The sequence below is a fragment of the Coxiella endosymbiont of Ornithodoros amblus genome (assembly GCF_019425495.1).
Taxonomy (GTDB): domain Bacteria; phylum Pseudomonadota; class Gammaproteobacteria; order Coxiellales; family Coxiellaceae; genus Coxiella.
The window spans coordinates 1-47,019 of sequence record NZ_VFIV01000003.1 but is presented as its reverse complement, the minus strand read 5'-3'; the positions used below and the strand labels follow the sequence as shown (position 1 = coordinate 47,019).

Here is a 47,019-nt window from a genome sequence, read left to right as displayed (position 1 = left end):
TAACCCACTGATGTCTTTCATCAAGAACCCCTTATCCTTCAATAACATCAGGAATTCTACTGAATACTCAGCAGCTTTTCTGACCATTTCATCAACTTAACTGCTTTTGTTATGTATAGAGTGCTATGATTTATAATGATTGATAAAAACTCAAAAAGTCCGAGATAATGTATCTTTAGATTAGTTTCAGCCACGGCATCACATAAGAGACAGTGTGATGACGACTTACAATAAAAACCTATTTTTTGGGATTTTGTTATTAGTAAGTCATTAGGTAAACTTAAAAAATGAAATTCATTTTTTAAAGAGTATTTGCTACCCTTTTTTCTTTATTATTTTTGGCATTATTTTACTAAAGATAAATTACAGTACGGCTGACGATAGCACGATTTCTTTATTTCCATTAGATAATTACGATTAAATGCTTTCTTCCTGGATACAACCCGACGACCCTAATTACGATAAACTTTTAATTACCCAAGCAGTCCAAGAAAAATACTTGCAATTGTTTTATGACCATTATTTTATGGCTTTTTCTCCGTGGAACGAGGATTATATCAAGAAAATTTTACACCAATCACCGCCCGATGATCTAAAATCGATTGAAGAAAATATTATTCCCTCTTTTTCCAACAAGGATAAACCAGCAGAAAAAATTAACTATGGTGAAAATTTCAGGCCATATTCTTCCAGGTGGATCAAAGCACTTTCCGCTAATATCGATCCTGAACGATTAGATCAATTGGCGTATCAATCTAGTAACTGCGGGATTGCGGTGACTAATTTAAATGCCCACGTGCTTCCTATTACCGACGTGGCTTTTTACGATTACCACCTTTCCGGTCAAGGTTACCCTTTTGATAATTTAAAAATGTCAGTACTATGGGCAGGCACGCCCGTTTATATTCTTTGTAAAACATAGGATCGCGTTTGATCGTTTGTGGTCACACCACACTATATTGCTTGGGTCAAAAGAAATGGAATTGCGCATGTGGATGAAGCTTTTGTCAGCACATGGACGACAGCCGCTAAAAAACAGTTGGCTGCCATTATTCATATGAAAACTAATATTATCGATGATCAAGACCAATTTCGGTTTTTAGCTTATGTAGGCTCCGTATTTCCAGCTACTCAGGCAGAAAAAAATTAAAATAATGATTCCAGTCCCCGCTTTGAATGGTTCTGCCGCTATAGATTTTTCCACCGTTTCCACAGCCAATGCTGTTCTTATGCCATTTGAACCTACACCCCATCATATAGCCACGGTCATTACGACCTTAATCGGTCGTCCTTATAGATGGGGTGGCATGTATTTTTATAATGACTGCTCCGCCGAATTAAAAAGTTTATTTACGCCGTTCGGCGTTTGGTTACCCAGACATTCTTCAGCTCAAGTGTATGCAGGAAAAATGGTGGATATGTCCAAGGCTAATGAAGAGCAAAGGCTAGCTTATTTAATAGAAAAAAGGCTCATCAACTAATCACTCTTGTTTATATTTGTAGGACATATTGCCCTATTTATCGGTAATTATCCGAATCTCAATGCCTCCTACCATACAACGATGGCCATGACTTATCAAAATCTTTTGGGGTTTGAGCCCGAATCCGCCCACGCGACGCGCTGTTGTTGGTGAAGCGGTTTTCTTTCCTATCCTGCTCCAATACCAAGAAGATCCTTCTTTAATTTCACTCGCCAACAGAAAATATTTTCAAATTTCTTATTTGGATGAATTACCCAATTATCTTTTTAAATTAAATACCATTAATTTAAAAGCTTTGATGGCGCTCACTCCTTAAAGTGCAAGCCGCTGTACTTTCAGTTTTAACCATCACTTAATCCGCTGAATGTATCCACTATGACAGCCGAGGGAATGGTCATGATTATCATCGATATATGATTAACCCGCTATCTAAACTGAATTATGTTCTAGATCTGTTAAGCCGATGTTCTACCCAAGGAGAACTAAAAATACCAAGAAGCTCGAGTGACGATAGTAATTATAGTTTAATAAAACCGACACAGAAAACTCTTCTAAAGAAGACATTGAAGAGTTAACAATCCAGCTTTACCATACCTTAGATGAAGACGACCTTCCCAGATTTCAAACAACCTACGAGACAATCGATAAAACTGGATTATCAATTGCCGATTTTTTAATTAAAAATGCGGTTAAAACTGGAACCTCTGAAGATCTCCGCTCTTACCTAATTACTACGAATAACACTGGAAAGTTACGAATACATAGTCGAATTATCCACAAATAACGGCTAACAACTTTCATTTTCTGGCGATACTGAAGATGGAAGAAATTTAATCGATATATTAATCTAAGAGAAGGAATATAAGGAACTTAATTTTCAGAATTTTTTACAGTTGGGCTGTAATTATGAATAATAGTTCTTTTGATTTATTAAAAATTATCTTTCAATCGGATGTGAGCCTTTAGAAAGAACATCTTCAAAACTTATTAACGTTAAGCCCCTGGTCGTTCATACATAATAATACATAATATATAAATTTCTTATCGGGACGAGCCAATGGAGAAGAGGCATTTTATGATCACTGGAAGATTCGTAAGGCTACAAAGTTTATACAGAAATTCATCTAGCCCCGATTGGAATCCCAATGCCTTACGTTTACATCAAATAAACTATACACTCTCGCTTATTTTCAATAACCAAAGGTAGGCCCCGTTGCCTTCTGCTGCAGACATTTTTAATCGCTTGCAACAAGGTTATATTATTTATTCCAGGACGAGCGTGCGAAACTGCTGCTAAACGACCGCGAGTCCATAAATCTAGAACGAGCTATGAAAAAATATTTAATTAAAATGCCTTACGACGAGGAAGATCTATATTAGCCATATGCATAGGTTCATGGCTTTTATGGGAAACACTTGGAGTGAATTTAAAAGCAATGAACATAATTACTGCGGTGGAGCGCTCCACAATTGCCAAGAGGTTCTTATGATCATGTTACTCATAATAAACTCATTCACAAATATCACTATTGAAAGAGCATCGTTGCTTCAAAAAGTGATGTTTGGCAAAATGAACACTGCTCCTCGACGCATTCCTGTAAATAGCGTTCATTAGTTGGCAGCCGATGACGACTCCGCTTGGGCTACCACCTTTTAAGGATCAGCGCACAACGTGCGCAATGATACATCGCCCCAAAGCGTTCAGCATGATCGTTTAATGGAGCCAGAAGAAAAAAGAAAAAGCATAAAAGCATTTGAGTCAATACCCGGTGCCCCACCCAGTAAAATGTCCTTCATGCCTAAGAAGAAAAAAGCACCTTCAAAAAAAACGGCACCTTTTTTCAATTTATCGTCGCGAAAAAAGTCGCAGCAAGCTAAGAAATAAGTTGATGAAATCCAAATACAACATTAAAGCACCATTGATAGCCGCTTTTAATTGTTTGCCTTCAACCCAGCCACCCGATTGCAGGTAAGAAAGCTTAATGCGTTGGGTGTCATAAGCGGTTAAGCCTGAGAAAACCAATACACCAATGGCCGAGATAGTGAGCTGCATGGTATTGGAACGTAACCCGGGGATGAAAAAAGCAAGGAGCATCACCCCAATCATTCCAAATAGACCCATGATGCAAAACGTTCCAATGGGCCCCAAATCACGCTTCGTTACATAGCTAAAGACGCTCAGCCCCAAGAAAGCAAGGCTGGTGATGGCCAGCGCATCCAAGACGCTTTGTTTCGTATAAGCATATAAAACAACACTTAGGGTGACTCCTGTCAATACCGTATAAAGCACGTAAATCAACGCTGCTGATGTAGCCGTTAACCGCTGATTTAACCACGTGAGTCCAATAACCGCCGCAAATTGCGCGATAATTAAGCCGAAAAAGAGCCCTGGCGTGTGAACGATTTTATTAAAAAGATAGCTATGAGAAAAAATATAATACCCTGTGCCTGCTGAAAGCGCTAAACCAAGGACCATCCATAAGTACACCTTGCTCATGAAATGAGTAACTGTAAGGCTGTGAGCGCCGGATCGTCTCGGCTGATAGGCATTTAATAAATTAGACATATAAACCCCCACCTTGAATGGTTGTAGGGTCATTATATAGAAGTTTCTGCTTGTCTGCAATTTCTAGCCTTTTAACTTTTTTTCTAGCGTTAATGAGGTAGGGACTAGATCTTTGGTGATTACCATCGGTAGCCATATAGAGCGAAGTGGAATACAGATTACCGATTTTTGTCCAAAAAACCAGGTGCGATTTAGCCCGTTAAGATTGAATTAATTTTTGGATATTAAAGTAACCTTTTAATATCAATTTCCTAAAGATGAATACAAATGAAAAAACAAAAGAAAATGGTAAATGGCTCGCGGATCCACCTGAAGTGTTCGCAGAATTGATCCTTTTATAGTTAACGCCTACTGAACTTTCTCGTATGGGCTACGTCAATCGTATTTCAAGCTTCTAACTACTGCATTTCTTTCTGATGGTCACTATATGGAAGGAGATTCACACAAGCTGTTCTTTAATTTCTTTCAAAAAATGAAGAGAAGAGAACGACATTTTGTAAAGTAAAAGCAGTGATTAAATGAGGAGTGTCTCTGTTAGCAATAGGATGTCTATTAAATTTTTACACCCCATCGCAAAGACGAAGATGATGCAGCTTAATCGCCTTTAGTAGCGGGCATTTATTTTTAATGCCGGATTACTTCGCGATTTCCATTCTTAATAAAACAGGATTGAAATTGGTTAAAAACACTTACGTTATCTCAACGGAGAGTCTTGCAGAACCTCAAACCGACCCAAGGACTCAATGGAAGCCCAACAAACATTAACTCAATTCGGTTAAAATAGTCAAGAATTTAGAGGCGCTTTCCGATCGCATTATCGGCTCCCCAAAAACAGAAACATCCGAATTATTTTAGTGGAATTATCACTATTGAAAGTTCTTATCGGCAGTGTTGCTAGTGCAGCACAATCGAAAAACTCGCTAGCAAGCGGCCTAGGTCTGTCGGGAGCAACTTTAAGTAGTATCAGCCTTTATTTATCCAGCATTTGAATCTCTTCATTTCTCTCTTCTGGCTGCTGTTGTTCCTTGGACCCTGTTAGACACAACCCCGTTGTTTTAACCGACTCCAATTTATTTTCTAACAAAAAATCGTAGAGCCGATGAAGAAGCTTATTTGCTTGAAGAAGGCTTAAGCGATAACAGCCTGTAGTTGGGCTGAGCTTTCGAAGCCCAACAGTATAGAAAATAGAGAGGTCAGGTACGGACTTAGCTCTTCTCCTTCATTGGTGATAACAAGCACTAAATCCGTACCTGACCCCATTTTGATCTATTCTGATTAAAAGCTAAATCTGCGGGCTTCTTTCTCGTTCTGTGAAAAAACATTCTCCACACTCCGTAAAATTTCCTTATCAGGCCCTCATTAAAATTACGAATGACAAGTTTATCTTTCGTGTACAGTTATGAATGGAGTTTGACGAAGCATACCACCTGAATCCCCCTTTCGGGTTTTCTCCTCTGCCCTCAAGGGGAAAAGGTTATAGCGTCTATTATTTAAAAGCGTGATTTTTTTCCCGTAAGTCATCGTCTTCGCTTTTGACTTCCGAAGACTTCACGCCAGCATACACTATATCGAATACTTTATTTACAACAATAACCACATTTTAAAAGAACAGCCACGGCAATAAATGATTGATTGGGCAGCCCTGCTTGAAATTTAAATTCTCCTTTACTCTCATCATAAAATTATTCGACTCACCACTAACTCTCGTTTTTTCACTGCCAGTATTATGGTGTAAAAAAGAACGTAACGTAAATATTCGCTACATTAAGACACGATTATAAAATGAAAGTTAAGGTACAGACCCTACCATTACCCACAAGTCACAGCGATTTTCATTTTAAACTTCGTGATTCGCACAGAAGTCCAGGCGCGCTTTTATCGCGCTGCACACGTAGTGCGCTGGGTCCCCGTCTGCGTGGGGACAACGAGGGAGGTGGGTGATGGGTTTAAGTTTTTAGTTTTTACCAATTGTGGATAATGATAAGATCAGTACCTGACCACTTTCATTAAAAATCGCTGTTAAAAACGGAGTTTCTGATTGAAAATAACTTTATCATCAAAATAAATTTGGTTGTCGGCACTCACTAAATCTAAATGAATGCTGTTGTCTTTCTTTCCGCCTAAACCAAAGTGTAATCCCACGTGGCGCTCTTCAAAAACACCCGTTTTTCCTTTCAATGTTGACAAATCTTCGTTAGTACCGATACCAATTTCTTCAATTTTTCGATAAGTTTTTGCATTCTGAAATAATATTCTAAATCCTTCAACGGCTCTGAATCTGCAGTTTTGCAACCCACGATCATACCTCTTTCAATCTCAAAGGTTATGGATTCATGGATAAACCGATATTTTTCGTGAAATAGAATAGGACTTAACAACAAACCGGTAAAAACAAAGATCCCATTTATATCCTCAATGTGAGGACAATTTCGCTCGGCACGCCTTCTCGATAATTTGATGCCATCTAAATTAGTCCATAGACCACGCGTGGTCAAATCAATCGTAACACGACTGCCCAATTCGCTCTGCACTCGCATGACGCGTGATTGATCGGATTTTTCAATAAAATATTGATGAAGCGATTGTATTCTTTTCGGAGAGATATGAAAAAAATTGTCCAAATAGTCCGCAATATAGACTCAAAAAATATTTTTGAGGATATAATCGGTCGTTTTATCCAAGAATAGTCGAACACGTTCCGTATACCTCTAAAAACTTTATTCACTGTGTAATTTGTCATACAGTCGATTTCGATTGCTCAGCGCGCATTGCTAGGCTATCTTCTCCACGGAAAAGTTAGTGTATTCGCTTTTTTCGAAATCTCCTGTATCTGCTTGTTGACTTTAATGTGCTTGTAAAAAGCATCCAGGTTTTTAATCTGAGTGCTATTCGCTTGATTTTGTTGATGTACCGTTATCGCAATCCTCCTTATTTTTAGCCTCTCAGGCTAACTATAGCACAGCGTAAGGAGCTCTGTTGTGCTAATCAATCATCACCGCATCTATCGCTTATCCATTACGTTAGTGCTAACACTATATGATTAATCGGCGGTTAACCGCTCATTTTCCTTTTGTTCCTTTTGGTCTCTCGACGATTCAATTTGACTGAGAGTTTTTTTAAAAATTCAATGAACTGTCTCCGGTTGCCTATCTCATACTGGTTGTTGGAAAAATGTCGTTGCTGGTATCACAAATTGAAGAGGGGAGGGTGGATGTAGAATACGAGTTGAGTACGTTCAAACTCTTCTAATGACATCCCCCGCGCAGTATTTTGCTCGAAAGGTCGTTCCACTTGCTCGAGTGCCGAGGTGTCGGTTGAAAATGCCTGACGAAGAGTCAAATAGATGGAATAAATCCTAGAAATTTCTTTGACTGGTCGTTGGAAATCCCAAGTTTTTTCAGTAATTATTCCCAAAATGATATCTGTGATAGATTGCCTCCCACAAAAGTTTGATAAACATTATTCAACATAGCTATTTCAATAGTTAACCGCCGAATAATCTGCTTGCATTGAAAACGATCGATAAAATCACAAGCCAAAAAAACCTAATAATTGGAGTACCATTATTTTTTTCAACTAAAAATAAATAAGTGATTCCCAATATAGCAATAGGCATAAATGCTGTTATCAACCCCACTAATGAGCTAGGGAAGCTAGGGACATGATTACATCCTGAAAACAAAAACACATAAAACAATGCTGAGCTTATGCCAACAATAAATAGCAATATATATTGCTCAGGGGTAAACTGCATCAGAAAGCTCTGATGTCGGAGAAATAGAAATAAAAAAGGTGGGAATATTGATCTCGTTCATTAACGCAGATACTAGAAATACAGGTAATTTATTAGGGCGAAGTTTAGAAAGAATATAATAAGTGGCCTCGGGGAATGAGTGAAGCTAATATATATCGCCATAAATTTGATATCTACTTCCGAACTGAAAACTCTGAAATTTAATAATTATCAAAACAAATCACAGTAAATCCAACGCACAGAAGTGTAGAAATGGTAACTCTTTCTTTCAGAAAGATAATAAAAAAATCACTACAATCGCAGGTAGAGTACTAGTGATAATTCCAGAAGCGTTGACATTGGTATATTTTAATCCAAGTAGAAGTAAAATATTAAAAAACGCACCGGCAAAAAGTGCTTGAAAAATAATAAACCCAAAATCGAGATGCGTTAATTGCTTTAATGGACGAAACTTTTAATTACTCACCACCAAATGGACAAGTAGCAAAAATGTCGATCCTATCGTAAAAAGCATGGCCAAAATGATAACAGCCAGGATCGTTTGCAAAAGTGATTTACACCCCACAATGCCAACGCCAACTAAACTATTAACTGAGAAAGCAATAAAAGCGACGATCCTTACCAACTTTTTACTAAATTCCATTTGATTTTCTAAGGATCTAAATTTCTAAGGAAGCGCACGCTCTTAATATTAATTATACTCATATTTCTTTGGAATGGACCTTTGATTTAAAAAGCTGGCGATAGGAATCGAACCTACGACCGGCTGATTACAAATCAGCTGCTCTACCCACTGAGCTACGCCAGCAGCGTATGGCTACTTGCTAGACATTACTGAGTTGCTTATGATCACGTAACAGCGTAGCTGGGTCAAGTCGTAAAATTGCAAAAAGGCATTTGAGGGTGAATGCCACCGTTTAAATACCTGCACCCATGGATATGAAGTAAATAAATACCTACAATCAAGTAGACAATGGCTGCTATGATGAGGTGGGCGGAGCGTTTAAGCCACCATTTTAAAATGAATTTTGTGGCGTCAATAATGAAACGCCGAACAATACCTGTAATTTTAAGATAATTGTAATCACTACTCACCAATCGGCTATCCACAAGTTATGACTCACCACTAAAAAAATACCGATAATGAGAGTGATAATTGCGTTTAATAATAAAACTCTCCGCTGAATAGCAAAATCCTTTAGTTATCGAACCTGCCATTTATAGCGGATGACTTAAATAAGGTGATGATCACAAAGTAGAGACCGATTACCTGAGCCAGAAAAACTGAAATTTCCATTGTCCCTCTCCTTGGTTCTGGATTCTTTTAATTAGAGCCCATGATAGACTTTGCTTCTTATCTAGTCCATGCCTTGGTGAATAAAACGAATGGCGTGATCCAAGCGTTTAAGAGTAGAATCCCGACCGATTAAATACAAGGTTGCATCGATGGGGGGCGAGACCGTATTGCCTGTCAACGCGACTCGAATCGGCTGGGCCAATTGTCCCAACTTCAACTGATGCGTCTGTGCGGTTTCCACGAGCACTTCATGGATAGCTTCTTTTTTCCAGCTTGGCAAGCTGGCAAGCCGATCGTGAACTTGCTGTAAGGGTTCTACAATCACTGGGAGCAAATACTTACAAGCCGCTTTTTCATCATAACTCGTGATATCTTGATAAAAATAAAGGCTCCGCTGCGTCATTTCCTGGAGTGTTTTAGTGCGTTCAGCCTGCAAAGCGATGACTTGTTCAAGCGAAGGGCCATTGCGCAAGTCCACTCCAGCCTTTTCCAACCGGGTGGCAAATGCCTCGGCGATTATGCTCGGACTTACTGTTTTCAAATAATGCTGATTCAGCCACAGCAGTTTTTCAGGGTTAAATGCAGCTGGGGATCGGCTAACAGCGCTGATATCAAAAAGTTGAACCATTTCCTCACGCGAAAATATTTCTTGATCACCATGCGCCCAGCCCAATCGAATTAAATAATTAATCAAGGCTTCAGGGAGATAACCTTCATCACGATATTGCAAAACACTGGCGGCGCCGTAGCGCTTTGACAAGCGTTTACCGTCAGGGCCTAAAATCATGGGAACATGACCATAGTGCGGCAACTCTGCACCTAATGCGCGTAAGATATTAATCTGACGCGGCGTATTGTTAATATGGTCATCGCCCCGAATAACATGAGTAATTTTCATGTCCCAATCGTCAACAACCACCGTTAAATTATAGGTTGGCCCACCATCGCTACGGGCGATAATTAAATCATCCAACGCACGGTTATCGATAGAAATTGTTCCGCGGATCAGATCATCAAAAACCACCGCACCTTCTACTGGATTGCGAAAACGAATCACAAAAGGCTCATTCGACTGTCGGGGTGCTTTATCGCGACAAAAACCGTCGTAGCGGGGGGGTTTTTTATGTTTCAATTGCGTATTACGCAACTCAGTCAAGCGTTCTTTAGAGCAATAACAACGATAAGCACTTTTTCTCTTGAGCAACTGATCGATCACCTCCCGATAACGATCCATCCGCTGAGACTGATAATAAGGACTTTCATTCCAGTCAATTTGTAGCCAGCGTAAGCCTTCTAAAATAGCGTCAACCGACGCTTGAGTCGAACGCGCCAGATCGGTATCTTCAATCCGCAAAATAAACGCCCCATTATTCTGCCTAGCAAATAACCAGCTAAACAAGGCGGTACGAAGGCCGCCGATGTGAAGATAACCGGTCGGACTGGGGGCAAAACGAGTGCGTATGTGTTTCATTGGCGATAGCATACCGGAACTCTTAAGCAGAAAACAGCGGTCCCCTGCTCAACTAACGCGCCATTTCACCGAAATGGTGCGTTAGAAAGTCATTCGCATTTAAAAACTTAAATATCCTATGATTTATTAAGGATGCCTTCCTCTCTTGTGACATTTTCGAACAGGGGACAACAATCCGAAACTTTTTAATATTATCTTTAAAAATCCCCTCATCTTTATACCTCACTGATAGCTAAATTTATAACTAACAAGATATCACTTTAAGCTTAAAGCAATGCCAATCTCGAGCCTCCAATCTCTCCCAAAATATGCTACTATTACCTGGAAATTGAGAATAGGAGCTGAGGACGGGGTGAACAGCAAAATCAACAAAGAACTGCTTGATGCCGTTATCGGCAATCACTTTCATACGGTAAAACGGCTGTTAGAGAATGGCGCCGATCCCAATTATTTCGAGGATGAAGCCCAAATCCGGCCGTTGCATTTCGCTGCACTTTATAATTCCCCCGATGTTGTTCCGTTGCTAATCATGACAGGGGCTGATCTGAATGCCACAACGGAGTACGATGACACACCCTTGATGATTGCGAAACGTCATGAACACCAAGAGGTCCTTCAAGCGTTGCAACGATTTTGCGGCGTGAAAGTCAATCACGAAACCCAGCAATAATGCGTAGCCAGGTTTGTATGAAGCGAAGCGAAATACGGGAATTCGTTCATATCATTACCCCATAAATCACAGCCGTTTCAATTTTAGATTTCGCCATGCTGCGTGAGGCGTGGATGACGGAATTTAAGGGAATAGTCCCTTGTAAGGGGGATGAGAGCTTTTTGAAAAGGGATGGCGGCCTTAAGGTTTTATCATTTGTAGGTAATGATGTGAGTTCGTCCTAACCCCTAATCCACCCAAAGCGTTAATCGCCCTTCCTCACTGGCGCCAGGAGGCAAAAATCGTGCGGCGAAGACGCTATTCATGGCATTGGGAAACGCTATCCAAGATTCCACGCAGATGAATGCCTTATCCCGCATCATATAAAGCTGAACATAAGAAAAATCCGGATTGTCCACAACACTCGGCTGCCAGGTGAATAGCATCACCCTCAGGGTAATGCGCTGTTATTTCTTTATTTTCATCTACCGTCGTCAGTTGTTCATTGATCCTTAGATCAGCAATAGAAATAGGCAACAGAAAAAGCGCTGTTCCACTTCTTTTCCGGGCTCTCATCAGCGGTTGGGTCAAAAATAAGAATGAACACCCACGTAATAAGGCATGGGCCGATCACCTAAATTGCAGTGCACCTGCTTGGCAAGTCAACTTACCCGTCGTTATCCGATAAAGCAACTTCACTTCAAAAGAAAAAGGATAACATTCGCGCGTGCGTTGATCATCGCGTAACACGAGCGTCACAAAATCCACGCCTTCATCTCCCACCTCCCCAAGCTTCATACCAAATAAAACCTTGTATTTTCAATTTATAAATTTTACCATCATATAAATAAGCCCCGTAGCTTCCCTGCCGTGAAAGCCGTGCACAAAACAGATAATCGAGGATGCTGCTCCTCCGAACGTTAGTACAAAAGTGGCTTGTGTAAAGCCATCATCCGAAATGATAGCGACTGTTTCCCGCTTTTTAAATAAGCGCATGACGAGCCATTTAAATTTTTCGCAAGTAAACCTTTTGAATCGAGTGGTCAGCTGCCTTTCCCAAAATTAATTGAGCTCGATTTTTATAGGGCAAAATATTCTCAATTAAATTAACTTTATTAATTTCATCCCATACTTGTTTCGCAAATGTGGCAACCTCGGTTTCAGACATTTGTCTCAAATAATGGAAATAGGAATGCGGGTCTTTAAACGTGGTACGCCAAAAACTTAAAACGCGGTCGATATACCATCTTTGGATCACTTGCGCTTGCGCGTCAACGAATAACGAAAAATCAAAAAAATCGGAAACAAACACCTCGAATTGCTGAACTGTTTTTTTAACACTGATTTGCAAAATATTCAGTCCTTCTAAGATTACAATATCCGGTTGATCAACAATTTCGTATTGACCACGAACAATATCGTAATAATGATGAGAATAAACCGGGATGCGTACATTGCGCTGTCCCGATTTAATAGCATTGAGCACACGCAACAAACTGGGCATATCGTAGCTTTCAGGAAACCCTTTACGTTTCATAAGCCCTCGTTTCTCAAGCTTCGCATTGGAATATAAAAATCCATCCGTCGTGATCACTTCCACATTGGGATGATCGGACCAGCGGGACAATAATGCCTTCAACACCCGTGAGGTTGTGCTTTTCCCCACGGCTACACTGCCAGCAATGCCTATAATGTAAGGCACCTTGGGTTCTGGTTTTCCCAAAAATTGATATGTCGCTTGATGTAAAGCTTGTCTGGCCGTTACATAAAAACTCAAAAGCCGGGATAACGGCAAATAAATTTCGGTGACCTCTTTAAGCGAAACGATTTCAATCTGACCCTGGAGTTTATCAAGGTCGGACTCCGTGAGCGTCAGTGGCGTGTCTTTACGAAAATTACCCCATTCCTGCCGATTAAATTTCAGATAAGATGTTATTTCGTTTAATTCAGGTTTGACAGTCATAAGGCTCTATTATTCTTGCCTCTACTTTTAGGGTCAATGAAGAACCGGGCCCGTATGCAGCGAAGCTAAATACGGGTCTTGAGAAAGAAAGAACAATCTTTGGTACCCCTAGCAAGGGGCTGGCGGTATAATTCAGTAGATGAAGGAATATCTTTGTACCATTTCTATTTTATTCTGTTGTTTTTTTTCAGGCCTTGCCTGGACGCAACAGTTGTCTGCCGCCACCAATACGCTTGAAGTACAAATTGCTGGTTTGGCCCCCAGACCTTTAAAAAATTCCTTCAAACGACTTTTCAAAAAGCATGAAACTATTAAGCACGACTTTTTCCCCGCCACCATTAGAAAATTCTATGAAGAAATTCCAAAAGAGATTGAAGAAGCCATAAAACCGTATGGTTATTTTAAACCTCATATTCACGATTATATTCGCCACCCTTATCCTCATTTTTGGTTTGGCCATTTTACCGTGAATCCTGGGCCACGTATGCAGTTTACGCAGGTTAAATTGCAAATCAGTGGTCCTGGCGCTTACGACCAGGCTTTTCTGCACCTTTACGAAAACTTCCCTGTAAAAGCGGGTGATTTTTTTGATTCAGAAAAATATGAATTCGCTAAAAATGATTTATTTAATGTCGCCGCAGGACGCGGCTTTTTTAAAGCCCGAATGATAAGAAACCAAATTCTTGTTGATTTAAAAAATTATCGCTCCACCGTCATTATTGTTTTTGATACGGGTCCCCGCTTCTTTTTTGGCACGACCGATTTCTCAGCCACATCCTTCCATAAAAGTTTTCTCCATCGTTTTTTACAATATCGAAAAGGACATTACTTCAGTCAAGATAAAGTGGGACGTACATGGGAAAGGCTCGCTAACAGCGATTATTTTTCGACGGTCGTAGTAACACCGGAACTGCAAAAGGCCCAAGCTTTATACGTTCCTATTAAAATCCATTTAGACATGCAGCCAAAAAAGCAATACAATTTTGGATTGGGGTTTGGAACGGACACAGGCCCGCGCGCTTTAGTTAGTACTAATTTTCGTTGGATTAATCCCTACGGCTATCGTTTTAACACTTATTTACGTGCCTCACCCTCTAACAGCGCGCTGGTCGCGAATTATATTATTCCGGGGAATAATCCTGCAACCGATCTATACACATTTTCCGCAGGCTTTTTAGATCAAGATCAAGATACGGGAAAAGGCCATAGTGGTCGACTCAGCGTGAGCTATCAAACCAATGTGGGAAATTGGGAACAGATTATTTCACTAACGGCACTAAGAGAACATTATAATTTGCGCGATTTATCGAGGACGAACGCCGGGGTGTTGTATCCTTCAATTTCGTGGGAGCACCGGAACGCTGACAACACGCTAAACCCCTCCCGAGGTCATAGTATAGTTGTCACCATTAGCGGCGCGAGTGAAAGTGTTCTTTCAAAAACCAGTTTTCTTCAAACACGTTTAGATACGCGGTTTTTGTTTACTGCGTGGGAGCGAACTCGCTTTATCATTCGAGTATCTGGGGGCTATACTGCCATTAAAAATATCCTTAATTTACCTTTATCCCTGCAATTTTTTGCCGGCGGTGCTCGAAGCATACGTGGTTTTAGCTTCAATTCCATTGGACCCGGGTGCAGCCTTTTCGTCGGAAGTTTTGAAATACAGGAAAAAATTGTAAGAAATATTTATCTCGCTGGTTTCATTGATATCGGAAATGTGAGTGAGCGACTCTTTAATGAAAAATTAAAAGTTGGTATCGGTCCTGGAATTGTTTTGTTAACGCCGGTTGGGATGTTTGAACTAACCATTACCAATGCCATTAGCGAACCTAAAAAGCCGTGGGTTATTCAATTTTCGATGGAGTCAGTTTTATGATTAAGTGGGTCACTGGAATACTGATTTCACTCGCCATTCTCGTTGGTTTTTTGACAATTTCAATGATGACGCCCGTGGGATTAAACATCGGTTTGCGAATTGCAAAAAAAGCTGTTCCTGGCGAACTTAATTATTCCAGCGCTTCCGGAATTCCCACAGGCCCTATCGCGATTTCTAATTTTAGCTATCGCCACAGGGGATTGGAAATTACTGTGGCTAAATTACAAGTGAAGTGGCAGCTTTTTTATTTATTAAGAGGTGTTCTGCACATTACCCAATTGCATGCCGACAATATAAAAATCCTGCTTCCTCTTCGCATCGAAGAAACGAAATCCTGTCTTCCCTTTGATATTAGTATGCATCGAGGTCTTTTAAAAAATTTAAGTATCAAATACCCACTCTACTATCCTGTTCATTTTAAAACTATTTTACTGAATCAGATTGAATTTAATTATGTGTTAAATGGCGATATTCAGGCGCAAATTACCCAGCCTTATCCGTTAAATATCTATTTACACTCAAAAGGCACGCACAATAATTATCAGCTTTCCCTACAAGCAAAAAGTAAAGATATCAATTGGCGGATGACAGGAAAAGGAACCCGTCAATGGATTGAATTACAAACGCATGAAGCCCACACACTTAATGGCCATCTTAATGCTTTTGTTAAAGTGTATTTTTATCCTATTTTTAAGTGGGATATTAATCTGGATATGGTTGATTTAAACTTGCGAAAATTTAATCGCAATTGGCCACAACAATTGACAATTCAACTCAAAACCAAAGGCAAACATAAAACAAACGAATCACCTGATTTTACATTAACCGGCATGCTACAAACAAAAAAGGCCTATATGCATATTGCGGGTGAACATTTCCAACAATGGAACTTAGCATGGATTATTAATGTGGCTGATTTTTCGAGTCTCCTCGCTACGGCAAAAGGAAGTCTACAAAGTCACGGCACTATTTCAGGTCATACGCAATTTTCTATTATTAATGGTGAAGCAACGGGGCACAACATTATATTCCCCGCTTACCGAATTAGTGCACTTGAAGGGCATTGGAATATTGATACTAGCTCTAATCAATCTTTCACAATTACAATTAATGCTCAGCACGTTCATACGCCTCTTCATCGATTATCCGCGTTAAAAATTGACGCCAGTGGTCAGCCACATGCTCATCATATAAAAGCCAATATATTTATTGATAATGCTGAAGTGGGTAGAACCACAGTTAATTTATTATTAGACGGCAATTTACAAAATAAAGTTTGGCGGAGTGTATTTAGCCATTTTACTATCCAATCACAAAAATTTGGCAAGTGGGATATCGATCGTTCTTCAATGCTCATCATTACCGCCGATCACGCCACTATTTCAGCGTTTTGCTTGTACTCGGGACCGAATCATTTATGTTTACAAGGGCGCTGGAACAGGATTCCTTTGTCTACCGTTAATGGCACTTTGACTGTTAATTCCAATGACGCAGCCATCGTTAAATTATTCTTGCCGGATACCATTCAACTGCATGGGTGGTTAGTCGCCAATTTAGCTATTAGCGGCAGAATCGAACGCCCCTCAGTCAATGGCACATTACAATTAGAAGAGGGCAGCATCGATTTTCCACAGCTTCAAGTTTCCATTACTCAGGTTCACGGTTCCATAGATTCAATAGGTTCCACCATAAATTACCGGATGAAAGGTTATTCCCAAAATCAGCCGATCCAAATCACGGGTCAAACTCGATTAGACACGCCGAGACGCTCCACCACTCTCACCGTGCATGGCGAAAATCTTTTAATTGTAAATACGCATGAATACATTATTTACGGATCCGGGGAATTAAAAATCGACATTATGGATCGTAATATTGATATTATGGGAACTCTCACCATCCCTCGCGCCATCCTCAAACCAACTACCTTTAGCAAGGTTGCTGCGTTAACGGGAGATGTTGTTTTTATCGGTACTGATGAAAAACAAACACCATGGCAAACCAATATTAATATTAAAATCATTTTCTTGGGCGACCAAATTCTATTGGATTCTCTCGGCGCAAAGGGTCGGTTAGCCGGTGAGCTCACTTTATTAAAACTGCCCAACCAGGTCATGATAGCTAATGGCCGGATCACCATTATCGATGGGACTTTCACGACTCATGGACGGACCATGGATATTGCCCCCCATTCAGCGGTAACGTTTATTCAAAGCCCTATTACTAACCCTATGTTGAGCGTTCGCGCCACCCGGACAATTAAAACGTCAGCAATTGTTCATCAACTTGGCGGTCCTACGATTATGGTAGGTCTCGATGTGGAAGGTACTCTTCACCATCCCGAAGTAACGTTATATTCTTCTGATCCAAACCTTACTCAAGCCGACATTTTATCTTTTTTAATTTTTGGCCATTCCGCAGCGGTTGATACGTTAAATATTAGCGGTGGGAAAACCTCAGCGGGCGGTGTGGTCGATCAGATTTCCCAAGGCTTAGGATTAACTGAACTTGGCATTGAACCTCAAACGACTATCGCTGCATTGGGCGGCCCTACTCAAAGCGCTTTTGTTGTCGGGCGCTATCTTTCCCCACGAATTTATATCCGCTACAGCCGGGGAATTACTACCTCCATCAATGGCATCCAAATCCGTTATTTAATTAGCGAAAATTGGGCTATTCAAACCGAAGTTAGCTCCCTTGGTAGCGGCGTAGACGTTTTGTATTCCATTGAAAGGAATTAATTTGGATTAGAAGATTTGTATGGCGGTTCTTTTTAAAGCGCGCCATCAAAATCCTGTAATGCCTTAGTATCAAAATCACAAAGGCCTCCCGTGCCCGACTGAAGGTCACGAAGTCCTATTTGAGGCGCTAGGAGCGCAATGCTAGAAAACAAGAAAGCGCCTGGTTCCTGTAAGAACAGTTAAAAATTTTAATTTTTTCATAGAATTACCTATTTTTAGGTGATAGAGAAACATCCGAATTGTCCAACTAATAATTAGTTTGTCGCGATGAGCAATTACTTGTCAGTTATATGGTTACCCTGCGAGGAGAAGGTTTTTGGGACGGATTTTCCTTTAAATCCCAGCGTATCCACGCTAAAATCAAGTCGGTCCCGTAGCCAGCGTAAAATCAACAAGGCGGGAAAACCAGCAAAAAAAGTGGTTAAATAAAAAGGAGTCCACCCCATATGATTGACGAGATAAGCAGCTACGGGGCCAATCACCACGCGACTTACGGCCATCAATGCCGATAAAATTGCGTATTGCGTCGCAGAGTATTCCTGCTTACAAAGCGCTATTAAAAAGGCAACAAAAGCTGCTGTTGATAAGCCTCCGCAAAAATAATCGGAAAAAATCGACGCTATCATGACAGGAAAATTTTTCCCTACCAACGCTAACACCATGAAAAAAAGGTTAGTCACGGTTTGTAAAAACCCAAAAACCATTAGCGATCGATACAGCCCTAACCGTGGCATAAAAAATCCGCCGGCAAATCCGCCTAATAACGAAGCGATTACGCTGACTAATTTATAACTATAACCCAATTCTAAAAGCGTAAAACCAACGCCGCGCATTAAAAAAGTTGTGTTTAAGGATAAAGTAAGTGCGTCACCAAATTTATAAATTAAAACCAGCAGCAAAATCATAACGATATGTTTACAGGTCAATAATTCCCGAAAAGGCGCCACAACAGCGTGCAACGTTAATGGGGGATAAACCGATTTTTCAGGATTAGGTGCGGTCAAAGTTGGAATAATTTGGATCAGCATTAATAAAGCCATTGTTAAGTAAGTGGCCCGCCAACCATAATCTGCCGCCAAAATTAACGATAATCCGCCCCCCACTAACATCGCCACTCGACCGCCGACTGTCGTCACCGCCACCCCAAAGCCACGTTCTTTTTGGCGCAAAACATCTACTCGATAGCCATCGATAACGACATCCTGCGAAGCGGAAATAAACGCCACCACGGCAGACAACCAAAATAATTCCCACGGATGATGCGCCGGGTTCATAAAAGCCATAATAGCCAGAGCTCCGGCAAGACTGATTTGCGTTAACAAAATCCAACTTCGTCGCCGCCCCAATCCTAGCGGCGCATACCGATCCATAAAAGGCGCCCACACAAATTTAAGCAAATAAGCGTACTGTAAAAGACTCAAGCTCCCAATCACTATAAGGTTAACGCCCGCCGCGGTGTACCACGCTTGTAAAGTTCCTGTTAGCAACACAAGCGGCAACGTGGAAGAAAAACTGAGGAACAGCACCGTAATGACACGACGATTGAACAAAAGGCGCCCAGAAGATTCCTGGTTCTCGTGGTTCATTAGGTGTTGATATAGAATTTGACCAGATCTGTCAAGAGATACCCGTTAATTTTGCTGTGGGGATCAGGGTTCTAAATACCAGTTTTTTACACGTGCCTTTTTCTCAGCACTTGGACTTCGACTTGGTAAAAATGTTAAGATAGCTATAATTTACCCTTCACTTCCTAGGTTTAAATTCATATGATTAGCGTTTTTGACTTATTCTCCATCGGGATCGGTCCTTCCAGTTCACACACGGTCGGCCCCATGCGGGCAGCGAATGAATTTGTTCGGGGATTAGTGGATCGGATATCAGATATCGACCGATTGACGATTACTTTGTATGGTTCATTGGCTTTTACCGGAAAAGGACATGGAACGGATAAGGCGGTTGTTATAGGGTTAATAGGGGAAAGTCCCGAAACGGTTAATCCGGACTCCATTGAGGATCGGATCAGGAACGTTGAGACTGGAGGTCAAGTCGCTTTATTAAATCAATACCCCCTTAATTTTTCCCTTGCGGATGACATTATTTTTAATTATCAGGAAACTTTTGATTTCCATTCCAATGCCGTAGAATTCAGAGCTTATAGTAAAAATGCCGCCCTTATCCAAAAATCTCTTTATTTTTCCGTTGGTGGCGGTTTTATCGTTAATGATGAACGGCGAAATAAATTAGTAAAAACCAAAGATGATGCTCCCTATCCATTTAATTCCGCCGCAGAACTGATGGCGCATTGCCAACATCAATCGCTTTCCATTGCAGCAGTTATACTAGCGAATGAAAAAACGAGCTGCGATGAAAAAACCATTTTCAAGAGATTAATGCATATTGCAACAGTGATGGAAAATTGTATAAACAAAGGTTGTCAAGCGGACGGTTTCCTCGCAGGGCCGCTCAATGTGCGCCGTCGCGCCCCCTCACTGTACCGAAAATTACTCGCCATTGGCCCACCGGACGCCAAGCATCCACAAACAATGAATTGGTTGAACGTGTATGCAATGGCTGTTAATGAAGAAAATGCGGCCGGTGCTCGTGTTGTGACTGCGCCAACTAACGGAGCCGCTGGCATTATTCCAGCCGTTTTGAATTATTATAAATATTTTTGTAAAGACGCGAGCGAAAAAGGCATCACGGACTTTTTATTAACGGCCGGTGCTATTGGCATACTCTACAAAAAAAGTGCCTCTATTTCTGGAGCGGAAATGGGATGCCAAGGCGAAGTGGGCGTAGCTTGTTCTATGGCCGCCGCCGGTTTAGCAGCTGCTTTAGGCGGAACTATTTTTCAAGTGGAGAATGCAGCAGAAATAGGAATGGAGCATAATTTAGGACTCACCTGCGATCCTGTTGCAGGGCTTGTGCAAATTCCTTGCATCGAACGCAATGCGATGGGTTCGGTAAAAGCTGTTAATGCAGCGCGTTTGGCGCTGGCTGAGGATGGAGAGCATAAAATTTCATTAGATATGGTAATCAACACCATGCGTGAAATCGGCCATAATATGAGTACTATTTATAAAGAAACCTCGAAAGGCGGTTTGGCCGTGGCAGTGAATATCACGGAATGTTAGGGTCTAGACACTAAAAAATCTTCACTCTGGCGGTGGCTCCCGCGCACTAGTTTAAATTTTTCATTTTCTGAACCTAAATCTAAATTATAAATGGAGCGTATTTTTTGTCGCCATCAAGACTTAGTGGAATAATCATGCGTAGGAGCCCAGTCTGACATAGATAATAGATAGCCTCTAATTTTTCCGTCTAAAATTTTTACAAAATCTGTTTATCTAAATATCACACTGGCTAAAAGTTAGACTTCGCTTTCCTACAGATAAAGAATTATTATGGCTTGATTGTTGTTCTATTCAGTTTAAACCGGAGCGAATTATTCCCTAAAAATGATTTTTAGGTGATAGAGTGAGTCACAAAATAACCAAGGCCTATGCTCTAAAATTCACCGAATTTCATTATTTGAAGGTCTCTCTAATGAGGAATTCGCGCCTTTTTTAAATAAAGGGAATACTAGTTACGTTGATAAAAACGATTTCATCATTTGTGAAAAACAAAAACCTAAAACGATTTACTTTTTTTTGAAGGGGAAACTCGCTGTCATAAGACAATTATCCAAGGAAAAACATGAACATTAAATCACTACACTTAAAGCAGGGAATACCATAGGTGAAATGAGTCCATTGGATAAGCAACCTCGTTCAGAATCGATACAAGCCCTGAACGATACAAGCGTATTCGTCCTTGCTATGGATGATTTTAACTCTCTTATCAAGTCTAAACCAGATTTGTATAAAAAAATAACAAGGAATAATTCTTAGTTTACCTATTTTAGTTCTAATACCGTTTATAAAATTAGTTTTACTTTATTGTGAAGGAAAGATATCAAACCCGATCTTTTTTTCGGTCTGGAATTTGACAGCGACTCAGTTGGAATTATGGTTCTAATTATTGTAACTTACATTATCTTCAGCTTTTTACAAAAAATTATGACTAAAGCGGTATTACAAACTTGTTTACAGCGTTTTTTTAGGAAAATAAAGTATTATTTTCTCTATTATAATGAGTAATCTAATTTATCCAAGCACTCACGTTATGGTATCAGCGATATTCGTCGCCTTGGTTTTTCTGCTTAGCTTATTTTTTAGATGGCTCTATGCACGTCATCAAACCTTGGTCGGCGTTTGCACCACACACAGTTATACAAATTTTTTCTTTTTATTTCGTTCGGTTTTGGAATGTTTTTTAAACAGCCTGTATATGAACACCAGAATTAAAATAATTAAACGTGAGAATACTATTCAGGATCAGAAATTTTTTAACAAATATAAGTCCAGTTTTTTCTATAACTTTTACCAAAAGGAAGAAAGTATTTTGTAAAAAGCATCAAAACTAAAATTTTCTTATTAAAATCTGACGACCATATCATTTCTTGTACATTGAATGAAGCGGAGTATCATCTTAGACCCCTATACAAAATCTTATATTTAGGTAGACATTCAAAATATAACCAATTTTATATTTAACAAAGATAAATTGAAAAGCAAAGTGGCACTATCCATGCTTTTATCTGTTTACAAATAAAAGATAAATTGATAAGTTGCACGCCTGTTGGTAAAGCTTCCCTGGATTCTCATAGGTCGAATATTAAAATTTATGACCTTGTATATCTACACCTCCAGAAAATTAGTCTGCTACGTCATAGAGAGGGTTTAACTCCACTTCAATTTTTGAGAATAGCTCTGCTTCTTCATTTATTTCATCAATTCTTATACAAAATTCCACTATTCGTATTTTTGCACTAGAGATTATAACCAGGAAACCTTAAAAATACTCTTAAACTAAAGAAAAAACCCCTGTCACTTTTTATAGCAACAGGGGGTTTTTAATATAAAACCTGGCGGTGACCTACTTTCGCATGGGAAACCCACACTATCATCGGCGCTAAGCGTTTTCACTTCTGAGTTCGGAATGGAATCAGGTGGGGCCCGCTCGCCATGGCCGCCAGGAAACTAGTGAAAATTAGTAAAGACAATAGAAACCACTTAGGGTTACATAGTCAAGCCGCACGATTAATTAGTACAGGTTAGCTTCACTCATTACTGAGCTTCCACACCCTGCCTATCAACGTTGTCGTCTTCAACGAATCTTTAGGGACCTTAAAGGTCCGGGAGATCTTATCTTGAGGGGGGCTTCCCGCTTAGATGCTTTCAGCGGTTATCCCGTCCGTACTTAGCTACCCGGCAATGCCACTGGCGTGACAACCGGAACACCAGAGGTACGTCCACTCCGGTCCTCTCGTACTAGGAGCAGCTCCTCTCAAATCTCCAACGCCCACGGCAGATAGGGACCGAACTGTCTCACGACGTTCTAAACCCAGCTCACGTACCACTTTAAATGGCGAACAGCCATACCCTTGGGACCGGCTACAGCCCCAGGATGTGATGAGCCGACATCGCATAATAATTCCATACTTTCGTATAGCGCAGACTATATCTTCATCCTGTCATTAACCTTAGACTCTTCTGAGTCATAGTCTAATTAAGACAAACAGGAGTCGGCGTATTACCATTCGAATAAATGCGCGAATAGTCTCCCCTTTCGGGTCAGTCGTTACAGGGTCATAACGCTAATTTATATCGAAAGCGCAGAAAAACATGTTCTTCGAGAAGCTGAACCATACGAGGAACACTTTTCGCGCTAATATAAAGACGATATATTCTTTGTCGCAATTTAGACTGCTTTTAATTCCAAATTGCTCACTTAATTTTTCACTCAATGTCTGCTGTTCAGATTTACTGAACTGCTGAGTATTTAAATAAAGTGTATTTCTACTTCATGAGGTATCGTCCATAAACCACACTACTAATATCATTGGATTTAAAAATTAAATCAGATGGTATTCTATTTTTGTAAAACCATTCATAATAGTTTGTAAAAACAGGAAGACTTCAGTGTGGTAAATCGATACGCAACTTGCCTACCAGTGCCTTGTCTGGTTTTTGGTGGAGTTAAGAGATACGACTGAAAATTTTTATATTTCCAATTACGCAAATCTTACTTTGATAGGAATGATTTACTTCAAGCCTTGAATCTTGTTTGAAGCGTGGCATCACCTATCTAGCAAGCTTCCCACCAAAACGGCATGTTGTCTAGACGCTAGACTTCCCACGGTGTTGCCGGGTAATTAATTGAGATATGAGACCATAGCAATTTATTACTGACGGGTTCACCGTTATAAGCCGAATTTTTGGTACAGAATTACTTCTGTAGCACCCCGATGTAAATTAAGGTGCCAAACACCACCGTCGATATGAACTCTTGGGTGGTATCAGCCTGTTATCCCCGGAGTACCTTTTATCCGTTGAGCGATGGCCCTTCCATAAAGGACCACCGGATCACTAAGACCTACTTTCGTACCTGCTCGACTTGTCAGTCTCGCAGTCAAGCACCCTTATGCCTTTGCACACAATGCACGATTTCCGACCGTGCTGAGAGTACCTTTGTACTCCTCCGTTACTCTTTTGGAGGAGACCGCCCCAGTCAAACTACCCACCATACACTGTTCCCGACCCGGATTACAGGACAGGGTTAGAACCTCAAACACGCCAGGGTGGTATTTCAAGATTGGCTCCACTGGAGCTAGCGCTCCAGCTTCAAAGCCTCCCACCTATCCTACACAGGCATATTCAACGTTCAGTATAAAGCTGTAGTAAAGGTTCACGGGGTCTATCCGTCTAGCCGCGGGTACGCTGCATCTTCACAGCGATTTCAATTTCACTGAGTCTTGGGTGGAGACAGTGTGGCTATCGTTACGCCATTCGTGCAGGTCGGAACTTACCCGACAAGGAATTTCGCTTATAATCTTAAGTTTAATCATAATAATTAAACCAAAAGCAAGTTAGGTGAAACTTACCTTTCCTGCATGTCGCCATGCAGATGGGACTCTATCTTCATCCGAAATTTATCAGATGTCTGGCGTATTAGTCTCTGAGGATTCTAATCAAAAAAATTAGTCTTTCCTGCTGATTGTCCGCACCTCACAAATTTTCACTTTCAGTAAATTAACATTTACCGATGAGTACCGGAGGATACACCGGATTTTCCAGCATATAGCCAAATTTTACTAAGGCAACGAGTCACGAAACCTTAGGACCGTTCTAATGTTATATTAATCACAAAGCTATGGCTATGATTAATAGGCTCCTTTTAATCTAAATTTTATTGAAGCCCTCTATATCGCTATAGAGATCGGACTATATCATCACACATGCATTAGACTTTTTGCATTTGTGCTCGGCGTGTAGTCTCTGAGGATTTTCTTAGTTTGGGATTAATGAAAGTATTTTTTCGTCCGAATATTTTCTTTTTCTACCATCATTTATTTCATTACGTATTTCAAGAATTTTCTCAATTCCCAATTACGAAACACCATCATTTCGCTACCGCATAGTCCCGCAGTTTAAATGTCTTTTCAATAAAAGACAAAATTACTTATCTCGTTGTGAAATATTAAAACACAACCAAACTTTCCACAGGATTTTATAATCATTGCATCTTCAAAAGGAAATATTAAAACTTCCTTCCCCATCAGCAAAGCTAGCAAAATAATGACCTATTTTAGGAGGAATTTTCTTTACATCAAGTTTCATGGGTATTCTCTACCCGTCCACCTGATGATACTCCAAAAATTACTAAGAATCTTTCCTGCTGATTGTCCGCACCTCGCAGATTTTTACTACCTCAATTTTAGTTGAGATGAGTACTGGAGGATACTCGGAGTTTCCAGCATATAGCCAAGTTTATTTACGTAACTACAACGGTTAATTTATAGTTACGGCCGCCGTTCACCGGGGCTTCGATCAAGAGCTTCGCCCAACGGCTAACCCCATTACTTAACCTTCCGGCACCGGGCAGGCGTCACACCCTATACGTCCTCTTACGAGTTTGCAGAGTGCTGTGTTTTTAGTAAACAGTCGCAGCCACCTGGTATCTGCAACCCTTTTCAGGTCCAGTCGCAAGGACCTTCACTTACCAAGGGCGCACCTTCTCCCGAAGTTACGGTGCCATTTTGCCTAGTTCCTTCACCCAAGTTCTCTCAAACGCCTTGGTATTCTCTACCCGTCCACCTGTGTCGGTTTATAGTACGGTTTTACAATCCCTGAAGCTTAGGGACTTTTCCTGGAAGCATGGCATCAATCACTTTGCACGAACAAGTTCGTACTTCGTCATCATGCCTCGGAATTGAGTTCCCGGATTTGCCAAACAACTCTTCCTACACACTTAAACCACCACAACCATCGGGTGGCTGACCTAGCCTTCTCCGTCCTCCCATCGCAGCATTGTAAAGTACGGGAATATTAACCCGTTTCCCATCGACTACGCATTTCTGCCTCGTCTTAGGGGCCGACTCACCCTGCGCCGATTAACGTTGCGCAGGAAACCTTAGACTTTCGGCGTATGGGTTTTTCACCCACATTATCGTTACTTATGTCAGCATTCGCACTTCTGATACCTCCAGCAAACCTCTCGATTCACCTTCACAGGCTTACAGAACGCTCCTCTACCCATCAGAAGACAGAGGACAGAAGACTGAGGACAGAAAGATGAAAATGAACTCCAACTTTTGTGTAATTCTTATTAACATGTTCCCAATATCTTGATAACCATTACGAAGGTTCATCCAATTTTGTTCTGTTTAGATACCCTAAATCAAAATCTCAACCAGACTCGATTTCATCGATTGAACCCATTGCAATTAAAATAAATCGCTTAAATTCAGCTTTGAGACAACTTGTTTTCCAAATCATTCTCCGATATTTGCGCAAATCGATTTGCTATTTGCTTGCTCGACGAATTTGATCCGCTAACCCATATTCGTCTTCTTTAGGCATATTTAAACTTAATCTATGAATTTTCAAAGAGAAGTTATACGCTTTCTGAAAAACTACTAAGTCTTCAAAGCTAGCTATTTCTTTCTCACGTTTCTGTCCCCTGTCATCTGTTTTCTGTCTTCTGATGTCGCAGCTTCGGTACACAATTTGAGCCCCGTTAAATCTTCCGCGCAGGATGACTCGACCAGTGAGCTATTACGCTTTCTTTAAAGGATGGCTGCTTCTAAGCCAACCTCCTGGCTGTCTGAGCCTTCCCACATCGTTTTCCACTTAACTGTGATTTTGGGACCTTAGCTGGCGATCTGGGCTGTTTCCCTTTCCACCACGGACCTTATCACCCGCAGTGTGTCTCCCGTGCTAAAACTTCTTGGTATTCGGAGTTTGCCTCAGTTTGGTAGGCCGGGATGGCCCCCTAGCTGAAACAGTGCTCTACCCCCAAGAGTCATACACGAGACGCTACCTAAATAGCTTTCGAGGAGAACCAGCTATCTCCGAGCTTGATTAGCCTTTCACTCCTATCTACAGCTCATCCCCTAATTTTTCAACATTAGTGGGTTCGGGCCTCCAGTCAGTGTTACCTGACTTTCACCCTGGCCATAGATAGATCGCTCGGTTTCGGGTCTACTCGTTGCAACTAAACGCCCATTTCGGACTCGGTTTCCCTGCGCCTCCCCTAGATGGTTAAGCTCGCTACAACAAGTAAGTCGCTGACCCATTATACAAAAGGTACGCAGTCACACTTCCAAAGAAATGCTCCTACTGCTTGTACGCATACGGTTTCAGGTTCTATTTCACTCCCCTCGTCGGGGTTCTTTTCACCTTTCCCTCACGGTACTGGTTCGCTATCGGTCAGTAAGGAGTATTTAGCCTTGGAGGATGGTCCCCCCATGTTCAGTCAAGATTCCACGTGTCCCGACCTACTCTCATCGTTACCCACATTATTTACTCTTTCGCGTACGGGACTATCACCCGCTATGGCTGAACTTTCCAGAACATTCTGCTAGAACAAATAATGATTTAGCAACTGGGCTGTTCCGCTTTCGCTCGCCGCTACTGACGGAATCTCGATTGATTTCTTTTCCTCTGGGTACTTAGATGTTTCAGTTCCCCAGGTTCGCTTCGTACACCTATGGATTCAGTGCACGATAACCCCGAAAGGTTGGGTTTCCCCATTCGGAAATCTCCGGATCATTGCTTGTTTGCCAGCTCCCCGAAGCTTATCGCAGGCTACTACGTCCTTCGTCGCCTCTTACTGCCAAGGCATCCACCATATGCGCTTATTCACTTGACCATGCAACCCTAAGTGATTCCAGGGTTACCATGTCAATAACGACATAGAATACCTAAATGGCGCCTTTACTTTTCACCAAATTGTTAAAGAGCAGCGTGCAAGTTTCACGCATCAGCAAACCTGTGTTAATTCCTTGCCACAAGTTTCTTGATGCCAGAAATATAAGTTTTGGAAGCGGTTAATCTTAAAGTTTGGTGGAGCCAGGCGGAGTCGAACCGCCGACCCTCTGCTTGCAAGGCAGATGCTCTCCCAACTGAGCTATGGCCCCCTAACAGAGGACAAAAGATAGAGGACAGATTGATTATTAAGTGGTGGGTCTGGGAAGATTTGAACTTCCGGCCTCACCCTTATCAGGAGTGCGCTCTAACCAACTGAGCTACAGACCCCTTTTAACCGTGATTCTGTCCTCTGTCTTCTAGCGTTGAAAGCAGTTTGGGTGGATACCGGTACAAGTTTGAATCACTAAAAGTAAGGAGGTGATCCAGCCGCAGGTTCCCCTACGGCTACCTTGTTACGACTTCACCCCAGTCATGACTCATACCGTGGTGAGCGGCCTCCCAAAGGTTAGCCTACCCGCTTCTGGTACAATTCACTCCCATGGTGTGACGGGCGGTGTGTACAAGGCCCGAGAACGTATTCACCGCGACATGCTGATTCGCGATTACTAGCGATTCCAACTTCATGGAGTCGAGTTGCAGACTCCAATCCGGACTACGAGCAGTTTTCTGGGATTAGCTCCACCTCGCGGCTTGGCAACCCTTTGTACTGCCCATTGTAGCACGTGTGTAGCCCTACCCGTAAGGGCCATGATGACTTGACATCATCCCCACCTTCCTCCGGTTTATCGCCGGCAGTCTCCTTAGAGTTCCCGACATGACTCGCTGGCAACTAAGGACGAGGGTTGCGCTCGTTACGGGACTTAACCCAACATCTCACGACACGAGCTGACGACAGCCATGCAGCACCTGTCACTCGGTTCCCGAAGGCACCAAATCATCTCTGACAAGTTCCGAGGATGTCAAGGGTAGGTAAGGTTTTTCGCGTTGCATCGAATTAAACCACATGCTCCACCGCTTGTGCGGGCCCCCGTCAATTTCTTTGAGTTTTAACCTTGCGGCCGTACTCCCCAGGCGGAGAACTTAACGCGTTAGCTTCGCTACTAAGAAGTAAACTTCCCAACAGCTAGTTCTCATCGTTGACGGCGTGGACTACCAGGGTCTCTAATCCTGTTTGCTCCCCACGCTTTCGCGCCTCAGTGTCAGTATTGGTCCAGGAAGTCGCCTTCGCCACTGGTGTTCTTTCCAATATCTACGCATTTCACCGCTACACTGGAAATTCCACTTCCCTCTACCATACTCAAGATACCCAGTATCGGGTGCAATTCCTAGGTTAAGCCCGGGGCTTTCACATCCGACTTAAATATCCACCTACGCGCGCTTTACGCCCAGTGATTCCGATTAACGCTTGCACTCTCTGTATTACCGCGGCTGCTGGCACAGAGTTAGCCAGTGCTTCTTCTGTGGGTAACGTCAACGCCCAAGGATATTACCCTTGAGAATTTCTTCCCCACCGAAAGTGCTTTACAACCCGAAGGCCTTCTTCACACACGCGGCATTGCTGGATCAGGGTTTCCCCCATTGTCCAATATTCCCCACTGCTGCCTCCCGTAGGAGTCTGGGCCGTGTCTCAGTCCCAGTGTGGCTGGCCATCCTCTCAGACCAGCTACGGATCGTCGCCTTGGTAAGCCATTACCCCACCAACAAGCTAATCCGACGTAGGCTCATCTTATAGCGCGAGGTCCGAAGATCCCCCACTTTCAGAAGATAGAAGGCATCTGTCTTCTGCCATGCGGTATTAGCCCGAGTTTCCTCAGGTTATCCCCCACTACAAGGTAGATTCCTACGCATTACTCACCCGTCCGCCACTCGCCGCCAGGGAGCAAGCTCCCAACGCTGCCGTTCGACTTGCATGTGTTAAGCATGCCGCTAGCGTTCAATCTGAGCCAGAATCAAACTCTTCAATTAAATATCAGATTTTATACCCTTAACAAAAAGGGTATAAAAAAGGCTCGACACAAAACACTGCAGTTAGCAGGCTGTGTGTCGTAAATCTTGGTGATTCAACGACTTGCACAGTACCCACACAAACTGCTTCCGTTTGCTGCTAAATTTTTAAAGAGCAATTCCACATTTCCATTATGAAATGGATAACCATTCTACGCGTCCCGCAAGCAATGTCAACAATTATCGCGTGCTTTCCCTTAACCCCAGTGGGGAGCAAGAACTCTATAGCTGGGCTTGGAATAATATCCTAGTGTACGTTGGATAACAATAGCTTCCTTGAAAAACAGTTCTCAAATTCAACTATAGCATACTACACATATTTTTAATATAAAAATCAATAAATTAAAATTTTTTGATCAGATATTTCTTACATTACAAATAGGCGATCGCCAGCAGATTAGTTTGGCCAAATAATACTTAGATAATTGCCTAATGGCTTTACAGGTTCGATGACGGAGGCAAAGGGATGTAAGTATAAATCAAAAAAATGGGTCCGCTTTTCATGAGCTTGGTATTGATGACAACATACCTTTTAGCGATGACTCCTCATGCAACCTTATGGAAGAATTCTACCACAACTCAATGGACCGCTAGCCACTGAAAGCGCCTTCTAATGAATTTAACCGTCCGGGCAGGGCAGGTTCGGGTTGTGTTAAATTACCTTCACTTTCGCAAACCGCCGCTTTCCCACTTGAAAAAGATGGCTTTCACCTCGAGGGATAGCTAATTTAACATCTTCAACACGTTCACCATCAATACGCACAGCTCCCTGTGCAATCATTCGTAATCCCTCCGAAGTGTTGTTCACTAATCCGGCGCGTTGCAAAATGTAGCCTATCTTTAAATTAGTATTTTCAGCCGTTAATTCAATTTCATCAAGATCAGTCGGTAATTCATGACGTTTAAACCGGTCAACAAAATGTTGATGCGCTTTTTTTGCGGCTTCTTTACTGTGAAAGCGCGTCACTAATTCCTCGGCTAATAGGATTTTTATATCACGCGGATTTCTTCCTTCCAACACTTCTTCGCGCCATCGGTTAATTTCTCGCATCGGTCGAAAACTTAATAATTCATAATAACGCCACATCAATTCATCCGATATTGACATCACTTTTCCATACATTTCCTCGGGTGGTTCGGTGATACCGATATAATTATTTAATGATTTCGACATTTTTTGAATCCCATCTAGCCCTTCCAATAAAGGAACGGTTAATACGCATTGCGGTCTTTGGCCAAAGTGTTTTTGCAATTCACGCCCGACTAATAAATTAAATTTTTGATCCGTGCCGCCTAACTCAACATCCGCCCGCAAAGCCACCGAATCGTAGCCTTGTAATAAGGGATACAAAAATTCATGAATAGCAATCGGTTGCTTCGACAGGTAACGTTTATTAAAATCATCGCGTTCCAACATGCGCGCCACCGTATAAGTTGCAGCTAATCGCACTAAATCATCGGCTTTTAATTTATTTATCCAGGTAGAATTAGAGGTAACTTGCGTTTTATCAGGATTTAAAATCCGAAAGACTTGCGTTTCGTAAGTTTTGATATTCTCCATCACAACCTCACGCGTGAGCGGTTGGCGCGTGATATTTTTTCCTGTCGGGTCACCGATCATCGCAGTGAAATCGCCGATTAAAAAAATCACCTCGTGCTCCAAAGTTTGAAATTGACGCAATTTATTCAGTACCACTGTATGGCCAAAATGAATATCGGGAGCGGTGGGGTCAAACCCCAATTTAATTCGAAGTGGCTTTTCTTCCGCTAATCGGGAAATCAATTCATCCTCATGAACAATTTCAACAGCCCCTCGTTTAATTTCTTCGAAAGCTTTCTGTGACGAAATCATTAAATTAAATTCCTAGTCATAATTTGGAGTATTTTATTCCGTGCTTTTATGTTACGTGGTATGATTCAGAATTGGAACTGCAACTTCTGGTAAACCAAAGGGAACCTCATGAAAGCTTGGAAATCAAAAATCGTAATTTTTACTGTCATTCCGCTACTTTTCATCACCATCGCCGGTTTACTTTACGCTTATGCCTCCCCGAAAACGAAACAACTAACGCTCAATGAACCTCACTCAATAACTATTGCAAAAAATATAAACAACTCTAATTCGGATTGGAAAAAAATAATTATTAAAAAGGGGTATACTTTAGCGGCTATTTTTAATTGTCTAAAGATTAACCAAAAAGATTTAGTTCAACTAGCTAAACAATGTAAATTGTTGGCTACTCTTCATCCTAATCAAACGCTCTATTTTCAAATCAAACCGCCCCACCAATTGGTTGCACTCAAATATCCCCTCTCATCCACCAACACCTTGAGCATTAAACACGAGAACAATCGCTTCATCAGCCAAATAGACCAAAAATCAATTAGCACCGCACTAGGTTACAAATCCGTAACCATACATCATTCTCTAAATCAAGATGCCAAAAAAGCCGGTCTGACCTATCGAATGCAAAAAGAACTTCAATCGATTTTCGGAGGGCAAATTAATTTTTCACGTGATATTCACTGCAGTGATCGTTTTGAATTTTTGTATCAAGTTGAATACGCCAACGGGAAAAAGTATCGCGATGGCGATATCATTGCCGCAGAATTCCGCCATCGTGGTAAAACCTATCCAGCTGTTCGCTACACTTATCCGATTGCACATACGGCTTATTACACGCCGGACGGTCGTGGAATTGAAGCACGCTTCTTACATGCACCATTACATTACACTCGCATCAGCAGTCGTTTTACCTATCATCGTTTAGACCCTATCTTACATAAAATACGCCCTCACTTGGGGGTCGATTTTGCGGCACGTTTCGGAGCGCCAGTCAAGTCCATCGGCGAAGGGCATGTCGCTTTTATTGGACGAGATGGCGGCTATGGAAGGACCGTTAAAATTAGTTATGGACATGATTATTTGGCGCTGTATGGGCATCTATCACGTTTTGCGAAAATTAAACGCTGCCAGTGGGTGCATAAAGGGCAAATCATCGGATACGTGGGTGAATCCGGCTGGGCAACCGGTCCTCACCTTCATTTTGGATTTTTCATCGATGGTAAAGCCAAAGATTGGTTAGCTATAAAACTGCCTACCGACCAATCCATTCCGCGCGATTATAAAAACCGTTTTCACAAAGAAGTTAGACAGTTGTTAGCTCAATTGCATCTCCATCAATACAATAAATTAGCGGCGAATAACATGAAAATGAAACATCCGAGTTAACCGGGTGCCAAAAGAACGGTATATCGGCCTTATTTCCGGCACGAGCATAGATGCGCTTGATACCGCTCTCGTTCAATTCGATCCATTGAAAATCATTGCAACGCATGGGGAACCTATCCCGACGGAATTAAAAAACCTTGTTGCTTTATCCACTGGCACCGATAATTCCATTCTCAGCATGGGAGAAACCGACGTTGCCTTGGGACGACTTTTTGGAAAAGCTGTCTTAAAGCTGTTAAAAAAGCGAAGGTCTCCTCAGATTCCATTCAGGCCATTGCCCAGTCACGGGCAGACAATTCGACACATGCCCAAAGGGAAACATCATTTTACTCTCCAAATCGGCGACCCTAACACCATTTCTGCCCTCACTGGCATTACGATAGTAGCCGATTTTCGACGTCGCGATACGGCTTTAAGTGGGCAAGGAGCGCCGTTAACGCCTTCTTTTCATGAATTTCTTTTACACGATCAAAGCGAAAACCGGTTGATTTTGAATATTGGCGGTATTGCCAATCTCACCTTTACTTCCACGCGACCCTGGAAAATCTACCATTAGTTTTGACACGGGGCCAGGAAACACTTTGTTGGACGCCTGGTGCTTAATGAATTTAAATAAAGATTACGATGATTAATGGCAGTGGGCTGCGAATGGACGTGTGCAAGAAAAATTAGTAGTGCAATTGTTAGCAGACCCTTATTTTCAAACCCCGCCACAAAAACACCGGTCGCGAATATTTTAACCTTAATTGGCTTAAAAAAAATTTGAATGGCGAAAAATTCGACCCCGTCGATATTCAAGCAACGCTCGTTGAATTAACGGCAAGAAGCGTTGCCAATAACTGTCGAAATTTTTCTATGGATTCGGGAAGTCTGTGGTTATGCGGCAGTGGAGAACGCAATCATCATTTGGTTAATCGTTTAAAAGTATTATGCAAACCACTGCGGTTAGCACGACAAAAGAAATCGGTGTTCATCCCGATTGGCTTGAAGCCGTTTGTTTCGCTTGGCTCGCTAAACAAACCTTAGAAAAAAACCCGGCAATTTACCCCGCGTCACCGGCGCTAAAAAATCCGCTATTATTTTAGGTGCGATTTATTGGGGTGAAAATTTAATTATTAAAATTTAGAGTCTGTTTACAATCCGCTCCATCCGTTACAATAGCATTATCATCACGCTCGACCGCATTACAAAATTCTACCGCTCGGTCAAATTTCCCACTGTTGATTCGGTTTCCTTTGAAGCCAAAGATGCTGAAACCCTTATTTTTCTTGGTTCTTTAGGAAATTCTAAGACCACTCTCATGAAAATGATCAATCGACTTATCGAACCACCTCGGGAACAATTAAAATTGAAGGAAAAGATGTTAGGGAATATAACCTGAGCGAACTGCGTCGCTCCATCAGCTATGTGTTTCAGAAAATCGAATTATTCACTCATATAACAATTGGAAAAAATGTGACTATCTTGTTAAAACTGCTGCATTATACGAAAGCTAAGTGCATCCAACGTGCTGCCGAATTGCTCGAAATGGTGCATTTAGATCCTCAAAAATTTGCACAGCGTTATTCCGATGAACTCTCGGGCGGCCAACAACAGTCTGTCGGTGTGGCTCGCGCTTTGGCAATCGCATTTATTACTGGATTTTCGAATAAAGAAGGTTCATCTTTAGCTTTGCACGTTTCCGGACGATCGGTTGAGCCGAATGGTGAATAAGCAGTCATAATAATATTATTTTTTCAATAAAAATTTAATAGCTCATTTTTCGCTAAAAAAGATGACTTTCGACCTGATTAACTGTAGTTTTAAATGATGCTTACTTAATTCTTCGATTCGGCTAATCGAAAAGTTAGAAACACCAATGGACTTTGTTAATCCTTGCCCGACTAAATTTTCCATACTTTTCCAAGTAGAAGTAATAGGCAATTTGCCTAATGGAATAAAAGCATCTCCATTTTCAGGGATTTTATAACCCACCGAATATTTTTACGTCACCAGCCAACGTTATTAAATACAAATCTAAATAATCCAGTTGTAAATCGTTTAACGTTTTTTTACAAGCGGATTCTACATCTTCAGACGCGTTGTCGCTATTCCACAATTCTTCGCGCACCACATCACCTACCTTGATTACATCCTTTAACGCGTTACCGATGGCTGACTCACTAAAATAGATGGGGGCACAGTCGATAATAGTTGATAAGGTATCATTGTACCAAGCTTATTCAGTCGCTTCAAAAGCACTAATAATGTTTTCATCCAAGAGTTTTAATTCTGGCATAAAATCCAAGCCTACCGGGTATTTTAGCCGTTGGGCTTCGCAAGCTCAGCCCAATCTGCAGGCTGAAATCTGATGATTTTAAAAAAATCCATCAAAGTTCCAGGCTTTGACGGGTTTTCAGATTCACTTTTAACGGCTTTAAATGATGGTTCACCATTTCTCCGAGGCGAACATAACCGCTTGCATCAAAAGCAGGATGTCTACTCATTCAAACGGATTCTCTTCTATATCTATGATATTGAGTCGAGATCCTCAAAAAAAGTTTTTTTCTTTATCCATTTTTGATTGTTTAACCCTTAAATGACAATTTAAATTTTTAAAGCTGGACTTTGATGCGCACTTTTTACATCCACATCAAACAACTCATCTTGACTGGCGCTTTCGAATGCCGGCGCGCAGACTCGAACTGCGGACCTACTGATTACGAATCAGTTGCTCTACCACCTGAGCTACACCGGCCGGTGTGATGCTTATCATCACGTAAGCGGAGCAGGAGGTCAAGTTGGCGGATACCGCAATCATCAAAACCCTGTATTGCAACTTTATTCTCCTTCGCCTAATTAAAGATATCTCGTTTTTGGGGAAGTTATTATGCAGAGAAATCGAACGGCGGGATTCACATTAATGGAATTACTAATCGTGATTGCTATCATTGGTATTTTGATTATAATCGCGATTTCTTCTTATCATACCTACACTCGGCGGGCTCGTTTTTTAAAGAAGTCGTCCAGGCCACGACGCCTTACAAACTAGCGGTCGAAGAGTATTACCAAATGACAAACGACCTTTCAGAATGCTCAGCGGGCGATAATGGCGTTCCTCCTGCTACACCATCGGGGAGTGGAACAGGATTGGTCGATGCCATCGAAATTCAAAATGGTGTAATCACAATCACACCTCAAATAAAATATGGGATTGAAGCGAAAGACAATTACATCTTAACACCGACCCCTGAACGCGAAGAGTTGACTTTGGTCTCCAGCGGCGGAGACGTGGCAGCTGGTTATGTAAACTAAGTCAAGGGCCTCGCTCATCTTTTATTGCAGACAAATGCGTTAACTAACAGCCAAATTGCCAGTGCTATTGAATAGGTGGCGGAGGCACAATCACCGTTTCTGTACTATTTAGTTACCCAAAAAAATAGCATCCTCAGAAAAAAATAGCAGAAGTCTACGCAACTTACCTTGCTTTAGAAGCAATTAACTTAGAGATTCAACAATTGAACCCATCACTTTTTCATGAAATACCACGGAAATATTTAATGCACTATGCTTTCATTCCCCCCCCCTGCAGTAAAATCACCTAAACTAGCTATTAGCGATCCACTATATTTTCGCTTAATCGAATAACTCCAATTTCAGACTAATAAACAATACAAAATTTTTTTTCTCCCTATAAATCATTCGCTGCGTTAATAAATAATTTCGCGAGTCATCAAATTTACGAGACAGCTTCACGAGGCGAATCTTCAGATTGTTGAGTTGGTAAATCAAGTGCTCACGAACGCCATCTATCAAGAATCGTCAGATATTCACTTTGAACCGATGCAACAACATTGCCGAATGAATGAGTATCGATTGTGTTCTACATACTACTCCCTTACTGAATACACAATCATCGGCAATGAGCAGCCGGTTAAAAGTACTAGCTGCATTGGATATTTCTGAAAAGCGCTTTCCGCAGGATGGGTGCTTTCATTTTATAACATTTACCAATCTTAAACGTGACTGCCGACTTAGTAGCTGTCCGACTTTATTCGGGGAAAAATCTTCATCCGTTTACTGAACCCAGTTCATCATTTATTAAAATTTGAAGAGTTGGATTTATAAGAAAAACCGAAGCAACTCATCATGAAAAAATCAAAAACCCCAAGATTTGATTCTTGTCACAGGACCCACAGAGTGGAAAAACGGTTTCATTTTATGCCGCGCTTAATCAGCTTAACTCAACTCAAGAAAATATCTCTACCGTAGAAGATCCCATTGAAATACAATACTTAATTTCGCCGCTATATTACTCGCTTTTTTACGACAAGATCCCGATGTTATCATCGGTGGGCGCAATTCGCGACTTTGAAACTGCTTCCGTTTCTGTTCACGCTGCACATACAGGTCATTTAGTCTTATCGATCTTACATACTAATAGCGTCGTCAAATGCATTACACGATTAATCGATATGGGAATCGAGCCGTTCAACCTTAAGTGTTAAAGCTCGTTCTTTCTCAGCGACTGCTTAGACAGCTTTGCGTTCATTGCCAAGCAATGAAGATTTCTTACCCCTTTTATTAAACAGATACCAGTGGCGTATGAGAATCTATGAAATTCTGCCTATTACTCCTTCCATTATCGAACTTATTTTACAAAAACGATCGGCGCAAGAAACTAATTCCTACGCCAACAAGAGGGTATGCAAACTTTGTGGCAGGCAGCTTTGAATAAAAAAATCGGGTATTACAAACCTCAACGAAATTTACCGGGTGATTCAATCTGAAAATAACTATGCTTAAATACTAGAAAAATAGGGTAAGATCAAAAAATATTTTGGACCTTTTTTGTCAACTAAATTTATTGATAAATTCTGAACCCCCGCTCGCTCAAGCACATGCTTTATTGCCGGGAGGATTTCATTCAGGCCAACTGCGCCAGTTAATCTTAACCATTTGGAGAAAAATTAAAAACGATCTAAGCCTTTCTAAGACATTAAAAATTTACCTCTTCTATTTCCATACTATTCACCGGGAAATAATTCATGCCGGTGAGAAAAGTGGGAATCTTGGCGAATTATTAAAATTATCAATTCATTATGAAGAAGGTTTTTTATTTTTAAGAAGAAAATTTAAAAATTAATCCGCTATCTCTTAACCGTTCTTTTAATTGTCATAGGTATTACCATTGTTTTATTGGAGTTCGTCATCCTGTAATTGAAAAATACTTTTTCTGAATTTGATTCGCAACTGCCATGCTTCACTCAAGTGATCATCAATCTCGTCCACAGCGTGCGCGTTTATGGACTACTTATTTTTTTTTAGCTTTTTCCTTTTTCTATTTGTTTTTATGTATTCAAAAAACATTCAGATTATAAAGTGTTAATCACCTCTAATCCATAACCACGCTTTAAGACAGCCATGGACAAACTGACTTGTTTGATTAGCAAAGGCGTCTCCTTTAGCAGCATCATTGAACGCTACTGCTTTTTCCCACCAGGCAATCCAGCTTATTCACATCGATGAAAATTCCGGAACATCCAATGAAATGTTGAATAAAGTGGCCGCTATTTATCAGGAAGAAATAGATGAGCGTTACGATCGCTCAGCGAGTGCCTGGAACTAGCTATCATGATAGTATTAGCATTATTAATCGGCGGACTAATTGTCGCTATGTATTTATTCGTATTGCGAATTGGCTCCGCTCTTCTTTAGGAGCAACTTTCAAGCGAAAAACAGAAATGCAGATTATTTCTTTTTTATAATTTCATTTTTATATAGCGATCCTTGCAATCGCCGTCATCGGATTGATCGTTTGCAGTTTTCTTAACGTACTCATCGTCTGCCATCCTACCTTGCTCGCCGCGCGTTGGCGCCGAGAACGTCAGGAATACCTTAATTTACCTGTCGAACCCAAACAAAAATTTAATTTAGCAACCCCGTGCTTCCAATGCCCCGATCCAAAAAAATTCTAAAAATTCTCTATAACCTGCTGTTAATAAACTACTTAACCTTGCGCGGTCGCTGCGCTTATTGTCATGAAAAAATGTCGCCGCTTTATCTTATACTTGAATTACTCTGCGCCATTTTATCGGTGGCTATTGTGACTCATTATCAGATAAGCTCAAAGGCTGGCTGAATTACTACTTACCTAAGTGTATTAATTGCTGTAGCGGGCTGGATCAGCTTTTTTATAGAGTCCGGTTCTAATACACAAATTAATTTCTTATTTATAAAGGAGGTGCCATGTTACGGATTGGATTAACTGGTGGTATTGGAAGCGGGAAAAGCACCGTTGCCAGCTACTTTGCAGAATTAGGCGCTCCTGTCATCGACGCTGATCAAATCGTTCATGAAATAACAAAACCTGATCAGGAGGCATTTAAACAAATTGTCAATTATTTTGGAAATGTAGTACTTACTAAGGGAAAATTTTTAAATCGCACTAAATTACGAGAACTGATTTTTGAAAATCCTAACGATCGACAATGGCTTGAGCATTTATTACACCCGATTATCATTGAGAAAATGAAAATCCAACTTAAAAAAATAAAAGTGCCTTATTGTATTTTAGCGATCCCTTTACTTGCCGAGGCGTCGCAGTCGGTCGATTTTATTGATCGAATCTTGGTAGTGGATGCGCCAAAAACGCTGCAAATACAACGTACAAAATCGCGCGATCAACTTTCTGATCAACAAATTCAACTTATCCTAAAATCACAGAACCGACGAGAAAAACGGCTCGCTATCGCCGATGACGTCATTGTTAATGATCAGACGATCCCTGTCTTGCACAAAGCAGTTTTTCAGCTACACTGTAAGTATTTGCAAATCGCACAAACACAAACCACACCATAAGGCTAGCAATGAACACTTTACGAGTCTTACACGCAAAATCCGAACTTGGAAGAACAACGGCGTATCCTAAGAAATACGCCACTCATTTATTATTGCCTATCCCAAAGGCGCTAAATCGAAAAACGTTTAACGTTAGCGATCCACTGCCTTTTTATAGTTATGACCTATGGAATGCTTATGAACTGTCTTGGTTAAATGAAAAAGGGAAACCTTTTGCCGCCAACAGCGGTGAATTTATAATTCCTACCACTTCATCCCATTTAATTGAATCTAAATCATTTAAACTGTATTTGAATTCGTTTAACAACGAACGTTTTACCGACGCAGAGCCGCCGTTTGGGAAACCGTGAAACGCAATCTTAGCAAACGCGTCAACGAATCTGTCACGGTTAATTTCATCTTGCACGAAACCGAGATACCAGCGACCTATTCCTCAAAGGAAAGCCTTCTGGACGACTTAGATATAACCATTGACGCTTATACCCCCGATCCAAACTTACTATCGACCGCCCAAGAAATAATTGCCGAAACTCTCTATTCCCATCTCCTTAAATCCAATTGCCCGGTTACGGGACAGCCCGACTGGGGCAGTATCGAGATTCATTATGCAGGACCTAAAATCGATCATGCCCGACTTCTAAAGTACATTATTTCCTATTGCAATCATGAAGAATTCCACGAAACTTGTATAGAGCGTTTTTTATGGATATCCTGCGACAATGTCGCCCACGAGAACTAACCCCGTTCAAGCACGCTACACCCGACGGGGGGCGGGCTCGATATTAACCCTTATCGCCCCACAAAGCCCACCTTTTCCGTTCAAAATCACCGTTCATTTCGTCAAGACACGATAACCACAAAAAATGTGTTATGATGAAAACACCAAGGGCTTTATTAAGTAGGCCAGCAATGGTCGCAACAACGATTACTTACGAACAACCGCTTAATGAACCGATGCGAATCTGTCTTCGGCTGGAACATCTTTTTCGTCAGCTTCATGAGCATATAAGCGAACCCGCCCTGGCCGCAAGTCATCTAGCCATGCTGGCTTTACTCAAAGCATTAAACGTGATCGACCGACCCGATTTAAAAACAAAATTAACACAAACTCTGACTCAACAAATAATCAACGCTTTTACAATTAAAAACACTCACCAGAGGCGGATAATCATAAATTACAAGGCTTGTTAGACACATTAGATCGTTACATTGCTCACTTACATCATACAACGCGCAAAATCGGTGAGCCTCTCCGTGAAAATGCTTCTTTAACTCAAATTCGTTCTCATCTATACAATCCCGCCGCGGCCCCTGCAATTTCACCACACCTGCTTATGCGCTATGTCTACAACAACCCAGCGGGAATCGCATCAACGATTTGCAAAATCGGGCCAAAGAATTTGAACCACTAAATTAATATTATCGTGAGCGCCATTTTACAAATAATTCGCGAAAGCATCTCGCCAAAAAATATAGTCGCTTGTCAAGAATTTTATCAACAAATGTTAAATACCACTTCGCCTTGCCAATTAATTCAATTAACTTTACCTGTTGAAAAAATATTTATCCGGAAATTTGTGCTGGCAAGCACCGTCTTGTTATTCGCTTTCTACCGCTGAATGTCAACAATAAAAATATGAAGGAAATTGCCCAAGAAATTTCTTTCAAATTAAACTGCTGTCGAATTTAAAAATTGAAATAATATAAAATTTTTAATCGTATTTTCCCTGTATTCCTCTTCGCTAGCATACGGGCTATTTATTGTTAAACGGGGTATAAAGTCCATCATTCCCGCGCAATCAGGGATGACAACTCATAAAGTGAAATTGCTGTGGCTTGTGGATAATGATATCATGTTGTTAGGTAGCTGATGATGCTTTGGTTCGCTTCGAGGAAAGGCAACTCGGATATATTTTCAATCGGCATCCAGTGAATACGTTGTCCTTCTAATCCTCGTGCTTCACCTTCAAATTTAATTACCCGCCACGCTTCTAAAGCAACCTCATAATCGTCACAACAATGCTGAACTTTCATAATCGCTTCGGCCGCCATCACCGTCAAATCCACTTCCTCTTTTAATTCACGACACAGCGCCTGATAACTATTTTCAAAAACTTCTATTTTTCCGCCTGGAAATTCCCATAAATTTCCCTGGATTGCTTGCTTTTGACGCAACGAAACCAAAACTTCATTTTGAGGATTGATGACAATGCCGACAGCGACAGAAACTAGCTTAATTTTCCGTGACATTGCTTGTATTTCTTTCCACTGTCACAGGGGCAAGATTCGTTACGACCTACTTTGGGTTGAGAGCGCACAAAAGGTTGGGTTGCTTCTTCTTTTTCCGGTTGTAGTGCGATCATTTTTCCATGATGGTATTGTAGATCCGGCACAGACTGTTGGTATAAACGCTGTTGTTCTGCGACCTGCTCTTCGGTTGCGATTTCTAATTTCGACAAAGTCGCCGCTAATTCGTATTTAATCTGCCTAAGCATTTGCGTCAATAAGTCAAAAGACTCGCGTTTATATTCTTGTGCAGGACTTTTTTGAGCATAACCACGTAAATGAATGCCTTGACGCAAATGATCCATCGCCGCTAAATGCTCTTTCCAATGATGATCTAACAATTGCAGCATCAGCATCTTTTCTACTTCACGCATGGCCTTGAGATCGGTTTTTACTTCCTTTGCTTTATAAGCTTTAGTAATTTCATCAATAATACGTTGATAAAGCGTTTCTTCGTGAAGCGTTTCATCCTTTTCAAGCCATTGCGAAATCGGCAAAGCCAAACCAAAATCCTCACGAATTTGCTTTTCTAGCCCGGGTATATCCCATTCTTCCTCTAGGCTCTGTGGCAGCACAAACGAACTAATCATTTCGCTTACCGCTTCTTCACGAATAGCTTCAATCGTCTCAGAAATATCATCCATCTGAAGTAACTGGAAACGTTGTTGATAAATCACTTTACGCTGATCGTTGGCAACGTCATCATATTCCAACAACTGCTTACGAATGTCACAATTCATTCCTTCGACACGACATTGAGCCTTTTCAATCGAACGAGTAATCCATGGATGTTCAATCACATTGTCTTCTTTCACACCGAGGCGACGCATCATATTAGACATCCGTTCCGCCGCAAAAATACGCAATAAATTATCTTCCATAGAGAGATAAAATTGCGAGGAACCGGGATCTCCCTGCCGACCGGATCGACCACGAAGCTGATTATCGATACGCCGCGACTCATGACGTTCCGTCCCCAGCACATGCAAACCACCGGCTGTAATCACCGCATCGTGACGCTTCTGCCAATCGGCTTTTCGTTTTTGAATTTCTTCTTCCGTCGGGTTATCTAATTCACTTACTTCTGCTTCCAAATTACCACCCAAAACAATATCAGTTCCTCGACCCGCCATATTCGTGGCGATAGTCACTGCACCAGGACGCCCCGCTTCAGCAATAATTTTCGCTTCGCGTTCGTGATTTTTTGCATTGAGAATTTCATGTTTAATATTCGCTTTTTTCAAAAAACAGGCGACTAATTCTGATGCTTCAATCGATGCCGTGCCAATCAACAGGGGCTGACCTTTCTCATGACGTTTCTTGACTTCATTAACAATCGCATCGAATTTTGCATCCGCCGTTAAGTAAACTTGATCGGGTTCATCGCAGCGAATCATGGGCCTATTCGTGGGGATGACAACCACTTCCAGTCCGTAAATCTTTTGCAACTCGAAGGCTTCGGTATCCGCGGTGGCAGTCATACCGGATAATTTTTCATAAAGGCGAAAATAGTTTTGAAACGTAATAGTAGCCAATGTCTGATTTTCTAATTGAATAGTTGCAGCTTCTTTTGCCTCTACGGCTTGATGCAAACCATCCGACCAACGGCGTCCCGGCATCAAACGGCCCGTATGTTCATCTACAATAACGACTTCATTATTTTTTACAATGTAATGAACGTCTCGATAAAAAAGCGTGTGCGCGCGTAAAGCAGCATAAACATAGTGCATCAACGATATATTAGAGACATCGTATAAACTTTCTCCGGCCTGCATAAGCCCTTGCTTTATCATTAACGCTTCGATCGTACGATGCCCTTGTTCAGTCAAATAAACCTGCCGATTTTTTTCATCCAGCGTATAATCCCCTCGATTTTCAGGGGGAACTTCCTCTTCTTTTTGCCCCTCTTGCATTTTTTGCAATTTTAATTGAGGGATGAATTTATTTATCTCTACATAAAGATCCGATGATTCTTCCACTTGTCCTGAAATAATTAAGGGCGTTCTAGCTTCATCAATTAAAATTGAATCCACTTCGTCAATGATCGCGTAATGCAATGGCCGCTGCACGCGTTGATCCAAATCAAAAACCATGTTATCGCGTAAATAATCGAAACCGAATTCGTTATTGGTGCCGTAAGTGATATCAGCCGCGTAAGCCACTTGTTTCTCAACTGGCTCCATTCCAGGCACGTTAACGCCCACCTTCAAGCCGAGGAATTCATAAATAGGCTTCATCCATTCAGCATCACGCTTAGCTAAATAATCATTTACCGTAACGATGTGAACGCCCTTGCCCATCAATGCGTTCAAATAAGCTGGCATCGTAGCCCCTAAGGTTTTACCTTCACCAGTACGCATTTCAGCAATTTTTCCACCATGGAGAGTCAAGCCACCAATTATTTGGACGTCGAAATGACGAAGCCCGAGCGTGCGAACGCTGCTTTCCCGAACCACCGCAAACGCTTCTGGCAATAAAGCATCGAGCCCTTCTCCATCGACTAAGCGTTTTTTGAATTCATCGGTTTTAGCGCGAAGATCGGCATCGGAAAAGGCCTGGATTTCTAGCTCTAGTGCATTAATTCTTGATACTATTTTGGAATAGCCTTTGAGCAAACGCTCATTACGCGTACCGAAAGCTTTCCTGATAATGTTGCCAAGCATAGACGCATTGTATATCATTCGAAAAAAAAGTGGAATTTCTTTAATAAAATGAACCAAATACCACCCAAGGATCCTAAGCGAATCAGTCGCTGTTTTGAAACAGGACTCCTCAAAACGATTGCCCAAAAAGCCAATCAAATCGCGACACTCGAAAAACTACTGGCTCGCTTTCTCCCCAAAGAACTCGTACCTCATTGTCATGTGATGAATATCTCGGGCAATACCTTGATTCTGCAGCTCGACAGCGGAGCTGTCGCCATGCGCGTTCTTTACCTAACTCCTTCGCTTCTAAAACAACTCGCCCAACAGGAAGTCCAACTCGCGGCTATTCAATGCCGTGTTCGACCTTAATGTTTCATTCCTGTGAAAATCACTCAATATATTCGTCTCCATCACATAAATTTACATGTGCTTATCCGGAGAGTGAGATGATTCATTTATGGTTTCTTGATCGGGATTTCTAGGTGCTGCTAACTGCACGGTTATTCTTAATTACCCACTGTGATAAAAGATCATAAATCTCACTTAAATTAGCCAACTGTCTTTCCTGCACACCAGTCAGGTCAGGTGGTGTCTATTTTGAAATGCATCTAGTTTACATTTCACCATTCTAAGCAGAGTCAAAAAAAATTAGGACGCTCTCCCGTATTACCCTCAAAAAACCTATTGCGTACATAAATCACTATTGACGCATTAGGACTTGCTCCCGCCCTCATGAGACTTCTCACCATGCGCACGGACTCCCGATTACATGTAAAGTACAAAGAAGTACTATTACCACTATTTGTAGTGCTTAGATTAACATCAGCACCTGCTTGAATGAGTTGATCAACAACCTCCTCAAATCATCTTTGACACGCTATCATCTATGCAATAGCTCCGTTAGGTCCTTTTTGATTCACATCCGCCGTGATGAATCAATTGCGTTATGATCTCGAGATCGCGATATTGAATCAAATGTCATAGCAGCGGCTTCAGATTCAGGTCTGCAGCCACGTTCAACAGCATGATCACAATCTTCCGTTGAACTAGCGCATCCTTCTCATTTTTCACACCCCTGAGAGAAAATAATCGGTTAACCGTTCCCATCAATGGCGTCAGCTCTTGTGCCGCCCCAAATCTCATTGTGGCTGTTTTTATCGGAGCTCGAGTTATTCCAGTGACTGCTCCGCTGGACACCCTTATTAACCCTTCGCACCAGCTTCGATTAAAACCGCTACTACTTGCTTACAAGCGTAGAATATAGTATATTAGCGTAGCAAAACGATGGAGTTCTCCATACCTCATCCAGCCTCTAATTCCTGGATGAAAAATTAAATATTTAATAACTCCAGCTGGCCCACAAGCTGTCTCCTGAAGCGGCGCGAGTCCGCCAGGCAACAACCCCTTTGGGTTGTGTCCTTTTTCTTCAACTAAATATTTCACTATTACCAATTGGTTAAATTTAGCTGCAATGTGAAACGCTGTTCTATTAGGGGGATTTAGGCATCCGTAAAAAAAGAGGCTGATAGACATGATATTCTTTGTCAATGATAAAATATTTCAATGACTTAGATCACCCGTTTCAAAAGCTCGCTCTATAACTTCGATTTAATAATGCCAAAATAATAATCATGATCCCATTTAAAATTGGGAGAATTTAATAATTTCGAAATAAACTTGTGAAATATTGGCTGACTCATACAATCAGCATCAGTATTTTTTATTAAAACGTGATTATCTTGACACATTAAAAAAAGCTTAAAAAGGAAACATTAGCTTCCGTTGATAATAACGTTTAAGATCCGCGTTAAAACGAATAGCAAAATGGGCGGCTTCTATGTATGTCCAACACAGATATTTATTTTCATTCTTCCGATTATTCTCACCTTTCTTTTTGCCAT

At 41.3% G+C, this 47,019-nt stretch carries 22 protein-coding genes, 4 tRNA genes, 3 rRNA genes and 17 pseudogenes; 22 read left to right on the top strand and 24 right to left on the bottom strand.

Annotation, left to right across the window (positions count from 1 at the left end; translation table 11 throughout):
• Positions 1-202: 202 nt before the first annotated feature.
• Positions 203-1,797, top strand: a pseudogene (locus FIV31_RS01070) (SH3 domain-containing protein).
• A 1,530-nt stretch (positions 1,798-3,327) separates the two neighbouring features.
• Here the strand turns inward: FIV31_RS01070 and FIV31_RS01065 are convergent.
• Entirely contained in the window at positions 3,328-4,047 is a 720-nt protein-coding gene (locus tag FIV31_RS01065; protein WP_280123502.1) for a Bax inhibitor-1/YccA family protein, read from the bottom strand.
• Between the two features lie 985 nt (positions 4,048-5,032).
• Between FIV31_RS01065 and FIV31_RS01060 the strand changes: the two are divergent.
• Positions 5,033-5,196 (top strand): annotated as a pseudogene (locus tag FIV31_RS01060) (hypothetical protein).
• 870 nt (positions 5,197-6,066) lie between these two features.
• On the opposite strand, the gene FIV31_RS01050 reads toward FIV31_RS01060, so the two are convergent.
• The 6 genes and pseudogenes from FIV31_RS01050 to gltX form a co-directional block, all read right to left on the bottom strand.
• Entirely contained in the window at positions 6,067-6,339 is a 273-nt protein-coding gene (locus tag FIV31_RS01050) for a hypothetical protein (RefSeq protein WP_280123501.1), read from the bottom strand.
• An 862-nt stretch (positions 6,340-7,201) separates the two neighbouring features.
• Positions 7,202-7,508: pseudogene (locus FIV31_RS08335) on the bottom strand (hypothetical protein); the annotation flags it as partial.
• Positions 7,509-8,069: 561 nt separating this feature from the next.
• Positions 8,070-8,207, bottom strand: coding sequence for a hypothetical protein (locus FIV31_RS01045; RefSeq protein ID WP_280123504.1), 138 nt, complete (start codon positions 8,205-8,207; stop codon positions 8,070-8,072).
• Between the two features lie 329 nt (positions 8,208-8,536).
• Positions 8,537-8,609: transfer RNA gene (locus FIV31_RS01040), tRNA-Thr, on the bottom strand.
• A 109-nt stretch (positions 8,610-8,718) separates the two neighbouring features.
• Positions 8,719-9,098 (bottom strand): annotated as a pseudogene (locus FIV31_RS01035) (hypothetical protein).
• A 61-nt stretch (positions 9,099-9,159) separates the two neighbouring features.
• Positions 9,160-10,569 (bottom strand): glutamate--tRNA ligase, encoded by a 1,410-nt coding sequence (gltX, locus tag FIV31_RS01030; protein WP_280123500.1) that lies wholly within the window; start codon positions 10,567-10,569, stop codon positions 9,160-9,162.
• Between the two features lie 274 nt (positions 10,570-10,843).
• On the opposite strand from gltX, the gene FIV31_RS01025 reads away from it, so the two are divergent.
• A complete protein-coding gene (locus tag FIV31_RS01025; protein ID WP_280123499.1) occupies positions 10,844-11,239 on the top strand; it encodes an ankyrin repeat domain-containing protein in 396 nt (131 codons plus the stop codon).
• A 258-nt stretch (positions 11,240-11,497) separates the two neighbouring features.
• Here FIV31_RS01025 and FIV31_RS08330 read toward each other — a convergent pair.
• The 3 genes and pseudogenes from FIV31_RS08330 to coaA form a co-directional block, all read right to left on the bottom strand.
• Positions 11,498-11,773, bottom strand: a pseudogene (locus FIV31_RS08330) (aldose epimerase); the annotation flags it as partial.
• A gap of 24 nt (positions 11,774-11,797) precedes the next feature.
• Positions 11,798-12,224 (bottom strand): annotated as a pseudogene (locus tag FIV31_RS08325) (aldose epimerase family protein); the annotation flags it as partial.
• A complete protein-coding gene (coaA, locus tag FIV31_RS01015; protein WP_280123498.1) occupies positions 12,225-13,181 on the bottom strand; it encodes a type I pantothenate kinase in 957 nt (318 codons plus the stop codon).
• 139 nt (positions 13,182-13,320) lie between these two features.
• On the opposite strand from coaA, the gene FIV31_RS01010 reads away from it, so the two are divergent.
• The gene (locus FIV31_RS01010) at positions 13,321-15,057 is read left to right on the top strand and encodes an autotransporter assembly complex protein TamA (RefSeq protein WP_280123497.1); all 1,737 of its coding nucleotides are present in this window, start codon (positions 13,321-13,323) and stop codon (positions 15,055-15,057) included.
• Entirely contained in the window at positions 15,054-17,798 is a 2,745-nt protein-coding gene (locus FIV31_RS01005) for a translocation/assembly module TamB domain-containing protein (protein ID WP_280123496.1), read from the top strand. Before FIV31_RS01010 ends, FIV31_RS01005 begins: the two co-directional genes overlap by 4 nt.
• A 44-nt stretch (positions 17,799-17,842) precedes the next feature.
• Here the strand turns inward: FIV31_RS01005 and FIV31_RS01000 are convergent.
• Positions 17,843-17,999 (bottom strand): annotated as a pseudogene (locus FIV31_RS01000) (hypothetical protein); the annotation flags it as partial.
• Positions 18,000-18,084: 85 nt separating this feature from the next.
• A pseudogene (locus FIV31_RS00995) lies at positions 18,085-19,384 on the bottom strand (AmpG family muropeptide MFS transporter).
• Between the two features lie 180 nt (positions 19,385-19,564).
• Here FIV31_RS00995 and FIV31_RS00990 point away from each other — a divergent pair.
• Complete coding sequence (locus FIV31_RS00990) at positions 19,565-20,932, top strand: L-serine ammonia-lyase (protein WP_280123495.1); 1,368 nt, start codon at positions 19,565-19,567, stop codon at positions 20,930-20,932.
• 609 nt (positions 20,933-21,541) lie between these two features.
• Complete coding sequence (locus FIV31_RS00985) at positions 21,542-21,688, top strand: hypothetical protein (RefSeq protein ID WP_280123494.1); 147 nt, start codon at positions 21,542-21,544, stop codon at positions 21,686-21,688.
• A 1,074-nt stretch (positions 21,689-22,762) separates the two neighbouring features.
• Here the strand turns inward: FIV31_RS00985 and rrf are convergent.
• From rrf to tyrS, 6 genes are all read right to left on the bottom strand, one after another.
• Positions 22,763-22,876, bottom strand: a 5S ribosomal RNA gene (gene rrf, locus FIV31_RS00975).
• A gap of 46 nt (positions 22,877-22,922) precedes the next feature.
• A 23S ribosomal RNA gene (locus FIV31_RS00970) occupies positions 22,923-28,052 on the bottom strand.
• Positions 28,053-28,244: 192 nt separating this feature from the next.
• Positions 28,245-28,320 (bottom strand) — tRNA-Ala (locus FIV31_RS00965).
• 41 nt (positions 28,321-28,361) lie between these two features.
• A tRNA-Ile gene (locus tag FIV31_RS00960) sits at positions 28,362-28,438 on the bottom strand.
• Positions 28,439-28,521: 83 nt separating this feature from the next.
• Positions 28,522-30,076, bottom strand: a 16S ribosomal RNA gene (locus FIV31_RS00955).
• The 16S, 23S and 5S rRNA genes sit together here with 2 tRNA genes alongside, the layout of an rRNA operon.
• A 691-nt stretch (positions 30,077-30,767) precedes the next feature.
• Positions 30,768-31,967 carry a tyrosine--tRNA ligase gene (gene tyrS, locus FIV31_RS00950; RefSeq protein ID WP_280123493.1) on the bottom strand — a complete coding sequence of 400 codons (1,200 nt, stop codon included), beginning with the start codon at positions 31,965-31,967 and terminating at the stop codon, positions 30,768-30,770.
• A gap of 23 nt (positions 31,968-31,990) precedes the next feature.
• Between tyrS and FIV31_RS00945 the strand changes: the two are divergent.
• The 5 genes and pseudogenes from FIV31_RS00945 to FIV31_RS00935 all read left to right on the top strand — a co-directional run.
• Positions 31,991-33,347: pseudogene (locus FIV31_RS00945) on the top strand (peptidoglycan DD-metalloendopeptidase family protein).
• A 4-nt stretch (positions 33,348-33,351) separates the two neighbouring features.
• Positions 33,352-33,903 carry an anhydro-N-acetylmuramic acid kinase gene (locus tag FIV31_RS08320; RefSeq protein WP_425278252.1) on the top strand — a complete coding sequence of 184 codons (552 nt, stop codon included), beginning with the start codon at positions 33,352-33,354 and terminating at the stop codon, positions 33,901-33,903.
• Positions 33,845-33,979 (top strand): anhydro-N-acetylmuramic acid kinase, encoded by a 135-nt coding sequence (locus tag FIV31_RS08315; RefSeq protein WP_425278251.1) that lies wholly within the window; start codon positions 33,845-33,847, stop codon positions 33,977-33,979. The genes FIV31_RS08320 and FIV31_RS08315 overlap by 59 nt, the downstream gene beginning before the upstream one ends.
• A 130-nt stretch (positions 33,980-34,109) precedes the next feature.
• Positions 34,110-34,432: pseudogene (locus tag FIV31_RS08310) on the top strand (anhydro-N-acetylmuramic acid kinase).
• 80 nt (positions 34,433-34,512) lie between these two features.
• Positions 34,513-34,970 (top strand): annotated as a pseudogene (locus FIV31_RS00935) (ATP-binding cassette domain-containing protein); the annotation flags it as partial.
• Between the two features lie 132 nt (positions 34,971-35,102).
• On the opposite strand, the gene FIV31_RS00930 reads toward FIV31_RS00935, so the two are convergent.
• From FIV31_RS00930 to FIV31_RS00920, 3 genes are all read right to left on the bottom strand, one after another.
• Positions 35,103-35,321, bottom strand: a complete 219-nt coding sequence (locus tag FIV31_RS00930) for an aldo/keto reductase (protein WP_280123492.1) — start codon at positions 35,319-35,321, stop codon at positions 35,103-35,105.
• Positions 35,311-35,499 (bottom strand): hypothetical protein, encoded by a 189-nt coding sequence (locus tag FIV31_RS00925; RefSeq protein WP_280123503.1) that lies wholly within the window; start codon positions 35,497-35,499, stop codon positions 35,311-35,313. The genes FIV31_RS00930 and FIV31_RS00925 overlap by 11 nt, the downstream gene beginning before the upstream one ends.
• Positions 35,500-36,011: 512 nt before the next feature.
• A tRNA-Thr gene (locus FIV31_RS00920) sits at positions 36,012-36,084 on the bottom strand.
• 132 nt (positions 36,085-36,216) lie between these two features.
• On the opposite strand from FIV31_RS00920, the pseudogene FIV31_RS00915 reads away from it, so the two are divergent.
• The 9 genes and pseudogenes from FIV31_RS00915 (at position 36,217) to zapD (FIV31_RS00875) (ending at position 41,806) form a co-directional block, all read left to right on the top strand.
• Positions 36,217-36,641, top strand: a pseudogene (locus tag FIV31_RS00915) (pilin).
• Positions 36,642-37,191: 550 nt separating this feature from the next.
• The gene (locus FIV31_RS08795) at positions 37,192-37,410 is read left to right on the top strand and encodes an ATPase, T2SS/T4P/T4SS family (protein ID WP_482765909.1); all 219 of its coding nucleotides are present in this window, start codon (positions 37,192-37,194) and stop codon (positions 37,408-37,410) included.
• A 97-nt stretch (positions 37,411-37,507) separates the two neighbouring features.
• Positions 37,508-37,834 carry an ATPase, T2SS/T4P/T4SS family gene (locus FIV31_RS08305; protein ID WP_425278250.1) on the top strand — a complete coding sequence of 109 codons (327 nt, stop codon included), beginning with the start codon at positions 37,508-37,510 and terminating at the stop codon, positions 37,832-37,834.
• 329 nt (positions 37,835-38,163) lie between these two features.
• Positions 38,164-39,044 (top strand): annotated as a pseudogene (locus tag FIV31_RS08300) (type II secretion system F family protein).
• Positions 39,045-39,106: 62 nt separating this feature from the next.
• Positions 39,107-39,481: pseudogene (locus FIV31_RS00895) on the top strand (prepilin peptidase); the annotation flags it as partial.
• A gap of 94 nt (positions 39,482-39,575) precedes the next feature.
• Positions 39,576-40,187, top strand: a complete 612-nt coding sequence (coaE, locus tag FIV31_RS00890) for a dephospho-CoA kinase (protein WP_280123489.1) — start codon at positions 39,576-39,578, stop codon at positions 40,185-40,187.
• Positions 40,188-40,195: 8 nt separating this feature from the next.
• Positions 40,196-41,061, top strand: a pseudogene (gene queF / locus FIV31_RS00885) (NADPH-dependent 7-cyano-7-deazaguanine reductase QueF).
• The gene (zapD, locus tag FIV31_RS00880; RefSeq protein ID WP_280123488.1) at positions 41,058-41,378 is read left to right on the top strand and encodes a cell division protein ZapD; all 321 of its coding nucleotides are present in this window, start codon (positions 41,058-41,060) and stop codon (positions 41,376-41,378) included. Before queF ends, zapD (FIV31_RS00880) begins: the two are co-directional and overlap by 4 nt.
• Positions 41,372-41,806 (top strand): annotated as a pseudogene (gene zapD, locus FIV31_RS00875) (cell division protein ZapD). Before zapD (FIV31_RS00880) ends, zapD (FIV31_RS00875) begins: the two are co-directional and overlap by 7 nt.
• Positions 41,807-42,038: 232 nt before the next feature.
• Here zapD (FIV31_RS00875) and FIV31_RS00870 read toward each other — a convergent pair.
• Both FIV31_RS00870 and secA read right to left on the bottom strand, forming a co-directional pair.
• The gene (locus FIV31_RS00870; RefSeq protein WP_280123487.1) at positions 42,039-42,437 is read right to left on the bottom strand and encodes an NUDIX domain-containing protein; all 399 of its coding nucleotides are present in this window, start codon (positions 42,435-42,437) and stop codon (positions 42,039-42,041) included.
• Positions 42,416-45,136 (bottom strand): preprotein translocase subunit SecA, encoded by a 2,721-nt coding sequence (gene secA / locus FIV31_RS00865; protein ID WP_280123486.1) that lies wholly within the window; start codon positions 45,134-45,136, stop codon positions 42,416-42,418. The genes FIV31_RS00870 and secA overlap by 22 nt, the downstream gene beginning before the upstream one ends.
• A 7-nt stretch (positions 45,137-45,143) precedes the next feature.
• Between secA and FIV31_RS00860 the strand changes: the two are divergent.
• A pseudogene (locus tag FIV31_RS00860) lies at positions 45,144-45,487 on the top strand (DciA family protein).
• Between the two features lie 876 nt (positions 45,488-46,363).
• On the opposite strand, the gene FIV31_RS00855 reads toward FIV31_RS00860, so the two are convergent.
• Entirely contained in the window at positions 46,364-46,651 is a 288-nt protein-coding gene (locus FIV31_RS00855; protein WP_280123485.1) for an ankyrin repeat domain-containing protein, read from the bottom strand.
• Positions 46,652-47,019: the final 368 nt, after the last annotated feature.

Excerpts from the sequence above, each read along its gene's own strand:
- FIV31_RS00985 (WP_280123494.1), top strand. The coding sequence starts at position 21,542 with ATGAGTCCATTGGATAAGCAACCTCGTTCAGAATCGATACAAGCCCTG.
- FIV31_RS00855 (WP_280123485.1), bottom strand. The coding sequence starts at position 46,651 with ATGTCTATCAGCCTCTTTTTTTACGGATGCCTAAATCCCCCTAATAGA.
- FIV31_RS01005 (WP_280123496.1), top strand. The coding sequence starts at position 15,054 with ATGATTAAGTGGGTCACTGGAATACTGATTTCACTCGCCATTCTCGTT.
- secA (WP_280123486.1), bottom strand. The coding sequence starts at position 45,136 with ATGCTTGGCAACATTATCAGGAAAGCTTTCGGTACGCGTAATGAGCGT.
- gltX (WP_280123500.1), bottom strand. The coding sequence starts at position 10,569 with ATGAAACACATACGCACTCGTTTTGCCCCCAGTCCGACCGGTTATCTT.
- FIV31_RS00870 (WP_280123487.1), bottom strand. The coding sequence starts at position 42,437 with ATGTCACGGAAAATTAAGCTAGTTTCTGTCGCTGTCGGCATTGTCATC.
- FIV31_RS01025 (WP_280123499.1), top strand. The coding sequence starts at position 10,844 with ATGCCAATCTCGAGCCTCCAATCTCTCCCAAAATATGCTACTATTACC.
- FIV31_RS01065 (WP_280123502.1), bottom strand. The coding sequence starts at position 4,047 with ATGTCTAATTTATTAAATGCCTATCAGCCGAGACGATCCGGCGCTCAC.
- coaA (WP_280123498.1), bottom strand. The coding sequence starts at position 13,181 with ATGACTGTCAAACCTGAATTAAACGAAATAACATCTTATCTGAAATTT.
- tyrS (WP_280123493.1), bottom strand. The coding sequence starts at position 31,967 with ATGATTTCGTCACAGAAAGCTTTCGAAGAAATTAAACGAGGGGCTGTT.
- coaE (WP_280123489.1), top strand. The coding sequence starts at position 39,576 with ATGTTACGGATTGGATTAACTGGTGGTATTGGAAGCGGGAAAAGCACC.
- FIV31_RS08795 (WP_482765909.1), top strand. The coding sequence starts at position 37,192 with ATGAGTATCGATTGTGTTCTACATACTACTCCCTTACTGAATACACAA.
- zapD (WP_280123488.1), top strand. The coding sequence starts at position 41,058 with ATGATGAAAACACCAAGGGCTTTATTAAGTAGGCCAGCAATGGTCGCA.
- FIV31_RS00990 (WP_280123495.1), top strand. The coding sequence starts at position 19,565 with ATGATTAGCGTTTTTGACTTATTCTCCATCGGGATCGGTCCTTCCAGT.
- FIV31_RS01010 (WP_280123497.1), top strand. The coding sequence starts at position 13,321 with ATGAAGGAATATCTTTGTACCATTTCTATTTTATTCTGTTGTTTTTTT.